We start from the raw sequence: 55425 nt of genomic DNA, 5'->3' as shown, positions 1-55425 counted from the left end.
CCCAGGAACGCCGCGACAGCCCTCCCCCACCCGAAGCACTCGGCACGCGCGCGTGCCGTCTCCCTCCGGGACCGCTCGGGACGGGCGAGGAGTGCCTGGACGGCGGTCGCGAACGCCTCGCCGCTGTCCGTCGCCACCGCGCCCGCACCGCCCACGATCTCCGGGAGCGCCGACGACGCGCTGGCCACCACCGGCGTCCCGCAGGCGAGCGCCTCAAGGGCCGCGAGCCCGAACGTCTCGCAGGGGCCCGGCGCGAGGCAGACGTCGGCCGTGGCCTGCAGCACCCCCAGGGCCGCGCGGTCCACGACGTGCACGAGGAACGTCACCGGCAACCGCCTCTCGCGCGCCCGCCGTTCGAGACGGGCACGCAGCGGCCCGTCCCCCGCCAACGCGAGAACCGCCGGCACGCCCCGGCCACGGAGCGCCTCCAGGGCGTCAAGGGCCATGCCCGGCCGCTTCTCCACGGACAGCCGGGAGCAGAGCACCAGCAGCACCTCGTCCTCGCGCGCGTGGCGGGCACGCACGCGTGGATTCCGCAGTCCCGGATGGCTGCCCGCAAGGTCGACGCCGAGCGGCGCGCGGACGACGTTGCGCGCCCCGACGCGGACGAACTCGCGCTCGGCCTACTCCGTGGTGCACACGACCCGCGCATAGGCGTGCGCGGTCCGGGAGTTGAGGGCGTCGGCCGCACGCAGGACGGCCTGCTGGGGCATGCCCCAGGAGCTGAGGACGCCGTGTGCGGTCTCGTGGGAGACCATCACGGCCGGGATTCTGCGGTGCCGGGCCCACGCGCCGGTCCAGCGCAGTGTGGTGCGGTCGGAGACCTCGATGCGGTCCGGGGCGAGGCGTTCGAGGACCCGGGCCACCCTTCGGCGGTCCGTGAGGACGCGGTAGCCGCCGGTGCCGGGCAGCAGCGTGCCCGGCAGGGTCACGACGCGGCCCTGGTCGGTGTCGCGGACACCGGCCCGTGCGCCGGGCACGATCAGTACGGGCTCGTGTCCGGCCGCGCGGTAGCCGCGCCCCAACTCCCGCAGCGCGGTGCGCAGTCCGCCGGACGTGGGGGCGACGAAGTTCGCGAGCCGGACGATGCGCAGCGACTCGGCGGGACGCGCGCCACTCCGTGCCGCCGCCTCACGGTAGGCCGCTTCCCTGTACAGGGCCGCCCTCATGCCGCCACCGCCGTCCGCGCGGCGAGCACGTCGGCGTAGTGGTCGACGAGCTGCTCGCCGACCGCCCCCCAGGTCCGCCCCTCGACGGCGGCGCGCCCGGCCCTTCCGTACGCCGCCCGCAGCCCTGGATCGGCGGCCAGCGCCCAGACCGCGTCGCGCACCGCGAGGGCGTCCCGGGGTGGCACCAGGACTCCGGTACGGCCGGGGACGACGAGGTCGAGGGGTCCGCCCGCGGCGGGCGCGACCACCGGCACACCACTGGCCATGGCTTCCTGCACGGTCTGGCAGAACGTCTCATAGGGGCCGGTGTGCACGAAGAGGTCCAGCGAGGCGAAGATCCGGGCGAGTTCGCCGCCGGTGCGGCGCCCGAGCATGACCGCGCCCGGCAGCGCGGCCCGCACGGACCCCTCGCTGGGTCCGTCGCCGACGACGAGGCGTACGCCGTCGAGGGAGCACACCCCGGCCAGGAGTTCGACCTGCTTCTCGGGAGCCAGACGCCCTACGTAGCCGACGATCAGCTCACCGTTCGGAGCGAGTTCACGGCGTACGGCCTCGTCCCGGAGGGCGGGCCCGAACCGGGCGGTGTCCACGCCCCGTGGCCACAGCCGTACCCGTGGCACCTCGTGCGACACGAGGTCACGCAGGGCGGCGGACGACGGGGCGAGCGTGCGGTCGGCCGCAGCGTGGACGGCGCGGATGCGGCGCCATGCGGTGGCCTCGCCCATCCCCATGTACGTACGGGCGTAGCCGCCCAGGTCCGTCTGGTAGACGGCGACGGCGGGTATGCCCAGGCGCGCGGCGGCTGCCATGCCGCGCGCGCCGAGGACGAACGGGCTGGCCAGGTGGACGAGGTCGGCCCGGTGCGCGCTCAGCGCGGCCGACAGGCGCCGACTGGGGAGCGCCACCCTGACCTGCGGATAGCCGGGAAGGGGCAGCGAGGGGACACGGATGACGGGGCAGGGCGCACTGGCATCGGCTGCGGCGTCCGCCCCGGCCGCGGGAGCCGGGGCGATGACCAGGGGGTCGTGACCCCGGGCGGCGAGTTGCCGGGCGGTCTGGAGGGCGCAGTGCGCCACGCCGTTGACGTCGGGAGGGAAGGATTCGGTGACGATGACGACACGCATACCCGTGTTGTCGTCGCGCGGGGCGTGGTCACGTCAACGTGGATCTTTCCTGGCGAGGAACGTCCCATGAGCGTTCCCCTCCGCCCCCTCCGCACGCGCCCCTCCCCCGGGGCGCGACGGCTACACCTCGGCCGCGTCGGGGCCGATCCTGCTCCGTACCGCGGTCTGTACCTCGTCCTCCTCGGCGGGATCCGAGGCGAGCCTTCTGAGCTGGGTGACGACCCGGGCGTCGCCGGTCTCGGCGTGCCGTGCGGCGACCTCGCGGGTGGACTCCTCGCAGTCCCACAGGCATTCGACGGCGAATCCGGCGGCGAAGGAGGGGTCGGTGGCGGCGAGCGCGCGGGCGGCGCGGCCACGGAGGTGGGAGGAGGCGGTCTCGCGGTAGACGTGGCGAAGGACGGGGGCCGCGCAGGCGATGCCCAGGCGCCCGGCGCCGTCGACGAGTGTCCAGAGGGTCTGTGCGTCCGGGCCTTCGCCGCGGACGGCCTCCCGGAGCGCGGCGAGCACGAGCTTGCTGTCCTGGGCGCCTCCCCTGCAGGCGAGTACCCGTCCCGCGGCGGCACCGAGCTCGTCGGGGCGCTGGGCCCAGCGGCGGGCCCGCTGCACGGCGGCGACGCTGCGCATCCGTTCGAAGGCCTCGGCCGCGGCGTCCACGACCGCCCGTGAGGGACTCTCCACCGCGCACTCGATCAGGTCGAACACATCGGGATCATGGGCGTCCGCGAGGTAGCGCAGGGCCGTGCCGCGCGCCCCGTCGGAGCCGTTGCGGGCGGCCTCGAGGATCTCGGCACGGTCATCGGGCCCGGCGACCGCGCTCAGGCAGCGGGCGGCGGGCACGTGCAGGACGGCGCCGCGTTCGAGCCCTTCCTGGGCCCAGTCGAAGACGGCCTGGACGCTCCAGCCGGGGCGTGGCCCCGATGGCCGCATCTGTCGCTGCCAGCGGTCGAAGGAGCCCTGTTCCCGTGCGGCGCGCACACGGGCGCCGACGGCCTGCCTCGGGTCCTCCTCCCACAGCCGCCAGGGCCGGGGTTCGTAGGCGTCGCGCACGACGGCGGCCAGTTCGGCCTCGCCCTCCGCGTCCTCGGGGAATCTGGCGAGCACGGGCAGGGCGAGGGCGCGCAGGCCCGCGTCGTCGTCGCGCAGCGCCAGTTCGTCCAGGGCCCAGGCCCAGTTGGCGCCGAACGCCGCGTACCGTCGCAGCAGTTCGAGGGCGTCGTGCCTGCCGTACGAGGCGAGGTGCCCAAGCACCGCGAGCGCGAGGCCGGTGCGTGACTCGTCCGTGTTCAGGACGTCATCGGCGTCGAAGAGATGCCGCTCGATCTCCTCGATGCCGCCGCGGAGGTCGAGGTAGAGCCTGGCGTAGTAGAGGGAGCGGTTCTCCACCTGCCAGTCGTGGCGTGGGTCGTGGAGCACACAGGTGTCGAGGGCGGCGAGCGCCTCGGAGCGGGGGGCGGTGAGTGCGTGCAGAGTGCCGTCGCCGCGGCCCCTCTGCAGCAGGCCGAGCAGCGTACCGCTGGGCGCTATGACCGGATCGAACATGGGAAACAGCCTCACATCAAGCGTCGACGCAACCGGGAATCGTGAATTACCTGGCCGTGCGCCAACACGTCGGGCCGCCCGCCGTCTCTTGCTTGCTGTAAGCCATCTTCCTCTGCCTCTCGTCGGTGGCCCGAAGGGATCCCGGACGGGAGGTCCGGGGGCGGGCCGCTCACGGTCCGCGCGGTGCGGCAACTCCTGCCCCACCGTCGCGTCCGTGAACACGTCGTCATGATGACCCAGCGGTTCAGCCCGCCGCGACCACATTTCCAGCGCCCCCGTTGTTGCTGGTCAGGTACCCCGCTCAGGCCGCCCCGAACAGCTCGACCAGCTCCGTCTTCGCGAACATCCGGGCGGTGTCCACCGCCGACGGCGTACCCGCGGCCGGATCCGCCCCTCCGTCGAGGAGCGCCCGGATCACCGCGTCCTCGCCCTTGAAGACGGCACCGGCGAGCGGTGTCTGCCCCCGGTCGTTGGCACGGTTGGCGTCACCGCCCCGCTCCAGGAGGGCCCGGACCGCGTCCGCGTGGCCGTGGTAGGCGGCGAGCATCACGAGCGAGTCGCCGCTGTCGTTGGTGAGATTCGCCGGAACGCCTGCGTCCACGTACGCGACGAGGGCCGCGGTGTCGCCCTGGCGCGCCAGATCGAAGATCTTGGTCGCCAGCTCCACGACTTCCGGGTCGGGGGCTTCGCTCATGGACCAGACCGCCTTTCGACTGCGGGGTGACTCGGGAGGTCGTACGGCGTCCTGTGCGGCCGTACGAGTGAATCGACAGGGTACTGCCCGTGCGGGCACATGACGGGGCGCGCCCGCGGCAAAGCTCACCGACGGACCCGGACGCCCGCCGAACCCGCGCTCGTACGGCCCCGCAGAGCTCCGCCATTCGAGGGAATTTAAGAAAAATTCCCCCATTTGCACCTTTTATCGTATGGATACATGCTGTGAACCTGGAACAACTCATGGTGACTGTCCCCACCAACCAGGAGAACCGTCATGATCCTTTCCATCTCGGGCGTCGTGCTGCTCGGCATCATCGTCTTCCTGTTCTTCCGCAAGGACGGGCTCAAGGCGTCCCACGCCGTGGTCTGCGCGCTCTTCGGCTTCTTCATGGCGGGCACCGCCATCGCCCCGAGCATCAAGGCAGGCAGCGCGAGCCTGGCGAGCCTGCTCGGCGGGATCAAGTTCTGACGCCTCCTGCCCCCTGTAGTCGTTCGTTCGCACCATCTGGAGACTGACGTGGCCCGGCGCCCCCTCCCCCGCATCCTGAGCAACGGCACCGCCTCGATCGCCCGGAGCCGGGAGTTCGCACGGTCGGCCGCCGACAACGCCACCGACGTCCTCCACCCGCTGATCACGATCACTCGTGGACTGCGCCGGCTGGCGGGGGCCGGGCGGCGCAGGTGGGCCGACACCCCCAAGGACCGGCGCGGACCACTGATGTTCCTCGTGGCCTCCGTCGTCCTGGTCGTGGCCCTCATGCCGTACGGTCCGCTGCTCGCCGCCATCTGCCTGATGGCGGCCGCCGCGTGGACCGGCAGGGAACGCACGGAGCCCGCCCCCACGGGTCCCGACGAGGCGCAGACCCAGCGCCTGCAGTCCCTCTACGAAGCGCTCGTGCCGTACTTCTCCGTCCCCGAGGACCCGGCGCCGCTCTTCGCGCACGGCGGCGAGTGGGACAAGGCCCTCACGTCGTACGAGTTCGACGACGACGGACGTGTCTCGCATCTGGTGGTGCGCTACCCCGCGTACTTCACGGACGGCGAGGCCGACTCCCGCGCACGCATCGAACAGCTCCTGCACGCCAAGTCGGGCCGTGGCCGCGAGTACCACTTCGAGTGGGACGAGGAGGGCAACCAGCTCACGGTGAACGTGCTGCCCCCGCTGCCCACCGACATCGCCGCCCAGCGGTTCGTCACCGCCCCCGGCGAGACCGTCCTCGGCTTCACCGACCCCACCGGCGTCCAGCGCACCCTCCCCGTGGCGGACGGCGACGAACAGCGCGACGTGCCCCCCGTCGTCTGGCGCACGGGCCCCCGCTCCACCGAACCGCACCTCCTGGTCGTCGGCGAGCCCGGCAGCGGCACCACGACCCTGCTGCGCTCCGTCGCCCTGCAGGCCCTGCTGCACGGCGACGTCCTGATCGTCGAGGGCAGCGGCATCGGCGACTACGCCTGCCTGGCCGGACGTGACGGCGTCCTGGCCATCGAGTGCGGGCTCGCCGGAGCCCTGGCGAGCCTGGAGTGGGCGGCGCACGAGACGGAGCGGCGCCTCATCTCCGCCAACCGCGCCCGGCAGGCGGGCCACCCCGCCCCGGAGGACACCAAGCGCCCGCTGTGGATCCTCATGGACCGCCCCAGCGTGCTCGGTCACCTCGCGGCGGCCGACGGACGCAAGGACCCCCAGGCGCTGCTCCAGGTGCCGCTGCGGCACGGCAGGGCGGCCAACGTCACGGTCGTCGTGGCCGACCAGTTCGACAGCCTGGACGCCCTGAGCGACCCCGTACGCCAGCACACACGCGCGCGCGTGGTGCTCGGCCCCACGACGATCGACCAGGTCGAGGACATCCTCGGGGTCCCGCCCCGCACGACGCCCACGGCCAACGTCCCGCCCGGCCGCGGCTACGCCCGGCTCGGCACGGGTCAGGTGCACCGGCTCCAGGTGCCCGCGACGCCCGATCCGTACGACGACGCGACGAGCGAGGCGCACCGGCAGGCCGTGACGGATCTGCTGCCGGCACGGAGCACCCCCGCGGATGCCGGGGCCGGTACCAGTACCGGCACAGAGGCCGGCACGGAGGCCGGCACGGAGGCTGAGGCAGACGCGGACACCGTCGTGACGAAACCCGACGCGACGCCGGAGCCCGTGCCCGCCGAGAGCTGACGCCCAGGACGCTCGCGACGCCGAGGGCCACAGAGCGGGACTAGGGCCCTTCTGACGGATCGCCGTGGGAGAGGGAGCGGCGTTCGGTGCGTGCCCTGGGGGGTCCCCCGGCCGGAGGCTGGGGGAGTGCGGTGTGAAGGGTCATGTGGCGGAGCCACCTGTCCCTTTGCGCCGTGCGGCGAGGGTGCGTGCCGGGCGTCGCGACGCCGCGGAGATCCGTCAGAAGGGCCCTAGGCCACGAACGCCCGCGACGCCTCCACGCCCGCGCCCGCCCCCGTCTCCACCAGACGCGCGGCCGCTGCCAGGCGCACCGCGGCCTCCTCGGCCACCGCGCCCCCCACGGTGAAGGGCAGCCGCACATACCCCTCGAAGGCTCCGTCCACGCCGAAGCGCGGCCCTGACGGGACCCTGACCCCCACCCGTTCGCCCACCTCGGCGAGCCGGGACCCGGAGAGGCCGCCCGCTCGGGCCCACAGGGTGAGGCCGCCCGCCGGTACCGCGAACTCCCAGTGGGGCAGCTCACGGCGGACCGCGGTGACCAGCGCGTCGCGGTTCTCGCGGGCCTGGTCCCTGCGCACCTCGACGGCGGACTCCCAGCCGCCGGTGCTCAGGAGCCAGTTCACGGCCAGCTGTTCCAGGACCGGGGTGCCCATGTCGGCGTACGCACGCGCCGAGACCAGGCTGCGGATCACGTCGGGCGCGGCCCGCACCCAGCCGATGCGCATGCCCGCCCAGAAGGCCTTGCTCGCCGAGCCGACGGTGATGACGGTCGAACCCGCCGGGTCGAAGCCGCAGACGGGGCGCGGCATCGTCAGGTCGTCGTCGAGCTGAAGTTCGATCATGGTCTCGTCGACCACGAGGACCGTCCCCGCGGAGCGGGCGGCATCGACGAGCTTGCGCCGCTGGTCCTCGTCCGCGAGCGCGCCCGTGGGGTTGTGGAAGTCCGCGACCACGTAGGCAAGGCGGGGCGCGGCGTCGCGCAGCACCTGGCGCCAGCGGTCCATGTCCCAGCCCTCGAGCCCGTCGGACATGGCGACGGGGACCAGACGGGCGCCGGTCTCGCGCATCAGCTGGAGGATGTTGGCGTACGACGGGGACTCGACGGCGATGCGTTCGCCGCGCGGTGCGAACAGATGGCAGATGGCGTCGATGGCACCCATCGCGCCGGTCGTGACCATGATCTGTTCGGGCATCGTCGGGATGCCGCGCGCGGTGTAGCGCTCGGCGAGCATCTGGCGCAGCGCGGGCAGCCCGGCCGGGAAGTCGCCGTGCGTGTGCGCGTACGGCGGAAGTTCCTCCAGGGCGCCCTGTACGGCGCGGGTGAGCCAGGGCTCCGGCGCGGGCAGGGCCGCGCAGCCCAGGTCGATCATGGAGCCGAGCGCCTCGGGCGGAAGGGGTTCGAGCCCGCGCGCGGGGAGGGGGTTGCCTGCCGGGACAGCGGTCCAACTGCCCGCTCCCCTGCGGGATTCCAGGAAGCCCTCGGTGCGCAGCGCCTCGTACGCGGCGGCGACCGTGGTCCGGCTGACGGCGAGGGAGACGGCGAGCTCGCGCTCGGCGGGCAGCCGCGCGGCGACCGGGACGCGGCCTTCGAGGACGAGCATGCGGATGCCGTCGGCGAGGGCGCGATAGGCGGGCGGACGGCGCGTGCCGGGGCCCGCGGGGCGCGTCTGCTGAGAAGTGAGCAGCCGGGCGAGCTGCGTGGAGCCCACCGCCGAAGTCCACTGAGCCATGATTCCCAGTCCACCTTCCTGGAATTGGCCATGGTTGGTATCCCTTTACGAGCCACAGAGTGTCATGCGTCAGGCCACTACCACCAGCAGGGGGGCATCTCTTGTCCACGCCCAAGCCACCGACACCGACCCCGACGTCTCCCCACACACCTCCCCGGGCGTCACAGCCGCGACCGGTGAAGCCGCACCTCGCACTCCGGCTCACCCAGCTGTACGTCGGTCTGGCGCTCTACGGAGCGAGCTCCGGGCTCCTGGTGGTGGCCGGGCTCGGCCTCGAACCGTGGAACGTGCTGCATCAGGGCCTCGCCGAGCTGACCGGGATGTCCATCGGCGTCGTCTCGATCGTCATCGGCGCCGCGGTGCTGCTCCTGTGGATCCCGCTGCGGCAGCGCCCCGGCCTCGGCACGGTCTCCAACGTCTTCATCGTCGGCCTGGCGATGGACGGCACCCTCGCGCTGATGCCGGACACGCACTCGCTGGCCGCCCGTATCCCGCTCCTCGTGGCGGGGATCGTCCTGAACGGTGCCGCGACGGGGCTCTACATCGCGGCGAAGTTCGGACCCGGGCCCCGGGACGGGCTGATGACGGGCCTGCATCAGCGCACGGGACGCTCGATCCGGCTGATGCGGACCCTGGTCGAGGTGGCCGTGGTCGCCACCGGCTTCGCGTTCGGCGGCACGGTGGGCATCGGCACGGTCCTGTACGCGCTGGCGATCGGCCCGCTGGCCCAGTTCTTCCTGCGCCTCTTCGCCGCGCCCGCTCCATCCGAAGGAGACACCGTGGCCGCCGGCGGTCAACCGGAGCAGGCGATACTGCAGCGGTGACCACGCGCGGACGCCACCCCTACCTCGACCACTCCGGCCCGCTCGCCTTCGCCCATCGCGGCGGGGCGGCGGATGGCCTGGAGAACACCGCCGCGGCTTTCCGGCGCGCGGTGGAGCTGGGGTACCGCTACATCGAGACGGATGTGCACGCCACGGCGGACGGCCGTCTGGTGGCCTTCCACGACGCGACGCTGGACCGCGTGACGGACACGGCCGGGCAGATCGCCGACCTGCCGTGGAGCGACGTGCGCCACGCGCGCGTGGCGGGCAGCGAGCCGGTGCCCCTCTTCGAGGACCTCCTGGAGTCGTTCCCCGACGTCCGCTGGAACGTGGACGTCAAGGCCGAGCCCGCCCTGCTGCCCCTCCTCGAACTGCTGCGCCGCACCGGCGCCTGGGACCGCGTGTGCGTCGGCTCGTTCTCCGAATCCCGCGTGGCCCGCGCCCAGCGCCTTGCGGGCCCCCGCCTCGCCACGTCGTTCGGCACCCGGGGCGTGGCCGCCCTGCGGCTGGGTTCGTACGGCGTCCCCGCCCCCGTCCGCCGCTCCGCGGTGTGCGCCCAGGTGCCCGAGTCGCACGCCGGGATCCGCGTGGTGGACCGCCGCTTCGTCCGCGCGGCCCACGCGCGTGGACTGCAGGTGCACGTCTGGACGGTCAACGACGCCGGACGCATGGCCGCGCTTCTCGACCTCGGTGTAGATGGCATCATCTCTGATCACATCGAGACGCTGCGCGAAGTGCTGAAGGACCGGGGAGCCTGGGCCTGACCGCCTCCGGGGCGGCAGCGGACCACGGGGACCAGCGAGGGGGCACGGGTGGGCACCGACACCGTGCGGGCAACGCCACCGGCCGACGAGAGCGCCGCCGAACGACGGCGCGAGCAGCGCGGCTGGTACTTCTACGACTGGGCGTGCTCGGTCTACTCGACGAGCGTCCTGACGGTGTTCCTGGGCCCGTATCTGACGGAGATCGCCAAGTCCGCCGCGGACGCGGACGGATACGTCCATCCACTGGGCATACCGGTCAGTGCGGGGTCCTTCTTCGCGTACGCGGTGTCGGCCTCGGTGATCGTCTCCGTCTTCGTCATGCCACTGGCGGGCGCCGCCGCCGACCGGACGGGCCGCAAGAAGCCGCTCCTGGCGGCAGCCGCCTACCTGGGGGCCGCGGCCACGGCGGGCATGTTCTTCCTGGACGGCGACCGCTATCTCCTCGGCGGCCTCCTGCTGATCGTCGCCAACACCTCGCTCGCCGTCTCGATGGTGCTCTACAACTCCTACCTGCCGCAGATCGCCCCTCCGGAGGAGCGTGACGCGGTCTCCTCGCGCGGCTGGGCGTTCGGCTACGCGTCGGGTGCACTCGTCCTCGTGGCGAACCTGGTCCTGTTCCTGGCCCACGACACCTTCGGCGTCTCGGAGTCGACGGCCGTACGCATCTGCCTGGCGTCGGCGGGCGTGTGGTGGGGCGCCTTCACGCTCGTACCGCTGCGGCGGCTGCGCGACCGCAAGGCGCCGCCGTCGGAGGCCTCGGCACGCGGCTGGCGGCAGCTCGCGTCGACCGTGCGCGACATGCGCCGCCATCCGCACACCCTGTCCTTCCTGCTCGCCTATCTCGTCTACAACGACGGCGTACAGACGGTGATCTCCCAGGCATCCGTGTACGGCTCCGAAGAGCTCGGTCTCGGCCAGTCCACACTGATCGTCGCGGTCCTCCTCGTACAGGTGCTCGCCGTGGTGGGGGCCCTTGCCATGGGACGCCTCGCACGGACGTACGGCGCCAAGCGCACCATCCTCGGTTCGCTCGTCGCCTGGACGGTGACGATCGGCGCCGGGTTCTTCCTGCCCGCCGGCGCCCCGGTGTGGTTCTTCGTGCTCGCGGCGGGCATCGGCCTGGTGCTCGGGGGTTCGCAGGCGCTCTCGCGGTCCCTGTTCTCGCATCTGGTGCCCGCGGGCAAAGAAGCCGAGTACTTCTCCGCGTACGAGATCAGTGATCGCGGCATGGCCTGGCTCGGGCCGCTGATCTTCGGCCTGACGTACCAGCTCACGGGGAGCTACCGGGACGCGATCGTCTCTCTGGTGGCCTTCTTCGTGATCGGTTTCGTGCTGCTCGCGCGGGTACCCGTACGGCGTGCGATCCGCGACGCGGGAAATCCCGTACCCGACAGGATTTAGCAACTGAAGCCAAAGGGCGGTAGTGTACGCGTTTGGCCTACCAGGCGGACCGTTACTGCGCGCTGGAGATTCAGAAACGCTGGGTGACATCTGCTACTAGATGTGACAAACCGGGCGCTGGTGGGTACAACAAGGGGCGGCATACGACGGCGACGCATGACCCTGAACGGGAATCTTTACCGCCGACCGGACGTTGACCGGATGACGACGACAGCGACACCTGTCCTGTGGGCGACAAGCCCGGGAGGCACGATTCATGAGTGAGCGAGCTCTTCGCGGCACGCGCCTCGTGGTGACCAGCTACGAGACCGACCGCGGCATCGACTTGGCTCCGCGCCAGGCCGTGGAGTACGCATGCCAGAACGGACATCGTTTTGAGATGCCCTTCTCGGTAGAGGCGGAAATCCCGCCGGAGTGGGAGTGCAAGGTCTGCGGGGTCCAGGCACTCCTCGTAGACGGCGACGGACCTGAAGAGAAGAAGGGGAAGCCTGCGCGTACGCACTGGGACATGCTCATGGAGCGCCGTACTCGAGAAGAACTCGAGGAGGTCCTGGAGGAGCGCCTTGCGGTTCTCCGCTCAGGAGCCATGAACATCGCGGTGCATCCGCGGGACAGCCGCAAGTCCGCCTGACGGCGAACTGAAGAACACCGCACACAAAGGCCGGGAGCACTGCTCAGCAGTGGTCCCGGCCTTTGCGCTGTCTTCTCTTCGTGCTGTTCTCTTCGCGCGGTGCTGCTCTCTCTCCCCCCCCGGACCTCAGCGGGGCGGCAGCTGCGGGTCGTCCGGGTGCGCGCCGCGGGCCGGCCGCTCGTCGTCCCTGATGACCTCGCCCTGGACGACCTTGCCGTCCGGGCGGTGCATGCGCGCCTGCTGGAAGGCGTCGCCGAGGCTGCCCTGCGAGGCCTCGCGGACCTTGCGCTCGAACGTCTTCTCCGCCGTACGACTGACGGCCTTCTGGATCGGCGGCACCAGCAGGAGCAGCCCCAGGGCGTCGGAGATCAGCCCCGGCAGGATGATCAGCAGGCCGCCCAGCATCGTCAGGGCGTTGCCGCCGCCGCGCTCGGAGGGATGCGGCGCCAGGCCGCTCTGCTGCTGTTGCACCGCCTCGCTCAGCTCGCGGAAGGCGCGGCGCCCGGCGTGCTTGATGACCATGCCGCCGAGCACGATGCCGGCCACGAGCAGCAGGAACACCGTGAGCCCGCCGGCGGCGCCCGCCACGACGGTGAGCAGCCAGATCTCCAGGACCAGCCACGCGGCGATGCCGAGCGGCAGGAACCTCAGGACGCGGGAGCGCCGGGGCCGGGCGGGTCGGGTGGGCGGTACGCCAGTCGTCATGGATCCAGTGTGCCTGGACCCGGCTCAGACCGGCATAAGGGGATGATCAACAACGGAGCCGTCGGAGCGACGCCCGGCGGCCCCCACGGCCCTTCTCAGAGCTTCTTGCGGTCCTTCGGGGACTCCTGCGCCCCTTCGGCGTCCTTGCGCCCCAGGGCGCGGCCCACGCGGCCCACCCGCTCGCCCACGCCCCACGCCGTGACCCGCCACAGCGCCTCGGCCACGATGTCCTGGCTCATCTTGCTGTCGCCGAGCTCCCGCTCGACGAAAGTGATCGGCACCTCGACGACGTGGTAGCCCGACTTGATCGCCCGGCGGGCCAGGTCGACCTGGAAGCAGTAGCCCTGCGAGGCGACCTCGCTGAGGCCGATGCCTTCGAGGGTCTCGCGGCGGAAGGCGCGGTAGCCGCCCGTGACGTCACGGATCGGCACGTCGAGCATCAGCCGGGAGTACGTACTGCCGCCGCGCGAGATCATCTCGCGGTACTTGGGCCAGTTGACGATGCGTCCGCCCGGGACCCAGCGCGAGCCGAGGACGAGGTCGGCGCCCTTGAGCGCGGTGAGCAGCCGGGGCAGCTCCTCGGGCTGGTGGGAACCGTCGGCGTCCATCTCGACGACCACTCCGTAGTCGTTGTCCAGGCCCCACTGGAAGCCCGCGAGATAGGCCGCGCCCAGGCCTTCCTTGCCCTTGCGGTGCAGTACGTGGACGTTCTCGTCGTCGATGGCGAGCTCGTCGGCGATCTTGCCGGTGCCGTCGGGGCTGTTGTCGTCGGCGATGAGGATGTGTGCCTCGGGCACGGCGACCCGGACCCGGCCGACGATGGACTGGATGTTCTCCGCCTCGTTGTAGGTCGGAATGATCACCAAGGCCAGGCCGAGCGGGCCGAACTGCCTCCCCTGGTCACCGGTTTCGGAGACCGCACCGCCGTCGTTCACTACTGCCCCTTCGTTCGTACGCAGAGGACCACCATAGTGGCCTCTTCCCGCACGGCCACGGCGGCACGGGCGGTTGAGGGGAGTACTGCGGATCGGGGCCCGGCACCCTTCGGGCCGACCTGGGGCCCGCTGGCTGCGGGTCGACCGAGAGCCGTTGTCTACTGAGTGTCCGGGCCCCACCCGGGTCACACCTGCCGGCCCGGTGGAACGTTCCCTCGCGTCCGCGACGCGGGCGCTGGACCTGGCTCCCAGTGGTGGTGCGCCGGTGCGGCACACCGCCCATGGCCCAGCGGCGTTCGACGGCTGCGTGGAGGTTCTCCGGTCGGACGTCCTTTGGTGGACCCGGCCGAACCTACCCGCCGACGGCCGCGTTCTGTCAATAGCCGTTTGACCTGGGCGGATTCCAAAGACAGCCAGGTCAGTGGCGAGGATACGCAGGTCGTGCGACGCGCCAACGGACCGCGATCGGCGGTACGCACCGCCGGGACATCACTCTTCCGGCCCTACGTACACCGTCTTTCCGAAGACCACCGTGCGCAGGCAGACGGGGAGTTCGGCGCCGGGGGTCATGTCGGGCAGGCCCGGCGTGCCGGAGCGCGGATCGGTCGACCAGCGGGCGACCCGGTCGTCCGGCGCCTGGACCACGAGATCCGCGGTCCGCCACACGGCGTAGTCGGCCGGCGCCCCCGGCACCAGAACGCCCGCGTCGTCCCGGCCGATGGCCCGCCAGCCGCCCCGGGTGTGGGCGGTGAACGCGGCGCGCACGGAGACGCGGTGCTCCAGGGTCTGGTGGAACGCGGCGGCCCGGACGGTGCCCCAGGGGTCGAGCGGGGTGACGGGGCTGTCGGAGCCGAAGGCGAGCGGGACGCCGGTGCGCAGGAGCGCCGCGTACGGGTTGAGGGTGCGGGCCCGTTCGGCGCCGAGGCGCTGGACGTACATGCCGTCGTCGCCGCCCCACAGGGCATCGAAGGCGGGCTGCACGGAGGCGGTGAGGCCGAGCTCCGCGAAGGCCGCGATCGTCTCCGGGGTGAGCATCTCGGCGTGCTCGACGCGGTGCCTCGCGGCGCGGACGCGGGCCAGGCCGACCTTCTCGGATGCGGCGCGGATGCCCTCGACGACGGCGGTCACCGCGGCGTCGCCGATGGCGTGGAAGCCCGCCTGGACCCCCGCCTCGGTGCAGGCGATGACGTGCGCGGCGACGGCGACGGCGTCCAGATGGGCGGTGCCGGTGTGGGCGGAGTCGGCGTACGGCTCGTGCAGGCAGGCGGTGTGCGAGCCGAGGGATCCGTCGACGAAGAGGTCGCCCGCGGCGCCGATGGCACCCAGTTCCTTTGCACGGGCGACGCCTTCCTCGCCCTGCTGTGCCCAGTAGCCGACGACACGAGGACCGGTCTCCTCGGCGGCGAGGCGCAGCAGCCCGGTGAAGTCGTCCTCGCTGGAGATCTCGGGTCCCGCGCACTCGTGCACGGAGCCGATGCCGAGGGACGCGGCACGGCTCAGGGCCGCGCGCTGGGCCTCGGTGCGCTGCTGCGGGGTGACCGCGTCGAGCGCGGCGGCGCGCACCCCGTGGTGGGCGTCGGCGGTCAGCGGTGCGTCCGGGTGGAAGCCGGTGCGCCCGGTGATGCCGGGGACGAGGTCGAGCAGCGCCGTGGTGACGACGGCCGAGTGGACGTCGATGCGGGAGAGATAGAGGGGACGGCCGCCGGCCGCCTCGTCGAGTTCCGCGCGCGTGGGCGGACGGCCGCCCGGCCAGCGGGCCGCGTCCCAGCCGTGGCCGAGGAGGACACGGTCGTGCGGCCGGGCCGCGGCGTGCGCGCGGACGAGAGCGAGCGCGTCGTCGAGGGTGCGGGCCCCCGACAGGTCGAGTCCCGTCAGGGCAAGACCGGTCGACGTGGTGTGCACATGCGCATCGGTGAACGCGGGGGTGACGAGCGCCCCTTCGAGGTCGACGACCTCGTCCACACCGTCGGCGAACGCGTCGGCGGCGCCCTCGGACCCCACCCAGGCGACGTGCCCCCGTTCGACGACCATGGCCGTGGCGAACGGATCGGCGGGGCTGTGGACGTCGCCGCCGCGCAGCAGCACGGTGCGGTGGCCCTGAGGGCCGTTCTGGGGGGTGGTGCTCTCGCTCATGGGACCAGTCTCGCCCCTCCCCGCGCGCGCTCGCGCACGGGGCTCCCGCGGGCGGCTCAGACCTGCGGGGGCCGGGCCTCGTACGGGGTGGAGAGGACGACCGTCGTGCGTGTGGAGACGCCGGCGAGTGCGCGCAGGCGGCTCAGCAGGTGTTCGAGCTCCAGGGGCGTAGCGACGCGCACCTTGAGGATGTAGTTCTCGTCGCCCGCCACGCTGTGGCACGCCTCGATCTCCGGGACGCCGGCGAGGCGTTCGGCGATGTCGTCCGGTGCGCTCGGGTCGAACGGCTTCACCGAGATGAACGCCGTGAGCGGAAGGCCGACGGCCTCCGCGTCCACGACCGCGGCGTATCCGCGGATGACGCCGCGCTGCTCCAGACGGCGCACACGCTGGTGCACGGCCGATGTGGACAGGCCCGTGGCCTTGCCCAGGTCGGTGTAGCTCATCCGCCCGTCCTTGACGAGCAGCTGCACGATCTGTCGGTCCAGCTCCTCCATGCGCCGAACCTACAGGGCTCTTGATCCCTCCGGATACCGGTAGGCGCGACGGCGGCAACTTCTCCGGGCATGTGACGAACGCCACATACCTGCGACCGTGTCCAAAGGGATGCCACGATTACCTCTACGACGGGACGGGAAGTGCTTGCTGTGGTCGAGGCCGCAGCGCCTTCTCGGCCCACCCAAGGGGGAGAATCCCATGCAGAACTTGAAGCGCCCCGGTCGCCCTGCCCGCAGCAAGCAGCAGCGCTCCGATGAATCCGTGTCCGCACCCGTGCCGGAGGGCGTCGAACCGGCCGACACCGAGTTCGACGAGTACGACACCTTCGAGATGTACCGGGTGACGTGCCCCGACTGCGCGCAGCCGATCGCGCTCCTGGCCGACGAGGACGTCCTGCCCGAGCACGCGCTGTGCGCCACGCGGTGGAACCCGTTCGGGCTCACGGTGTGCCCGGGCACGGGTCGCGCCGCGGCCGACGCGGAGCCCGCCGACGAGACGATGGAGGCTCAGGAGCAGGACACCGCCCTGCTCCTGACGCTCCCTCAGGGACTCGACTGGCGTACGCAGCCCTTCTCGCACGTCGGCGGCCAGGGCTCGCGCCCCCGCCGCGTGCCCGAGCAGGACCGGCGCTCAGCGGCCTGACGGCTACCAGTAGCTGCCCTGCACCATGGCCGCCAGGCTGGCGTGGTGCAGGATCAGCAGGTCCGGGTCCTCGGGCACCTCGGCCTCGCCGAAGTGCACCTGGCGGTAGGCGACGCGCAGCATGACGACGGCGTGCCGCAGGGCCGCGTACAGCGTGTGGAAGTCCATGGACCGCGGTGTGTGGCCGGTGAGTTGTGCGTAGCGCTCCTCGATGTGGTCGCGGCGCAGGAACTCGGGCAGGCCCTCCTGCCCGAAGCTGACCGTCAGGTCCTGGAAGAAGCGGTGCAGATAGACCATCCAGCCGAGGTCGACCTCGCGGGGTGCGAGCGCCGCCATCTCCCAGTCCAGTACGGCCGCGGGGTCGAAGCCGTCGTAGATGACGTTCCCGATGCGCGCGTCGCCCCAGTTGAGGACGGGCTCACCCTCGTCGTCGGGCCACCACTCGTCGAGGCGGTCGAAGGCGCTCTCGATGAGGGGCGAGCGGGGCAGGCCGTCGACCACCCATGCGTAGTAGGCGCGCTGGGCTGCCACATGGCGGCGCAGCGCGCTCCCTTCGCCGGGCAGGGCGAGGAACCCGGCCTCCTCGACCGGCACTTGGTCGTGCAGGTGCGCGATCAGACGGACGGATGCCTCCTCCAGGTGCGCGCGTTCGGCGTCGCTCGCCGCGTGGAGCCAATTCCCCTCGTACGTATAGGGCATGACGTCCGGCGGCACGCGCCCCTCGGCCCGTTCCATGACGAAGAAGGGCGCCCCGAGTGGCCCCGCGTCCTCCTCCAGCCACAGCACGCGCGGCACGGGCAGGTCGGTGCGTTCGGCGACGAGCCGCATCGTGCGGTGCTGGCGCGGCAGGTCGTAGACGGGGAAGATCGTGTACGCGGCCGGGTCCGCCGCCACGCGCAACGCGCAGGCCCGCAGCGGCGGTTCGGGGTGCTCGATGTCGAAGAGGAGGGTCTCGCTCGACATGCCGTTGGACTCGGGGACCCGTACGCCGGTGGCCTTGGCGCCGGGCAGCCGGGTGCCGAGCCAGGCCGTGAGCCTGCGGGCCAGCTCCTCCGGGTCGCGGGTGGTGGTGCGGGGCCGCGGTGCTGTCGCCATCGCGGAGCTCCTCTCGGCTGTGGATATCAGGGGGCCACGGAGTCGAAGCCGGTGAAGCCGCTCGGGTCGTGGCGGCCGAAGCTGCCGTGCTCGAAGATGCCGTATCCCGTAAGCCCGTTGAGGGTGAACCGGGCGGCGTGGTCGATGACTCCGTAGGCGGCCATCGGGTGCGCCGCCGGATCCGACAGGTCGTACACGCGGCGGTCGCTCCAGCCCCGCCCCTGCCAGGTGCCGTGCTGCCAGTCGTCCGCCGGCGGATAGCCGGCGCCCACGGCGAGCGGCAGCGAGGCAAGGACCTCCACGCCCAGCTCCAGCGGCTTGCGGCCCTCGGGGTCGGTGAGGTGGATGACGGCGCGCTCGGGGTGCCGGGTGCCGGAGCGGTAGGTGATGTCGGCCTGGGGCCAGCCGAGTTGGCGGTCGCGCACCCCGGGCCGCACGAGCGTGGCCTCGTTGAGGGTGCGGTATCCGTCCGCGTCCTCCTGAGCGATGACCATCAGGAAACGGTCCTCGAAGCGCACCGGGCTCCAGATCCAGTGGAAGCCCTCGGTGCCGAACTCCTCCTCCAGGCGCCCGCGTTCCTCGCCGGGTATGGGCCGCACCCCCCAGCTGCGGTCACGGGTCGCGGTCCACTCCCCCGCCGTCACGGGGATGTCCTCACCGCCGACGCGGATCACCCCGGCGCAGCCGCCCGCCTGGACGAAGCGGCGGCCTTCGAGGGAGAGACGGTCGCCGCGCCGCTGGATGTGGTGCGGCTCCCAGAGCGCGGGGAAGGAGGCGGTCCACGTGATGTCGTACGAGAGGGATTCCGGGTCGTCGGGATCGGCGGCGCACGTCAGGCGCAGCCGCTTCAGCGGTTCCTCGACGGTGATGGTCAAGGGGCCGACGGAGAGGTTCATCCGGTCGTCGCCGAGCGCGTCCGACGCGCGTACGGCATGGAGCGTATCCCCCCTGCGCAGGGTGGCGTACGCGTCGATCACACCGACATTCGGATAGACGCCGAGCCCGAGGATGAGAAGCGATCGCCCCTCGTGATCGAAGAGATGGAAGATGCAGCGGTCGTAGGCATTGCGGTCGCCCGTCGCGACCTGCTTCATGGACAGCGGCACTTGATGGATCGGGTACTCGTCGAGCGGAACGGGACGGTCGTCTGCCACGGCAAACCTCCCTGGGCACAAGGCAGTTGGCGGGCGCCGGGCGGAGAGCGGGCCACCGGCGCGAAGTTGACGGTACGTCAGACAATGCGACGGAGCCAGACACGTGTCAGCGCGCTTTCGGGGGCCGTGCGCCCGCCCGGATCGCCGCGCCGCGGGGCATCACGGGGTGCTCCCCCGGACTCCGCACGGCCTTGCCGCGAACTGACACTCGAATCCGACGGGCGGTGACTTGTCCCCCTCGGCGCGCGTTGGCCCCGTATGACCACCCCCACGCCGACGCCCATGGCGCACCCGCCGACCGGCCGCCGCAGGCGCACCCTCCTGACGGCTCCCCCGCCCGACGCAGAATCGGTTCCCCAGCGGCCTCAGTACCCCCAGCAGCCCCAGTACTCCCAGTACCCCCAGCAGCCGCAACACCAGCAACACCAGCACCAGCAGCCTCCGCAGCCCCAGCCGCCACACGTGCAGGACCCTCCCATCTACCGCGCGCTCATCCGGAACTGGGCCGAGCGGGGCAAGACCCTGCCGGGGCGGCACGACCCGGAGTGGGTGCGGCTCGCGGCGCCTCCGGTCAGGCTCGGGCAGTTCAGCGCGAGTCGGGACCCGCGAGGTGACGGGCGATGACCATCCGCTGGATCTGATTGGTCCCCTCGACGATCTGCAGCACCTTGGCCTCGCGCATGAAGCGCTCCACGGGGAAGTCCGCGGTGTAGCCATAGCCGCCGAGGACCTGCACGGCGTCCGTCGTCACCTTCATCGCGGCGTCCGTGCACAGCAGTTTGGCCATGGCCGCCTGCTTGGAGAACGGCCGGCCCGCGTCGCGCAGCCGCGCCGCGGAGAGATAGAGCGCCCGGCCCGCCTCGATCTGCGTCGCCATGTCCGCGAGCATGAAGCGAAGGCCCTGGAAGTCCGCGATCGGCCGCCCGAACTGCCGCCGTTCGGTGGCATACCGGAGCGCCTCGTCCAGCGCCGCCTGCGCCACGCCGATCGCACAGGCCGCGATGCCGAGCCGCCCCGAGTCGAGCGCGGAGAGCGCGATCGCGAAGCCCTGGCCCTCCTCGCCGATGCGGCGGGCGTCGGAGATCCGTACCCCGTCGAAGTTGATCTGAGCGGTCGGCGAGCCCTTCATGCCCATCTTCTTCTCGGGCGCCGCCGCGTTCAGGCCTGCGGCGTCGCCGGGCACCAGGAACGCCGAGATGCCGCGGGCGCCTTCGCCGCCGGTGCGGGCGAGCACGGTGTAGAAGTCGGCGACCCCGCCGTGCGTGATCCACGCCTTCGTGCCGGTGATCACCCAGTGGTCGCCGTCGCGGACCGCCTTCGTCCGCAGTGACGCGGCGTCGGAGCCGGACGCGGGCTCGGAGAGGCAGTACGCGCCGAGCAGCCCGCCGCCGAGCATCGCGGGGAGGTGCTCGCCCTGCTGCTCCTTGGTGCCGTAGTTCGCGAGCGCGTGGCAGGACAGCGAGTGGACGCTGACGCCGAGGCCGACGGTGAGCCGCGCCGCGGCGAGCTCTTCGAGGACCTGGAGATAGACCTCGTACGGCTGGTCGCCGCCGCCGAATTCGGAGGCGTACGGAAGCCCGAGCAGTCCGGACTCGGAGAGGAGGGCGAAGACCTCGCGCGGGAAGCGCCCGGCGTCCTCCTCCTCGGCCGCGCGGGGAGTGATCTCCCGCTGGACGACTTCACGGACGAGCGAGAACAGATCCCGCGCCTCGTCCGTGGGCAGCTGACGGTCCACCGACTGCTGCAAGGTTCGCTCAGGCATGGCGATCGCATCCTCCCTCTCGGCACTGCGGCGGACCCGCGGGGTAGTGCGGCGCCACCGTGTCTCACGGCCCGGCCGATGGCGCCCCTCCGGGTCGCGGAAGGTGCTGTGACCAGCGGCTGTGGCGCTTGAGTATGCCCGATCGGCGGCAGCCAGTCACTAGTTAACGACCGCTTACTCAAAAGATAACCGACGTCCGCAAGAGGGGCTCGGAATTGGTCCGAACCATTGACCCCACTGGTCTAGTCCTCCTAGAGTCCAGCCGAGCGCCTTTCCGCGTTCATGCCAATTCAATATTCACGGATGTCCCCATGGCATCCGCAGGTCAACAGCACCACGCCCCCCATGCGCCCTCTCCCCCCACGAGGAGAAACGATGCTCAGACCGCACCTCCCCCGCGCCTTCCGGGCGCTCATCGCCACCGCGTGTTGCGCCGTGCTCGGCGGGGGTCTGCTCGCCGGCGCGGGCACCGCCGCCGCGGGCCCCGACAACGGCTCTGGCAAGACCGCGAGCTCCGAGGCCGCGGCCGGTTCCAAGGTCGTCGGATACTTCACCGAGTGGGGTGTCTACGACCGGAACTACCACGTCAAGAACATCGAGACGTCCGGCTCGGCCGACAAGCTCACGCACATCAACTACGCCTTCGGCAACGTCCAGGGCGGCAAGTGCACGGCGGGCGACGCCTACGCGGCGACCGACAAGGCGTACACCGCCGACCAGTCCGTGGACGGCGTCGCCGACACCTGGGACCAGGACCTGCGCGGCAACTTCAACCAGCTGCGCAAGCTCAAGAAGCTCCACCCGGACCTGAAGGTCCTGTGGTCCTTCGGCGGCTGGACCTGGTCCGGCGGCTTCACCGAGGCCGCCAAGAACCCGGCCGCCTTCGCCCAGTCGTGCTACGACCTGGTCGAGAACTCCAAGTGGGCCGATGTCTTCGACGGCATCGACATCGACTGGGAGTACCCGGGCGCCTGCGGTCTGACCTGCGACACCAGCGGGCGCGCGGCCTACAAGGACCTGATGTCCGCGGTGCGCTCGAAGTTCGGCGCCGGCAACCTCGTCACCTCGGCCATCCCGGCCGACGCCGAGGAGGGCGGCAAGATCGACGCCGCCGACTACGCGGGCGCCGCCCAGTACGTCGACTGGTACAACCCGATGACGTACGACTACTTCGGCGCCTGGGACGCGAAGGGCCCGACCGCCCCGCACTCACCGCTGAAGGCGTACGAAGGCGCGCCCAAGGCGACCTGGAACACCGACTCCACGATCAAGAAGCTCCAGGGGCTCGGTGTCCCGTCCGAGAAGCTGCTCCTCGGCATCGGCTTCTACGGCCGCGGCTGGACGGGCGTCACGCAGAAGGACCCGGGCGGCACCGCCACCGGGCCCGCCGCGGGCAAGTACGAGGCGGGCATCGACGACTACAAGGAACTGAAGACCAAGTGCCCGGCCAACGGCACGGTCGGCGGAACCGCGTACGCGCACTGCGGGACCAACTGGTGGAGCTATGACACCCCGGCGACCATCGCGGGGAAGATGGACTACAAGAACAAGGCCGGTCTGGGCGGCACCTTCTTCTGGGAGCTCAGCGGTGACACGGCCGACGGCGAACTGATCAAGGCCATCAACTGATCACGTCCATCAACTGATCGACCGCACGCGGGTGTTGGGGCGGGTGCCGGACGGCTCCCGCCCCTCCCTCATGGCCGCGGCGGGGCAGGGAAGGCCGGTTCGAACTCCTCGATGACGCGCAGAGTGTCGCCCAGCGTCCGTACGAGCAGATCGCAGACGCTCTCGCGTGTCAGGCCTCGCCGGCCGATCCAGTCGAGCGTGACGCCCTCGACGCTGCACAGCCAGCCGAGCAGCGCCGTGCGCGCCAGCTCCGGGATGTCGCGGCGGCCGTACGCCCCGTCGGCGATCGTCCCGATCAAGGCCTCGCGCACGCCGTCGCGTATGGCGTGCACCTCGGCGTCGAAACCGACACCACCGCTGATGATGGTGCGGTACGCCGCCTGATGGTGCTCGGCGTAGCGCAGATAGCCGTCGATGGTGCCGTGCACACGCTCCGCGGGCGGCAGGTCGTCGTGGCGCCCGGCGCGAGCGACCAGTTCCGCGACCGAGTCCTCGATGATCGCGAGGTAGTAGCCGCGCTTGGACTTGAAGTAGTAGTAGATCAACCCCTTGGCGACGCTCGCCTGCTTGGCGATGTCATCCATCGACAGGGCGTCGTACGACGTGTCGGCGAACAACTTCCGCCCGATGGTGATGAGTTCGGCGCGGCGCGCCACGGATCGGTCGGTGCCGCGCGCTTGCGGACGCGTGTCCACCGGGCGGTCGGCGCCGCACTGTTGACTATTATTCAATTTCGGCCCTAGTCTCCAACTGCCTCGGGTATGCGCAGTATGGCAGAAGCACGCCACCTGCCGGTTCTGCGTCCGAAGGCGCTCTCTCACGCACTCCCCCTACGCACGTGGACGACGTACGGGAGGAAGACTCATGAGCGCAGCGCGTACCCCTTTGCGCGAGGGCAGAACCTCCTGGAAGAAGACGGCCGTCGTGGCCCTGCCGGCCGTCCTGGCCGTCGGCGCGATGGCCTCCGTGATGGCCGAGGGGGCGCTCGCCGCCTCCTTCGCCGTCTCGGGCACCAGCTTCCAGGTGTCATCGGGCAAGCTCACCAGCAAGGGCCTGTCCTCCTACGTACAGACCGACCGGGACATCGACGGCAAGGGGCACCCGGTGGCGCTCCTCGGGATCGGTGACGCGACCCTGTCCGACATCTGCCAGGCCGCCGAGGTCAAGACCCCGGTGGGCACCGTGGTGTTCAAGCTGACCGCGGGCGGCCCGGCGGGCGAGGTCACCGCGAGCAATCTCATCATCGACGGCGAGGACCTGAAGGGCGACGCCCGCTTCGGTACGGCCGAGATCGGCCGGGACGCGTCCAGCCTCGACGAGGTGTCCGGGATCCAGGGTGAGAAGGGGAAGTTCGGGCTGCAGGCCGGGGACATCACCGTCTCCGGGGTGAAGTCCCACGCCTGGTCGGCGACCGGCGGGAACTTCCGGCTCAAGGGCATGAAGCTCGACGTCAGCATCGGCGGCAAGAAGTGCTTCTGACCGGCGGCCGGAGGGCCGGTGTCAGAGCGTGGGGCAGAGACGGCGGCGGCTGGCTCGACGAACGTCTGCCGCTGCGGGAGCCTCGCCGGGTGCTGCGCGGATGGCGGCGCACCCGGCCCTTCTGGGGCGGCCTGCTGCTCGTCCTGGGCGGCGCCGAGCTGCTCCTCGTGCCGCTGTCGCCGCTGACCGTCCTGGTCAGCCTGGGGCTCGGCGGGCTCGCGGCGATCGGCATCGGGCTCGCCCTGATCGCCGCCGGGATCTTCCTGTGGCTGCTGCCGCACGCCCATCACTACGTGAGCGTCAACGCCCTGATCCTGTCCGTGCTTTCGTTCGCGGCCACGAATCTGGGCGGTTTCCTGGTGGGCATGGTGCTCGGCATCATCGGCAGCGCGATGGGCTTCGGCTGGACGCCGGTGCCGGAGGGCGCCGAAGAGGACGCCGAGCGGCCGAAGGTGCGGGACGGGCAGGGCACGCGGACGCTCGGCGTGCTGCTTCCGGTGGTCATCGTCGGGGCGACGCTGTGGGGCGGGGCTCCGGCGAGGGCCGCCCCCGCCGACGCGATCGTGGCGGCGCGGACTCCGCCGACGGTCACCACCACGCTCTTCTCGCCGCAGGGCTTCACCCTGGCCGGTGTGCGCGAGATCCCCACGGCCGACGGGCCGTTGAAGGTCATGGTGCTGCGGATGAAAGCGGCCTCGCTCACCGACTACCGGCTGAAGACGCGTGACGGCAGCAGGGAACTCGCCCTGGGCGCCGACACCTTGGACCTCAGCGGCTCCGTCACGCTCTATCTGACCAAGTTCAAGGGCTGCCTCGAGGGGCTGCTCTGCATCACCTTCACGCCTGACAAACTGCCGGTGCCACCCGTCGTGCCGCCGTTCGTCTTCATGACCGACGTACAGGCCGAACAGGCCCTGGTCACCTCGGACTTGATCGTCGCGGGCGGACTCACCCTGAAGGCGTCGGCATGATCCAGATCCAGGCGGGCCTCTTCTGGGCGTACGCGATCGGCGCGACGTTCGCGCTCTCCGCGGGGCGGCAGCTCCAGGTGTGGGAGCGGATCAACGCGGGCGAGGGGCCGCGGACGCGCAGCCGCGCCGCCAATCCGTATCTCGCGCTCACCGCGCTCTTCGCGGCGGTCCTGATGGTGCCGACGGGGCTTTTCCTGCTCTGGCAGAACCCCGCGTGGACGACGATGCACGTCGCGCACGGGCACGACGGCGTGTGGGCGGGGTTCGTGCTCTTCTACGCGGGCGGGATACCCGTCGCCGCGATCATCGGGTTCCTGGTGGCGCAGGGGTTCGTCCTGGTGGGGGCGGGCTACTGGGCGTATCTCCAGTGCGTGGGCGGGTACTTCCTGCTCTTCGGGACGCTGGTCCACGGCTGGGACGGCAGGGGGTACGAGCGGTTCTTCTCCGCCGAGGCACGGGACTTCGCGGGCTGGCGGCAGGACAGCGTGGTCAACCACGTACTGGACTTCCTGACCTCCGGGACGTTCCTCGCGCTGCTGATCTTCGGCGCGGCCGTGATCGGCACGATGCTCCTGACGGAGATCGGCTGGCTGATGGAGGGCTGGTCGCTGCCCGGTGCGGACGAGGACCGCAAAGTACACCGGTTCCTGGCGATCGCCATCGCGGCCGCCGGGGTCTACGGCCTGCCGTTCGCCGGCGCGCTCGTCGCGAGTGTCCTCGTCCGCCTGCTCGGCGGATGGATCGGCCTGCCGCTGTTCGCGGTGATCGCGGGGTTCACGCTGCTGTCGCGGCGCTCACCCGTGCGCTGGCTCTACGGCCTGGTGGGTGTTCCGCACCGGCACTGGCGGGCGGATCTCGATCCCGGTCCGGAGCGCACCGGTCACGAGACCGGGGTCACAGCAGACCGGTCTGCGTGACGAGCATCGCGAGGACGACGACGAGCGTCCAGCCGAGGACGTGCTCGAGCACCTTCGGGCCGTCTTCCTTGGGGCCGCCGGTGCGCGTGGTCGCCCGGGGCTGTGCGGTGGCAGTGGCTGTGGCAGCGGTCATGGCATCACTCGATACGTATGCGTCACGCCCTGGGGTGTGACGTCCGGCAGCGGACTCCCCCCACTGACTCATCCACCTTGCCATCGGATCCGGCCTTCTCGAGCGAGAGCTTGGTCACTCATGCGCTGCATCCCGTACAACTCGGGCCGCCGGATATGCGTCTCACTACGCGTGGTGGGGCACACCCCCAGGCGCATCCCCACCGCCTCGTCAGCGCAGCCTTCCGACCGAAAGGTTCTCGATGAGCACGTACCGGACGCCCCGCCGCAGAGCGCGGCTCGCCCTCGCGGCCGCCGTCACCGTGACGGCGGCCCTCACCGGCACGGTGTCGCAGGCCGCGCCGTCCGCGACCGGCACCCCCACGCCCGGCGCGCCCGGCCTGGGCGACCCGATGTTCCCGCTGGACGGCAACGGCGGCTACCGGGTCGACCGCTACACCCTGGACTTCGACTGGCAGGCCCCTAAGACGCCGTTCGAGGCGACGGCGACGATCAAGGCCACCGCCACCCAGTCGCTCTCCCGCTTCAACCTGGACTTCGGGGGCAACACCCTGCACGGGGTGAAGATCGACGGCTCGGCCGCGGGCACGTCCCGCGCCGGGGACGAGCTGACGGTCACGCCCAAATCCCCGATCACGAAGGGCCGTACGTTCACCGCCAAGGTCACGTACACCGCCGACCCGACGCAGACGCGGCACCGCGACGACGCCATCGAGGACTACGGCTGGATACCCACCGCCGACGGCACGGTGGTCTACCCCCAGCCGAACGGGGCCCGGCTGATCTTCCCGGCCAACGACCACCCCAGCCAGCGGGCGCCGATCACCTTCCGCATCACCACACCGAAGGACCTGACGGCGGTGGCGAACGGCAAGCTGGTCGACAAGGCCGAGCGTCCCGGTGACCGGGTGCGCTGGACGTACGACTCCGAACAGCCGCTGTCCACACAGCTGGTGCAGATGGCGATCGGCAAGTTCACGCTGGTCGACGGCGAGGGACCGGGCGGGCTCCCGCTGCGGGACGTGGTCCCGGACGCGCTCGTCGAACCGACGGCGGAGTACCGGAAGCTCACCCCGGACCACTTGGCCTGGCTCCAGGAGAAGCTCGGCCCCTACCCCTTCAACCGCTACGGCCTCCTGGTCGGCGACACGGATCTGGGCGTCGCCCTGGAGACCCAGACGCTCTCCCTCATCCCGAAGGCCGACCTCCTGGGCACGAAGGTCGACGCCGAGCGGAACATGGTGCACGAGCTGACCCACCAGTGGTTCGGCGACAGCGTGGCCCTGAAGAGCTGGTCCGACCTGTGGGTGAGCGAGGGGCACGCCCGCTTCTACGAGCGGATGTACTCCGAGGAGCACGGCGGCGACAGCTTCGAGGCCGCCATGAAGACGGCGTACGCGGCCCACGACCAGTGGCGCAAGGACTACGGCGCCCCCGCGGAGCCCACGGAGCCGAACCTCTTCAAGCGCATGCGGTACGACGGCTCGGCCCTCGTCCTGTACGCCCTGCGGGAGCAGGTCGGCAACGCCACGTTCGAGAAGATCGAGCGGGCGTGGGTGAGCGGCTTCCGCGGAAGGACCGCGAGCACCCAGCAGTACATCGACCTGGCGTCGAAGGTCGCCGGCCAGGACCTGGAGGGCTTCCTGCACCCGTGGCTGTACGGCTCGAAGACACCGCCCATGCCGGGGCACCCGGACTGGGTGGTGACTCCGCCCCAGGGCTGAGGCCGAGACCCCGTGACCGCCGGAGTCCGTCGTCTGGCGGCGGCGTTCGTGTGAAGAACGCAGTCGGGCGCTTGTGCGACGGGATCCACCGGTGATCCGGGGTTACGCTGGGCGCCCGTCGAGCTGGGAGGTCTCATGTCCGACCACGAGCAGGAGCACGAGCGGCAGCGAACCGAGTTGCTGGGCACGGAGATGCGCGAGGCGACACTGCCCGACGGCACGCGTGCAGTGATCGTCGTCAAGGCCGGCACACCCCAGGCCGAGGTCGACGAACAGGCGTCCAGAATGCGCCGAAGCGCACCCGAGGCGAAGTAGCCCGAGCCCGCTGACGGCCCCTCCCGCAGGCGCGGGAGGGGCCGTCATGGTGTTGTCAGCAGCCCCCAATAGGTCAGGCCCATAGCTCAGGCCCACATTCTCCTTGGCTAATGATCGGACCCGGCTCGTCGGTTACGATCCCCGGGAGCTTCGCTTGGATCGGGGCGGATTGTGTGGGTGATCCACCTCCGCTTCCGCGGCCACGGCGTGACTCGCGTATTGCCCGAAAGTGCCCTGGTCAGCACCGATCAGTGGAACCAGGTCATGAACTGAACATGCTCTGCGGCCTGCCGCGTACAGCAGTCAGGCCACGGGAGGGAGAGCCGTGTCCGGTAGCGACCTCACGGTCGACTACGAGTTCTTGAGTAGTTGCGAACGCCAACTCGGCAACCTGCACTTGACGTTCAAGAACATCGAGAACCGCCGTGACGACATGGAGAAGCACTGGGGCGCCGGGAACATCGCGGGCGCCATGGGTGATTTCGTCGACAATTGGGACGACTACCGCACCAGACTTGTCGAGGGTCTGGAATCGACCGGCAAGCTCGTCGCGGAGACGAAGAAGTCGTTCGAGGCCCTGGACGACGAACTCGCCAAGCAGAGCAAGGGCAAAGGCGAGGGGAAGGGCAAGTGACCACCGCGGCATCGAAGCGCCGCCCCGTCGACTGGGCCCCACTGTGCGCGACCGACCCCGTTCCCGGCGATCCGGAGGAGATCCGGGCAGAGGTCCGGCACATGGTCTCGGTCGCCGAGAAGCTGCGCACGCAGGCGAAGAACCTCAAGGCCATCTCGGACGAGGAGAGGCTCAAGGGAAAGTACGTCCAACGCCTGCGCGAGGACTCCGGCACGCTGGAGAAGCACATGCGGGAGGTGGCCTCCCGGTACGAGCGGGTCCACGGACACCTCACCAAGTGGGCGAACAAGCTGGAGGACCACCAGGACGACGCCGACCGGATTCTGCGCGAGGCCAAGGAGAAGCACGCGGAGGTCGAGCGGGAGAAGGCCAAGGACGCCGAGAAGACGGACGAGGACAAGAAGCCGAACCCGCCGGCGAGCGACGGGCCCTCTGACGACCCGCTGCAGACGTACAGGAGCCGGCTGGACGCCGTCACGGGGAACCGCGACACCGACGCCAGCACCTATGCGGGCAAGATCAACGATGAGATCGACGACGTCATCGAGGACTCGTGGTGGGACGACGTCAAGGGCTGGGCCCATGACTACGCGGACGAGATCAAGGCTTTCATCGATGTTCTTGGCTGGGTGGCGACGGCGGCAGGCTTCCTGGCCCTGCTCATCCCTGGCCTGAACCTGCTCATCCTGGGCATCGCGGCGCTCACGATCGCGCTCAGACTCCTCTTGGTGGCATCCGGCGACGCCACCTGGACGGATGTCATCTTCGATGTCGTGGGCGGACTGCTCGTCGTGGGTGGCCTCGGGGCCGCCGCGAAGCTCGCCAGCGGGGCCAAGGCCACCGTGGGGGCCGCTCAGGCGGCCCGGACCGCCGGCCTGAGCAGAGGGCTCAGCGGCGTCAAGGGCCTCATGGATGACATGGGCCGGATGATGACCAAACTGCCGGAAGGCCAGGGGCGGCAGGCCCTCGGTGGGGCCCGTAACGCCATGCGCAAGTCCATCTCCCAGAACGTCGGCCTGGTGGCCAAGGGGCCGCTGAGGGTCAGCCCGCTGTCGACGCTGGTGCACCTCGGCGACAAGGAGATGGCCGGCATGGCGAAGATGTTGCAGGCGAACAAGGCCACCTTCCCCGAAGCCGCGGGGGCCGCCGCGGACAAGGCCTACAAGTCCTACCAGGCGGGGCTCGGCATCGCCTGGACCGGCATGGGGATGGACGTCGCGGACAAGGCGTTGGGCAAAAGCGACCTGACAAGCTTGACCGAAGAGAAGTTCGGAAGCGGCGAGAAGCCGTACAACGCGGCGTACTCGGACTGGAAGGACAACACCCTGAAGCCCGCCCCCGACACCCACTGGTAGCGATACGGATTTCTGGAGCGACGTAACTCCCGACCCGTCCGCACCGCACCCCTGAGGAATGACCATGGACCTGTACTCGGCGCAACGCATTGCCGAGGCCGAAGCCGGCCGCACCGGTCTCGGCACCGGCCCCAACCGGCGGCTCCGGCTGACCCTGCTCATCGGAATGCCGCTGTTCCTGCCGGTGTTGGGGATCATGATCCTGGTGCCGAAGTCCCTGGCGAACGACGTCCTTTACGTCTATGAGGCCGGGATCGTCGGCTGTCTCCTTCACTACGTGTGGGTCTTCGCGAAGTTCCCCCGGTACGCGGGCCGTCCGCCCTACCTCACCCGGGATCTCGCCATGGGCGGCGGTTTCTTCCTGCCCTCGCTGTTCTTCGGTTTCTGGCCGGGCATGATCGCCGCCCCGGCCTGGGCGCTCTTCGTCGGCGCCGCCTTTGCCGTGGAAGGGATGCGGGAACGCCATGAGCAGCGCTGAGCACCGTCGGACCCCGACCGGCTTCAACCTGGTGCCGCCGCCCGGCTGGGACGCGATTCCGCTGGACACGGGCACCCAGGAAGCGATGGACCGCATCGTCCGCAAGGCGATCTCGCAGCTGCCCGTCGGCTTTCCCAAGGACGACATCCCAAAGGCCCGGCTGAAGCTGACCCAGGAGATGAAGAAGGTCGTCCGCCGGGCCGGCGCCAAGGGCGGGATGACTCTCTACCTCCCCACCGAACGCCTCCACGGCGTCGCGCTGCCCGTCTCGATCGTCGCCTCCGAACCGATCGAGATTCCGCGGGTCAGGCCCGAGAGCGGCCCGGAAGCGGTCCTGCTCGCGCTCGCCTCCGAGACTCCCGGAGCCGAGGTGCGGGAGCTCGACGAGACCGCGGCGCTGCGCTCGGAGCGCGAGGTCCCCGCCGATCCCGCGCAGGGCGTCGACGTCGCTCACCGCCAGGTCGAGTATTTCGTGCCGATCCCGGAGAGCACCCCCGACCAGTACCTCACCTTCTCGTTCAGCGCCCTGATCGCACCCGGCTCGGACCCCGCCTTCCACGACACCCTCGTGGAGCTGTTCGACGCCGTCATGAGCACCTTCCGCTGGAGCTATGCCTGAAGGCTCCCCTCTGCCGCGCCCCCGACGAAAGAGACCCCTCATGTCCGAAGGCACCCTGTGGAGCACCGACCTCGGCGCCCCGCTCCACATCGACACGGATGCCAACCCAGGCCTCTGGGGCTATCTGCACCTACAGATCGACAAGAAGACCTTCAAGGAATGGCTCAACCTGCACTTGACCGGCCTGGCAGCCGTCCACAACATCGAACTCACCCGCAAACTCCGCAGATTCCACAAGGACTTCTACGAGCAGACGCTGACGACGCTCCGGGACAAGCTCAAGGCCGACGAGGCGTTCATCTACCACCCCGTTCCGCTGACCAGCATGCCGCTGGTGGTGCACGCCACCCGCATCCACTGCGAGGCCCCCGACGCGGCCTCCTGTGAGGGGCTCACCGCGCCCACCGTGCCGCACCCGGACATCCCCGAGTGGCAGCAACGAACCGGCAGCGTTGCCATCGCCTCCCCGTACCTGGGCGACGACGGGGTCCGTGTCACCCGTTCCTACCCCGCGGACAGCACCATCATGATGACCTCGGTGACCTACCACTGGCACACCCCGCCCGGCCTCCCCGACGTCTGCCTCCGCGGGCACCACGACGATCCGGAAGTGATCGCCGCGGCCCTGGAGCCCCTGGACGACTTCGCGCGGACGCTGCGGCTCCCTGGGACGGCTCGATAGCGGCTCGATGGCCGGGCTGCGCAGAGGCCCCCTCCCCACGCGTGGAGAGGGGGTCTTCGTGCGTGCTGCCTCAGTGGATCCCCACGCCCGCCAGCGCCGCCCTCTGCTTCGCGGAGAGCTTTGCCGGGAAGTACAGGTAGCAGACGCCTCCCGTGCCGGAGACGACCTTGCCCGTGGAGTTGTAGCGCTTCGTGCGGAGCCAGATGTTCTCCCACTCGCGCCGCTTGTAGACCCGGCGCACCGCCTCATTGGTCGGTGATGCCGGGTCGTTGGCGATCACGTCGCCCGTCGACGTGAAGCCGATCACCGTCATCAGGTGGCCCGCCGTGCCGTAACCGGCGCCCGTCAGCTCCTCCTTGAGGAACGACTGGGACGTTATGGCCGGGATGCCCGCGGCGATCAGCGACTCCAGCTCGGTGAGCGAGGCGAGACGGGTGACGACGCCCTGCATGTCCTTGTACGTCGACGCGTAGGCCGCGTTGAAGGGCCAGTTGCCGCAGCCCGCGTACTGGTAGTCGAAGGTGTACCGGGCCGCGTGGCACACCTGCGGGTCGGCGTAGGACGGGTCGACCCAGGCGAGGTCGGCCTCGGTCGGCCCGCGGCCCCAGAACTCGATGATCATCTGCGAGGAGGTGGGGCTGCACCAGGCCTCGCCGCCGTTGTCGTACTCCGGGTACTGACCCGCGTGGATCTCCTGCGAGTAGCGCGGGACCTTCAGTTCCTTGGTGAGGCCCGGCTTGGACGCGGGGACGGTGAAGCGGTCGGGCACGGCGGACGCCATCGCGCCGAGCCGCCACACCGTGGGGGTCTCGGTGGCGCCCGGCTTGCGGTACAGGGTCAGACGCAGCTTGTACGAGGTGAGGCGCAGGCCCGTCGTCGTGTCGTCGATGGAGAAGGTGTCCGTCCAGATGCTCGACTTTCCGTCGCTCTGGTCGTCGAGCGACGTACGGCGGATGTCCTTCTCCTTGTCGTCGCCCGAGGTCCAGCGGCCGAGGACGTACCAAGGAGTCTTCTTCTTGTCCGAATACGTGCCCTGGAGCTCGACCTGGAGCCACGTGCCGGTGGGCGTACGGGCGTTCCAGGAGGCGACGACCTCCGTCGCGGGGACGTCCGGACGGTGCACGGGCGAGGTCCACCGGGCGTACTCCCAGGTGGCGGTCTTGCCGGTGTGCGGATCGGCGTAATCGATGCGGCCTGCGGCCTCGGCGATCTGCACGCCGGGACGGGTTCCGGACACGGCGCGGGTGCCGTCGGCGGTGCCGGCGCTCCAGTCCGCGTGCGAGGTCCAGAAGCGGTTGCTCACCGGTCGCTTCGCGCGCGGAGCGGCGCCGGGGCCGCCCGATGCGAGCGCCGGGCCCGCGGTGGCGGCAAGCGCCGCCACGGCCGCGGCGGCGGTGAGGACGGTTCTGCGGGACATGTCATCAGCTCGGTCCATGGCGGGACCCCCAGTCGACGTGGGTTCCGGAGGGTTCCGGAAGGGGCAGGTCAGGTGCAGGGCGGTAGGCCAACTATGGCCGCTCCACGCCGATTTCTGCCAGCGCTTCGACCACCACCGTGTCCGCCAATATTGGCCTCGACCACTGGCGTGAGCTGCGACGGCGCGCGGAGCGGGGGATTCCGCACCCGTACGCTTGAGGCGATGACCGCACACGCCACTCCCCTGTCCCGCGTCGCGGCGGAGCTGTTGCGCCTGCCGCCCTCCTGCGGCCCCGTCCGCCTCGTGGCGGTCGACGGGCACGCGGGCTCCGGCAAGTCGACCTTCGCCGACCGCCTCGCCGACGCCCTGGGCGGTGCGCCCGTCCTGCGCCTCGACGACATCGCGAGCCACGACGCGCTGTTCGACTGGACGGAGCGGCTGCGGCGGCAGGTCATCGTGCCGCTCTCACGGGGCGAGAGCGCGCACTACGAGACGTACGACTGGCATGCGCGCCGTTTCGGCCCCCGGAGCCGCACCCTGCCGCCCGCGCCCGTGGTCCTCGTCGAGGGGGTCGGCGCGGGTCGCCGCGCGCTGCGCCCGTTCCTGGCGCGGCTGCTGTGGATGGAGCTGCCCCAGGGCGATTCATGGGCCAGGGGGCGCCACCGGGACGGAGCGGTCCAGAGCGACTTCTGGGACGGCTGGGAACCGGCGGAGCGCCGGCACTTCACGGAAGACCCTTCGCGCCCCTTTGCCCAGTCTTTGGTGCGACAGTGGCGCGAGGGTTATGAGGTACTGCGGGGGCCCAATGCGACGGCTGCGCAGAGCCAAACCGTCACTCAGGGTGATGGACCGTCGGCGGTCCGCTGAACCTCGCAAAGAGCGCTCCCAGAAGTTCGCGCCAGTTTTCATGAGTGCCTCAACTCGGCTTGACCGAGGGCCCTTACAGGACTTACGTTCTGAATGTGCGGCCTTTCGAGACCGCCCGCAGACGCGAAGCCCCCGGTTGTTCCCCCGTGATCGGGGGCTTCGTTCTGCCCCCCGACCTCGCATTTCGGACGCTGCGAGCCGTCCTTCACTCACCCTGGGTGACGATGCCGTCCCCTTCACCTGCCCGATCCGGCACTGCGGCACCCTACGGCCGAGTGCTCCCCCGCAGGTACGATGCCTTTCGGTGCGACTTACGGACGGCTGCTCGGCGCACCGTTTCAACGTCCGTCCGCAGCACGGCGGTTCAGCGAAGTTGCCGACGGGCACCGGTCCGGCGGTACACAAACGGGGGCACGGTTTGTGGGGGACGTGATGGACTTCGACGCGGTGGGCTCACCCGCCCCGGCCGACCTCGCCTGGCTGAGGGGCGTCGACGCCTACACGATGGGCGCCTATCCGCAGGCGGAGGAGGAATTCCGGGCCGCGGTCCGGATGGATCCGGGGATGGCCGACGGCTGGCTCGGACTGCACGCGCTGCGCATCGACACGACGACGGCGCTCCTGCGGATGTTCCAGCACCGGGACAGGTTCGGGGAACAGCGCACCCGGCACGGGCGCACGCTCAATTCCTGGTACTGGCTCGGCTGGTGGGTGCAGCCGGTCCTGGAGAGCACGCGCGACCTGCTGCTCGCGCACGCCTCGCACTGGCTCGACGGCCGTCATGTCCCGGAGCTCGACCGGGCGTTGGCGGGGCTGCCGCCGGTCGACGCGGATCCGCAGGTGCGCTTCCTGCACGCCTGCCGGTCCTATCTGGTCAAGGACTGGGAACAGCTGGTCCGGCACACGGACTCACTGATCGACGACGCGATGCTGGGCATCGAGGCCGGTCTCTTCGGAGGCATGGCCCGCGTACGCCTGGAGATGTACGGCCAGGCCGAGCCGCTCCTGTCCTCCGCACTGATGCGGTGCCGCAGCGAGCAGCCGCAGCGCAAGGAGCTGCGCTACTGGCTGGCCCGCGCGCACGAGGGCACGGGCCGCTCGGCGGCGGCCCTGCCGCTCTACCGTGCGGTGCACCGGGTGGACCCCTCCTTCATGGACACCTCCGCGCGGCTCGCGGCGATCTCCGAGGGCGACGGGTACGACGAGGTCACCGACCTGGCGGCGATCGCCCTGACCGGCTTCGGGCAGGACGCGATGGACGGGCCCGACGGGATCGATCCGCTCTTCGGTACGGAGGGCCGCGACCTGAAGGTCACCGAGCCGGAGCTGCCGTCCACCGGCGGCCCCGCCGAGACCGACTCGGTGCGCGAGAAGGCCGTGATCCCCATCCAGCCGGGACTGCCGCAGTTGCCGCCGGGACCGACCGACCCCGCCCTCCTGGAGGCCGCGCTCGCCGAACTGGAGGGGATGGTCGGCCTCGAACCGGTCAAACGGCAGGTCAAGGCCCTCTCGGCGCAGCTGAACATGGCGCGCCTGCGTGCCGCGCAGGGGCTCCCCGTACAGCCGCCGAAACGACACTTCGTTTTCTCCGGCCCCTCTGGCACCGGCAAGACCACCGTGGCCCGCATCCTGGGGCGCGCGTTCTACGCGCTCGGCCTGCTCGGCGGCGACCACCTGGTGGAGGCGCAGCGCGCCGACCTGGTCGGCGAGTACCTGGGCCAGACCGCCGTGAAGGCCAACGAACTGATCGACTCGGCGATCGGCGGCGTCCTCTTCGTGGACGAGGCGTACTCCCTGTCCAACACGGGGTACGGCAAGGGCGACGCGTACGGCGACGAGGCCCTCCAGGTCCTGCTCAAGCGCGCCGAGGACAACCGCGACCACCTGGTCGTGATCCTCGCGGGCTACCCCGAGGGCATGGACCGTCTTCTCGCCGCCAACCCCGGCCTGTCGTCCCGCTTCACGACCCGCGTGGACTTCCCCTCGTACCGCCCCCTGGAGCTCACCTCCATCGGCGAGGTGCTCGCCGCCGACAACGGCGACGTGTGGGACGAGGAGGCGCTCGACGAGCTGCGCTCCATCAGCGGGCACGTCGTCGACCAGTCCTGGATCGACGAGCTGGGCAACGGCCGCTTCCTGCGCACCCTCTACGAGAAGAGCTGCGCCTACCGTGACCTGCGGCTCTCCGGCTATCCCGGCCAGCCGAACCGCGACGACCTGTCGACCCTGCGGCTGCCGGACCTGATGCAGGCGTACGGAGAGGTGCTCTCGGGGCGGGGGCCGCAGAACCCGCCGGGCATCTGACACCCGGGTCCCGCTGCCCTCGCCCCGCCGGGTCAGACCAGGGCGCCGTCCTTCGCCGCCCGGGCCGTCTCCTGGGGCTTGCGGGGCACGGCGACCCGGTGGGCGGGGTCACGGACCTCGCCGACCAGGAGTTCCAGTACGTCCTCCAGGGCGACCAGGCCGAGCACCTTGCCCGAGGCGTCCGCGACCTGCGCCAGGTGCGTCGCGGCCCGGCGCATCACCGTCAGGGCGTCGTCCAGGGGGAGTTCGGCGCGCAGCGTCGTCATCGGGCGCCAGACCTGCTGCGGCACCGCGCGGTCCGTCCCCGCTCCCTCGGTGAGGTCGAGTACGTCCTTCACGTGGAGATAGCCCATGAAGGCACCGTTCTCCGCGCAGACCGGGAAGCGGGAGTAGCCGGTGCGCCCGGTGAGCTCGATGACCTGGGCCGGGGTGACCCCGGCGCCCACGGTCACCAGGGAGGCCCGGTCGAGCAGGACGTCCGTCACCGGGCGCGAGCCCAGCTCCAGGGCGTCCTCCAGGCGCTCCTGCTCCTCGGGGTCGAGCAGTCCCGCCTGGCCCGAGTCGCCGACGAGCCGGTTGAGCTGCTCGCTGGTGAAGACCGCCTCGACCTCGTCCTTGGGCTCGACCCCGAAGAGCTTCAGGACGAGCCGCGCGCACGCCCCGAGCGCCACCGTGACCGGACGGCAGAGGCGGGCGAAGGCGACGAGGCCGGGGCTGAACCAGAGCGCGGTCTTCTCGGGTGCGGCCATCGCCAGGTTCTTCGGGACCATCTCGCCGACGACGAGATGGAGGAAGACGACCACGGCGAGCGCGATGGCGTATCCGAGCGGGTGGATCGCCCCCTCGGGGATGTGCGCCGCCTCGAAGACGGGCTCCAGGAGGTGCGCGACGGTGGGCTCGGCGACCGCGCCGAGCGTCAACGAGCACATGGTGATGCCGAATTGGGCGGCCGCCATCATCTGCGGCAGATGTTCGAGGCCGTAGAGGACCTGGCGGGCCCGCTTGCCGTCCAGCGGCTCGATCTGGCTGCGGCGCACGGAGACGAGCGCGAACTCGGCCCCCACGAAGAAGCCGTTGGCGAGGACGAGGAGAAGGGCGAACAGGAGTTGGAGCATGCTCATCGGGCGGCCTCCGCCACGGTCATGGTCGCTGTGGCTTCAGGGCCCTCTGTGGCTGCTGTGTGCTCTGGGGCCCGTACGAGGCGTACGCGCTCGGCGCGGTAGTGGTCCACCTGGCGCACCGCGAGCCGCCAGCCCGGGAGCTCGGCACGGTCGCCCGGGGCGGGGATGCGGCCGAGGAGGTCGGCGACGAGCCCGGCCACGGTCTCGTACGGCCCCTCGGGGACGTCGAGTCCTATGCGCTGGAGCGTGTCGACGCGGCAGCTGCCGTCGGCGTCCCAGGCGGGGCGGCCGTCCTCGGCCGGTGCCACGGCGATCTCGGGCAGGTCGAGCAAATCGTGCTCGTCCCTGACCTCGCCGACGAGCTCCTCGACGATGTCCTCCAAGGTGACCACGCCGGCCGTGCCGCCGTACTCGTCGACGACGACGGCTATCGGCTGCTGGCTGCGCAGTTGCTCAAGGAGCTGCTGCACGGGCAGCGTCTCCGGGACCAGGAGCGGCGCCTGCGCGATCCGGCTCACGGGTGCCCTCAGGCGCTCGTGGGCCGGGACCGCGAGGGCGTCCTTGAGGTGCACCATGCCGACGATCTCGTCGATGCGCTCGCGGTACACGGGGAAGCGCGAGAGCCCGGTGGCGCGGGTCAGGTTGACCACGTCCTCGGCGGTGGCCGACGTCTGCAGCGCGCTGACCTTCACGCGCGGGGTCATGACGTGCTGCGCGGTCAGCTCACCGAGGGACAGCGTGCGGACGAACAGATCCGCCGTGTCCTGTTCGAGGGTGCCGGCCTGTGCCGAGTGCCGGGCGAGGGAGACCAGTTCACCGGGGGTGCGGGCCGAGGCCAGCTCGTCGGCGGGCTCGACGCCGAGCAGCCGTACGAACCGGTTGGCGGTGGTGTTCAGAAGGGAGATCACGGGCCTGAAGAGGCGCGAGAAGACGTGCTGGGGGCCCGCGACGAACCGCGCGACCTGGAGCGGCTTGGACACCGCCCAGTTCTTCGGGACCAGCTCGCCGATCACCATCTGCACGGCGGACGCCAGGAGCATGCCGACGACCACGGAGACGCCCGGTACGGCGCCTTCCGGGAGGCCGGTCGCCGTGAAGGGGCCCGCGAGCAGATGCGCGAGGGCCGGTTCGGCGAGCATGCCGACGACGAGCGAGGTGATGGTGATGCCGAGCTGGGTGCCGGAGAGCTGGAAGGACAGCTCCTTGAGGGCGTCGACGACCGTACCGGCCCGTCGGTCGCCTTCGGCGGCGGCCTTCTCGGCGTCCGGGCGCTCCACGGTGACGAGCCCGAACTCGGCGGCCACGAAGAAGCCGTTGGCCAGGATCAGCAGGAATGCCGCCCCGAGAAGCAGCAGGGAAGTCGTCATGCCGCCGCCTCCCCGGAGTGTCCGGTCCCGGTATGTCGGGAGGGGGCGGCGCATGTACTACAGGACGAACCGTCCATCGCCGGAGGGAGTCACTCCTCGGATAGCAGGAGCCCCTGTGGACCGGGCGGGCCCGTCAGGGGCGGGGCGGCACACCATGCGTGCCCCGCCACCAGATTAATCAAGACCCAGCCCGAAGCGTCAGTCCTGCGGGGTGTGGGCGTCGGCGAGGGCACGCAGCGCGCGGGCGTCGCTGATGGCCCGCTGCTTGGCGATGCCCGGCTGGATGCCCATGGCGGGGAGGCTGGTGCCGTCACTGAGGTTGAGGAACACCCACGGGTCGCCGGGGCGCAGGTTGACCTGGACGATCTCGGCCCAGGCCAGGTGCCTGCTGGTGGCGATGTTGACGACGGTCACGCCGGACTCGTCGGCGACGACCTTGGGCCTGCTCAGGAGCATCAGCACACCGAAGAGCAGCGCGCCGGTGACGATGAAGCTGATCCGCTCCCCCGGGCTGAGGGCCGGGATGAGCAGGGAGATCACCGTGAGGACCACGAAGATCGCGGCACCCGCGGAGAGCAGGACGACCCGGGTCCGGCTCGGCCGGAAGGTGACGGGCAGGGCGGGAAGCTCGGACATGAGGCGGGATCTCCTGCCGGATCAGAGGCGGCAGGCGTGGATGGCCGTGGTCAGGATGGCCCGCGCCCCGATGGCGTACAGGTCGTCCATGATCCGCTGCGCTTCCTTGGCCGGGACCATGGAGCGGACGGCGACCCAGCCCTCGTTGTGCAGGGGCGAGATCGTCGGCGATTCGAGGCCCGGGGTGAGGGCGACGGCCTGCTCCAGGTGCTCGGCCCGGCAGTCGTAGTCCATCATCACGTACGCGCGGGCGACCAGGACGCCCTGCAGGCGGCGCAGGAACTGCTGCACCTTCGGGTCGTCGCTCTCGGCGCCGGTGCGCCGGATGACGACCGCCTCGGACTTCATGATCGGCTCGCCGAACACTTCGAGGCCCGCGTTGCGCAGCGAGGTGCCGGTCTCCACGACGTCCGCGATGACCTGGGCGACGCCCAGCTCGATGGCGGTCTCGACGGCGCCGTCCAGGTGGACGACGGAGGCGTCGATGCCGCTGTCCGCGAGGTGCTTGGCGACGATGCCCTCGTACGAGGTCGCGACGGTCTTGCCCGCGAGGTCCGCGATGGTGTTCGCCGTGCCCGGCTTCGCGGCGAAACGGAAGGTGGAGCGTGCGAAGCCGAGCGGCAGGATCGTCTCGGCGTTCGCGCCGGAGTCGATCAGGAGGTCCTGGCCGGTGATGCCGATGTCGAGCTTGCCGGCCGAGACATAGATCGCGATGTCCTTGGGCCGGAGGTAGAAGAACTCGACCTCGTTGTCCGGGTCCACCAGGACGAGTTCCTTGGACTCCTTGCGCTGCTGGTATCCGGCCTCATGGAGCATCGCCGACGCAGGTCCGGACAGTGAACCCTTGTTGGGGACGGCGATGCGCAGCATGAGGACGGATTCCTTTGCGTTGAAGGGAGTTGGGGACTGCGGGGTGTACGGCTCAGAGGTGGGCGTACACGTCGTCGAGGGAGATGCCGCGGGCGACCATCATCACCTGCACGTGGTAGAGGAGCTGCGAGATCTCCTCGGCCGCGGCTTCCTTGCCCTCGTGCTCGGCGGCCATCCAGACTTCGGCGGCCTCCTCGACGACCTTCTTGCCGATGGCATGGACGCCCTTGTCGACCAGCTCGGCGGTGCGCGACGTGGCGGGGTCGCCGTTGGCGGCCTTGTGCTGGAGCTCGGTGAAGAGCTCCTCGAAAGTCTTCTTGGACATGATGTCGCTTACTTTACGCGGCTCCTCGGCCCCGTTCACCGCCAGGGTTCGGAGATCGTACGCAGCGTGGTCGCGGTGGCCACGGCCGCGGTGACCGCTTCGTGCCCCTTGTCCTCGCGGGAGCCCTCGATGCCCGCCCTCTCCAGGGCCTGCTCCTCGGTGTCGCAGGTGAGGACGCCGAAGCCGATGGGCACGCCGGTGTCCACCGTGACCTGGGTCAGGCCCTGGGTGACGCCCTGGCACACGTACTCGAAGTGCGGGGTTCCGCCGCGGATGACGACGCCGAGCGCCACGATCGCGTCGTAGCCACGGCCCGCGAGGACCTTGGCGACGACCGGCAGCTCGAAGCTGCCGGGTACGCGCAGGACGGTCGGCTCGTCGATGCCGAGCTCGTGCAGGGCGCGCAGCGCGCCGTCGACGAGGCCGTCCATGACCTTCTCGTGCCACTGGGCGGCGATCACCGCGACCCGCAGGTCTCCGCAGTTCTTCACGCTCAGTTCGGGTGCACCCTTGCCGCTCACGCGCTTCTCCTGGTTCTCGTATGCCGTACTTCTCGTATGCCGGTACTTACTGATTGCCGCAGGCGGACACCTCGGGAGCGGTGTCCAGCCACGGCAGGTCGTGCCCCATCCGGTCCCGCTTGGTGCGCAGGTACCGGAGGTTGTGCTCGCCCGCCTTGACCGCCATGGGCTCGCGTCCGGTGACCTTCAGGCCGTGCCGGATCACCGCGTCGGTCTTGTCGGGGTTGTTCGTCATCAGGCGCACGCTGCGGACGCCGAGGTCGTCCAGGATCCGCGCGCCCGCGCCGTAGTCCCGGGCGTCGGCGGGCAGGCCGAGTTCCAGGTTGGCGTCCAGGGTGTCGCTGCCGCGCTCCTGGAGCTCGTAGGCGCGCAGCTTGGAGAGCAGGCCGATGCCGCGCCCCTCGTGGCCGCGGAGGTAGACGACGATGCCGCGTCCCTCGTCCGTGATGCGCCGCATGGACGCCTCGAGCTGAGGACCGCAGTCGCAGCGCAGGGAGTGGAAGACGTCGCCGGTCAGGCACTCGGAGTGGAGGCGTACGAGGACGTCGTCGCCCTCGCCGATCTCGCCGTGGACGAGGGCGACGTGCTCGACGCCGTCGACGGTGGAGCGGTAGCCGTACGCCGTGAAGTCGCCGAAGGCGGTGGGCAGGCGGACCTCGGCCTCGCGGCGGACGGTGGGCTCGGCGCTGCTGCGGTAGGCGATCAGGTCCTCGATGGAGATGATCGTCAGGCCGTGCTTGCGGGCGAACGGGATCAGTTCCGGCAGGCGCAGCATCGTGCCGTCCTCGCCGGCGATCTCGACGATCGCGCCGGCCGGGCGCAGGCCCGCGAGGCGGGCCAGGTCGACCGCAGCCTCGGTGTGGCCGTTGCGGACCAGGACGCCGCCGGACTTGGCACGCAGCGGGAAGATGTGGCCGGGGCGCACGAAATCGGTCGGCTCGTACGTGCCCGACGCGAGCATCTGGAGCGTGGTGGCGCGGTCGGCGGCGGAGATGCCGGTGGTGACGCCGTGCGCACCGCTCGCGTCGACGGAGACGGTGAAGGCCGTCCGCATCGACTCGGTGTTGTGCTCGACCATCTGCGGGAGCTGGAGGCGGTCCAGCTCGTCGCCCTCCATGGGCGCGCAGATCAGGCCGCGGCACTCGCTCATCATGAAGGCGATGATCTCGGGCGTCGCCTTCTCGGCCGCGATGACGAGGTCGCCCTCGTTCTCGCGGTCCTCGTCGTCGACGACCACGACGGGCCGCCCGGCGGCGATGTCGCGGATGGCCGCCTCTACGGGGTCGAGGGCCAGGTCCGAGGCGTCTTCCTCATGACCCGTGCTGTACCAAACAGGTGCCGCGGTCATGCCGGGGCTCCTTCCGTGACGGGCTGCGAGGACTTCGAGGACACAGTGCGCGACCGCAGCCACCAGTCGCGCATGCCCCACAGGACGAGGGCGAGATAGATGACATACACAAGACCGGAGAAGGCGAGGCCGCTGCTGAACGCGAGCGGTACGCCGACCACGTCGACCAGGAGCCAGGCGAACCAGAACTCGACCAGGCCGCGTGCCTGGGCGACCATCGCGGCGAGCGTGCCGACGAAGATGTAGGCGTCGGGCCAGGGGTTCCAGGACAGGTCGGGGACGGCGGCGAACAGGGCGCCGACCGCGAGGGTGCCGACGGCCGTGCCGCCGAGCAGCACCCCGCGCTCCTTCCAGGTGGCGAACCGGACGGCGATGGAGCCGTCCTGCGCCTGCTGCTTGCCGTTCGTCCACAGCCGCCAGCCCCAGAGGGCTACGCCGATGACGAGCAGCTGCTTGCCGACGCCGCCGGAGAGGTGCGCGGACGCGTAGGCGCCGACGAGGATGACGCCGGAGAGGAACTGGGCGGGCCAGGTCCATATGGAGCGCCGCCAGCCGAGGGCGAGGGCGATCAGGCCGACGGTGTTGCCCACCATGTCGGACCAGATCACGTGCTGCCCGAAGGCCGTGAAGGCTTCGGAGTTGAGCCAGTTCACTTCGTGGCCTCCTGAGCGGGAGCGGCGGCGGATGCGGGGAGGGCGCGGTCGCCGAGCATGCGCTCGACGTACTTCGCGATGACGTCCACCTCGAGGTTGACCGGGTCGCCGGGCTGCTTGATGCCGAGCGTGGTCAGGGCGAGGGTGGTGGGGATGAGGCTGATGGTGAAGTAGTCGGGCCCGGCGTCGACCACCGTGAGGCTGACGCCATCGACGGTGATGGAGCCCTTCTCCACGACGTAGCGGGAGAGGTCCGCGGGGAGCGAGATCTTGACGATCTCCCAGTTCTCGGAGGGCTTGCGGTCCACGATTTCACCCGTGCCGTCCACGTGCCCCTGCACGATGTGGCCACCGAGGCGGTCGCCCACGGCGGTGGGCCGCTCCAGGTTGACCCGCGAGCCCGGGGCGAGCGCGCCCAGGCTGGAGCGGTTCAGGGTCTCGGCCATCACGTCGGCGGTGAACTCGGCGCCCTCGTGCTCCACGACCGTCAGACAGACACCGTTGACCGCGATGGAGTCGCCGTGCTTCGCGCCGTCGGTGACGACGGGGCCACGGACGCGGAAGCGCGATGCGTCGTCCAGGTTCTCGACGGCGGTGATCTCGCCCAGCTCTTCGACGATTCCGGTGAACACTTCAGTGCTCCTTCGCTACGAGGGTCGCGGTGACGCGCAGATCGGGGCCGATGCGGACGGTCTCGCTCACGTCGAGCCGCAACGCTTCGGTGATGGTCGTGATTCCGCCGCCGATGAGGGCGGCGGGGCCCGCGCCGAGCAGGACGGGGGCGAGATAGGCGACGACGCGGTCCACGGCGCCCGCGGCGACGAAGGCTCCGGCGAGCGTCGGTCCGCCTTCGAGGAGGACGGAACGCACCCCGCGCGTGTGCAGCTCGGCGAGGAGGGCCGCGATGTCGAGGCCGCCGTCCGCGCGCGGCAGGCGCACCGTCTCGGCCTCGCTTTCCGCGGTCACGTTCTCGGCGACGGCGACGAGCGTGGGCGCCGCGTCGTCCAGGACGCGGGCGCCGGGCGTCACGGCGGTGCCGTTCGTGTCGACGACGACGCGCAGCGGCTGGACGGCGCCTTCGACGCCCCGCACGGCGAGGTGGGGGTCGTCGGCGCGCTGGGTGCCGGACCCGACGATCACCGCGTCGCACTCGGCGCGCAGCCGGTGGACGTCGGCGCGGGCGTCGGCGGAGGTGATCCAGCGGCTGGTTCCGTCGGCGGCCGCGATGCGGCCGTCGAGCGTGGCTGCGTACTTCCAGGTGACGTGCGGGCGGCCGAGGCGTACGGAGGTCAGCCAGGCGGCGTTGCCCGCCGCGGCCTCCTCTTCCAGAAGGCCCGCCTGTACGTCGACTCCGGCGGTACGCAGTCGCTGCGCGCCCCCGGTCGCGGCGGGGTTCGGGTCGCCGACCGCGTAGACGACGCGGGCGATGCCGGCGTCGATGAGCGCCTGGGCGCAGGGGCCGGTGCGTCCGGTGTGGTTGCAGGGTTCCAGGGTGACCAGGGCGGTGGCGCCGCGGGCCTGTTCGCCGGCCGCGCGCAGGGCGTGGACCTCGGCGTGCGGGCCGCCCGCCCGCTGGTGGTAGCCCTCGCCGACGGTCTCTCCGGAGGCGTTGACGATCACGCATCCGACGACCGGGTTGGGGCTGGTGGAGCCGAGTCCGCGGGCGGCGAGCGTGATGGCGCGGCGCATGGCGGCGCGCTCGTGTTCGTGCGCTGCTGCTGCGGATGCGGTGGCCACCGGGTCCTCCTGCCTCATGGGGCACGGACTCCGGGGCCTGTCGATGACGACAGAACGTACGGACTGCGACACAGGGAGCGTCGCCTGAAACGAGACCTCTCCCCGGGAAACCCGAAAAGACGGGTATCCCAAAAACAAGCCACTCGGCGACGAACACGAATGCCCGCCCGCCGCGCACTGCCTCCCATCCGGACTTTCACCGTCGGTCCAGGAATTTCACCTGGTCAACCGGCCGCTGGAGGCGGCCGGGTCGCGGACTATAACCGCCGGTTCGGAATTACACCGACCCCGGAGTGCGCTGCTTTTGGTACGTGGCCAGTGTGCCACGCCTGATCGAGGCCCATACGGGCGAGCCCCTGTGGCCTGGGTCACAGCGGTCCGTGACGGGGCTCTGACCGGCGGTGACGAGGCCGCCATGGCTTCCGACCGGCCGCCGGGGCTCAGCGCGGGGCGCCGGCCCGTCCACCGGCACCGGCACCGGCCTGGTGCCGCGGGCCGAACAGCTCGTCCTGTGCCGCGTCCCTGGCGGCGAGCAGCGCGCCCCGCAGCACGGCCGAGCCGCCGAGCGCGCTCGCGCGCACCTCCGTGCGCAGCGGTGACATCGCCGCGAGGCGTTCCTCGACGCGGGCGGCCAGCGCGGCGCCGCCCGCGCGGCCCACTTCGCCGCCGAGGACGACGCAGCCCGGGTCGAGGATCGCGGCCACGGCGGCGGCCCCCACGGCGACCCGGTCGGCGACGGCGTCCAGGAAACCGGAGTGCTCGGACTCGACGGCATGGCGCACCAGATCCGCGGCCTCGACCCCCGTCACCAGGCCGTACTCGGCGCCGAGTTGACGGAGCGCGGCGGCGCAGGCCAGCGAGTGGAACCCGCCCTCGCAGCCGGTGGCGGACGGCAGCACATGCGTCCCCGGCACCGGCAGGAAGCCGATCTCCCCGGTGCCGCCGGACGCCCCGCGGCGCAGGGTTCCGTCGAGCATGACGGCGGCACCGACGCCTTCGCCGAGCCAGAGGAGGACGAAGGTGTCGCGGTCGTGGGCGGCGCCGTCACGCTGTTCGGCACGGGCGGCGAGGTTGGTCTCGTTCTCCACGAGGACGCGGGCCGGGAGCCGTTCCTGGAGGGCTCCCGCGAGCCGGCGGTGCCAGGCGGGCAGCGAGGTGGTGTCGCGCAGTTCGCCGGTGGCGGGGTCGATGAGGCCGGGGGCGCCGATGGCGATGGTGTGCAGCCGCTGGACGCCGCCGTCCCGTGCGGTGCGCTCGACGAGGGTGACGGCGCGCTCGACGGCGGGTCCGGTGCCGGTGTCGCCGCCGATGGGCGCGGAGGCCTCGGCGAGCACCGCGCCGAGCAGATCGGTGACGACCACGGAGAGGCCGTCGGTGCGTACGTCGAGGGCGGCGAGGTGCGCCCGGTCGGCGACGATCCCGTACAGCCGGGCATTGGGTCCCCGGCGCTGGGCACCCGCCTCCCCCACGACGGCGATCAGGCCGGAGCCCTGGAGGCGCTCGACGAGGTCGGCGACCGAGGGCCGGGACAGGCCGGTCAGCTGCTTCAACTGGTTGGCCGTCAGCGGCCCTTCGCGCTGCAGGAGCCCCAGGGCGAGCCGGTCGTTGATGGCCCGGGCGGTGCTCGGTGATGCGGGCATGCCGGGGATCCTTCCATAAAGGCGCTATTTATCAGGCAGGGTTCCTGATAGTTTACGTCGCCGTACCGGGGAGACGCCTGGGGAGGGACGGGGAATCGATGAGTGAAGTGGTCCACGACGTACGGCAGTTGAAGCGGGCGCGGTACGCCGTGGCCGCCGTCTTCTGTGTGCACGGCGCCGTCACCGGGTCCTTCGCGACCCGCGTGCCCTGGATCCAGGAGCACACCGGGCTCAGCGCCGGGCTCCTGGGCCTCGCCCTCGCCTTCCCCGCGATCGGCGCCTCCGTGGCGATGCCGCTCGCGGGCTGGGTCAGCCACCGCTTCGGCGCCCGTACGGCGCTGCGCGGGCTGCTCGCCCTGTGGACGATGGCCCTGATCCTCCCCTCGCTCGCGCCGAACCTGCTCACGCTCTGCCTCGCCCTGTTCGTGTACGGCGCGACGGCGGGCATGTCGGACGTGGCGATGAACGCCCTGGGCGTCGAGGTCGAGACCCGCATGAAGAAGTCGATCATGTCGGGCCTGCACGGCATGTGGAGCGTCGGCGCCCTGATCGGCTCGGCGGCCGGCACGGTCGCCGCCCACCTGGGTGCGGACGCCCGGCTGCACCACGCGCTCGCCGCCGTGGCCCTCACCGCGATCGGCCTCGTCGCCTGTCAGGGCGTGCTCGATCTGCAGGCGGAGCCCGAGGACGAGGCACCGCCGCGCTTCTCGCTGCCGCCCAAGTCGGCGCTCCTGATCGGCGCGGTCGGCTTCTGCGCGGTCTTCGCGGAGGGCGCGAGCCTGGACTGGTCGGCGGTCTATCTGCGGGACGTCCTGGACACATCGGCCGGTGCCGCCGCCGCGTCCACCACCGGCTTCACGCTCACCATGGCGATCGCCCGGCTCGCGGGCGACGCGGTGGTGGACCGCTTCGGGGCGGTGCGCACGGTGCGGGTGGGCGGCGTGGTCGCGGCGCTCGGCGGTCTCCTCGTGGTGGTGGCGCCGCATCCGGCGGTCGCCATGAGCGGGTTCGCGCTGCTCGGGCTTGGCATCGCGGTCGTGGTACCGCTGGCGTTCGCCGCGGCCGGACGCAGCGGGCCCAATCCGAGTCAGGCCATCGCGGGCGTCGCCACCATCACGTACACCTCGGGCCTGATCGCCCCCTCGGCGATCGGCACGCTGGCCGACGCGACGAGCCTGGTGGTCTCCTTCGGCCTGGTGACGGTGCTCGCCTGCGGGCTCGCGGTGTTCGCGGGGGTGCTGCGCACGGGCGGCCGCGAGGCCACCCCGGTCAGTCCCGCGGATGCGGCGGCGCCCGGCCCGCGGCCCTGAGCCCCGCCGCGACATCCGCCCCAGCGGGTAGCCCTCCTTACGCCGCACTAACATTGCGCTGATCTTCCAGGTCATTCTCACGGGGTCATCCCCACAGGTCGGGCGCACAGAAGGCGGAACAGAACCATGGATCTCGGCGTGCGCTGGAGACTGCACGGCGACGGGCGCACCCCCGCGCCGGGAGCCGTCGTCCGTCCCGACGAGCGGCTCTCCTGGCCGCGGACCCTCGGGCTCGGCGCCCAGCACGTGGTCGCCATGTTCGGCGCCTCGTTCGTGGCGCCCGTCCTGATGGGCCTCGACCCGAACCTCGCGATCATGATGTCCGGCGTCGCGACGGTCATCTTCCTGCTCGCCACGCGCGGCCGGGTGCCCAGCTACCTGGGCTGCTCGCTGTCCTTCGTGGGCGTGGCCGCCGTCATCCGCGCGCAGGGCGGCTCGTCCGCCACCGTGACGGGCGCGGTCTTCGTGGTCGGCGCGGCGCTGTTCCTGGTGGGTCTCGCCGTCCAGAAGTTCGGGGCGCGGATCATCCACGCCGCGATGCCGCCGATCGTCACCGGCGCCGTCGTCATGCTGATCGGCTTCAATCTGGCGCCGGTCACCGCGTCCACGTACTGGCCGCAGGACCAGTGGACGGCGCTCCTGGTGATGCTGTTCACCGGTTTGGCCGTGGTGTGCCTGCGCGGATTCTTCTCGCGCGTGGCGATCTTCCTCGGGCTGATCTTCGGGTACGCCCTGTCCTGGGCCCTCGACCTGATCTTCGGCAAGATCCACTCGGCGGACGGTTCGGGCAAGGTCGTCGACCACTGGCGGCTCGACCTCTCCGCCGTCGGCAACGCCGACTGGATCGGCCTGCCGTCCTTCCACGCGCCGAGCTTCGAGTGGTCGGCGATCCTCGTCGCGCTGCCCGTCGTCATCGCGCTGGTCGCCGAGAACGCCGGGCACGTCAAGGCCGTCGGTGAGATGACCGGCGACAACCTGGACGGCAAGCTCGGCACGGCGATCTCCGCCGACGGCGCCGCGTCCATGCTCTCCACCGCGGTGGGCGGCCCGCCCAACACGACGTACTCCGAGAACATCGGCGTGATGGCCGCGACCCGTGTCTACTCCACGGCCGCGTACTGGGCCGCCGCGGGCTTCGCCCTGCTCTTCGGGCTCTGCCCCAAGTTCGGCGCGGTCGTGGCGGCCATCCCCGGCGGCGTCCTGGGCGGCATCACCGTCATCCTCTACGGCATGATCGGCCTGCTCGGCGCCCAGATCTGGATCAACGCCGGGGTGGACCTGCGCAATCCACTGAACCTCGTCCCGGCCGCCGCGGGCATCATCATCGGCGTCGGCGGCGTCTCCCTGAAGATCTCCGACAACTTCGAGCTGAGCGGCATCGCGCTCGGCACGATCGTCGTGATCACCGGCTATCACGTGCTGCGCGCCTTCGCCCCGCCGCACCTCAAGTCGCAGGAGCCGCTGCTCGATTCGGGCACGTCCACATACGACGAGGCCGAGGACGGCGAGAGCGCCGACGGCGCTCAGCCGCGCGCCACGTCGTAGGCATGGCACACACGGTCGCCGTTCCCTCGTTCTGGGGACGCGACCGGTGCGGTGGCACGCGGACAAGCCCCTGACTGGGACCCTGCCACCATGGCGCAGCTGGAGCGGTTCGCGGAGTTCACAGGCTCGGCTCACGGGATTGACGACGTGGTGTCGCGGATGCGCGCGCTGGGCGCCGGTTTCCCCTCGGGGGACGGGGTCGGGGTCTTCAACCGGGTCTATCTCTCCGTCACCGAAGAGGTCGCCCGGCACCTCGACGGCGGCCGTTTCCCTGACACCGGAGCCGCTCTCACGCTGGACGTCCTGTTCGCCGAGCGCTATCTGACGGCGGTCGAAGCGGTGGCCGCCGACCGCAGGCCGCCCGCCTGCTGGCGGCCGCTGTTCCAGCTCCGGCGCCATCCCGGTGTACGCCCCCTGCAGTTCGCACTCGCGGGCATCAACGCGCACATCGGGCACGATCTTCCGCTGGCCGTCATGGACGCCTGTCGTGCGCTCGGCTGCGAACCGGCCGACCTGGAGGACGAGTTCGACCGCGTGGGCGACATCCTCGTCTCGCTGGAGGAGAGCATCCGCGAACAGCTGATGCCGGGGCCCGACCTCTTCCAGATCGCCGACCCGCTCACCCACCTGCTGGGCTCCTGGAGCCTGGAGCGGGCCAGGGACAGCGCCTGGGCGACAGCCCTGACGATGCGGGCGCTGGACGGACTGCCCGCCGTGGCCGAGGAGTTCCGGGAGCGCCTGGACGGAGCGGTCGGCCTGGTGGGGCGGATGCTGCTCACGCCCCTGGCGGACTGATCCGGCCGCTCCCCCGCTCGCACCGGGTAACTCCCCGCCGATCGCTGTACGTTGAAGGCAGTGACCCCGGATGCGAAGGAGCACCAGCATGGCCACACGACTCGGGCTCAGCCTCCCGCAGGGCCGGCAGTACAGCATCGGACGTGACGTCCCGGCCGTCGCCCGCGCGGCGGAGGGCATCGGTTACGAGAGCCTGTGGGTCTACGAACGCATCCTGTTCCCCGAGCCCGCGACCCAGGGTCTGTACGGCATCGAGGGCCTGCCCTGGCCCGACTCGTACCGCTCGGTCGCCGACCCGCTGGTCACGCTGACCCTGGCCGCGGCCGTCACCGAGCGGGCCCGCCTGGGTACCAGCGTCCTGGTCGCCCCGCTGCACGTGCCGTTCCAGCTGGCGCGCTCGCTGGCCACCCTTGACGCGGCGAGCGGCGGCCGGGTCGTCGCGGGTCTCGGCACGGGCTGGTCCCACGACGAGTACGCGGCAGCGGCGGTGGCGCCCTTCGAGAAGCGCGGCAAGGTCCTGGACGAGCTGATCGACGTCTGCCACGCGGTGTGGGGCCCGGACCCGGTGGCGTACGAAGGGGAGCTGACCACGATCGCTCCCTCGGTGGTCGGCCCCAAGCCCGCGCGCCCCGTCCCGATCCTGCTGCCCGCCAACAGCCCGCGCGCCCTGCGCAGGCTCGTCGACCGCGCCGACGGCTGGATGCCGGTGGGCACGGGCGCCGGAAAGCTGGCGGAACAGGCCCAGGCCCTGAAGCAACTGGCCGCCGAGCGGGGCCGCACGGAACCGGTCCAGAGCGTCATGCGGGCGAACGCGCGGTACACGGCGAAGGCGTACGAGGGCGAGAAGCGCGCCCCCTTCCAGGGCAGCGTCGCGCAGATCGTCGAGGACCTGGAGGCACACGCGTCGACGGGAGCCGTGGAGGAGATCCTCATCGAACTCCAGGGCAGCACACGGGACGCCGAAGAGCTGAAGGACCTGGCAGCGGAGGTGTACGAGGCGGCGAGGGCGGCCGGGGTGTAAAGAGCCCAAAGGGGCGCGGGGAACTGCGCGACCGGCCACAACCGGTCAGCGGACTCCCACGCGCCCCAGGTGAGACGGCGCTCCTGATCAGTCCTCCGGCAGTTCCACCGGGGCGATCTCGTCGTACACATCGCCCGGCCCGGGGTTGGTCGCATCGGTCGCACCACCGAAGTGGTGCATGACGCCCCACACCGCGTTCAGCGCGGTCTGGACCGCGCCCTCGGCCCATCCCGCCGTCCAGGAGATGTCGTCACCGGCGAGGAAGATACCCCGCTTGTCCTCGGGCAACGTCTCCTGCATGAAGTGCGTGAACAGGCGCCGCTGGTAGCGGTAGTGGCCCGGCAGGTTCGCCTTGAAGGCGCCCATGAAGTAGGGCTCGTTCTCCCACGACACGGTCACCGGGTTACCGATGATGTGCTTGCGGATGTCGACCTTGGGATAGATCTCGCCGAGCGACTTGAGCATGACCTCCATGCGCTCGTTCGCCGACAGCGGCAGCCACTTCAGGCTGTCGTCGCACCAGGTGTAGGAGAGGCAGATGACGGCGGGCTTGTCCGGACCGTCGTCGAGCAGGTAGGTCCCGCGCGTCATGCGGTCGGTGAGCGTCATCGACATGACGTCACGCCCGGTCGGGTTCCCCTTGTCGTCGACGGCCTTGTCCAGCCAGAACGGCCTGTCGACCGGCACGAACAGCTTGGAGGACTCCATGTAGTGGGTCCGCTCCATCGCCGTCCAGTGGTCGATGGGGAAGAGCGTGTCGTCACAGGCGATCTTGGAGAGCAGCAGCCAGGACTGGGCGGTGAAGATCGCCGCCTGGTACGTGCGGATGTCGCCCGAGGAGTCGGTGACGGTGACGCGGTTGCCCGCGGTGCGGTCCAGACGGGTCACGGCGGGCTTGGGCAGACCGCCCTCGTGCAGCGAGCTCAGGGACGTGCCGGGCGCCCAGTGCACGATCTTCTGCGGCTCGCGGTCCCACAGGCGCAGGGGAAGCTGCTGGCTGCCGCCGACGATGCCGCGGTGGTGGTCGTCGGCCTCGGTGTAGACGACGCGCAGGATCTCCAGGATGGAGTTCGGGAAGTCGGTGTCCCAGCCGCCTGTGCCGAAGCCGACCTGGCCGAAGATCTCGCGGTGCCGGAAGGACTTGAAGGCCTCGGACTCGCAGAGGAAGCCGTAGAAGGTCTGGTTGTCGAGCTTCTCGACGAGCTTGGACCAGATCTCGCGGATCTTCGGTACGTCGCGCTCGCGCAGGGCGCGGTTCATGTCGGAGAAGTCGGCGCCCTCCTCCAGGCAGGAGTTCCAGGCGTTCATCACGTCGCGGTAGACCTGCGGCAGGTCGTCGACGGACGTCGCGTAGTGGGACTCGCCCTTGAGGTCGACGACCGTCGAGGGGGTCGACTCCGCGAGGGGGTTGGGGAACGCCTGGGTCTTGAGGCCCACCAGGTCGATGTAGTGCTGGAGCGCCGTCGAGGACGGCGGGAAGCGCATCGCGCCCATCTCCGCGGTCAGCGAGGGGTCGCAGCCGTCGAAGCCGACGGTGCGCAGCCGGCCGCCGATCTGGTCGGCCTCGTAGACGACGGGCTTGAGGCCCATCTTCATCAGCTCGTACGCCGCGATGATGCCGGACAGGCCGCCGCCGATGACCGCGACCTCCGTGCCGTGCTCGGTCGCGGGTATCTGGCCGAGGCCCGCCGGGTGGGCGAGGAAATCGTCGTACGCGTACGGGAAGTCCGGACCGAACATGGTGATCGGCGGCTGCGCGTCGGTGTGCTGGACGGCGGTGGGCACCGTGGACGTCATGGGGTACGGACTCCTTGCGGGAACGGCAGGACAGAAGAAGAGGGGAGCTCGGGGGCGTCAGACCAGGGACGCGTACAGACCCGGGCGGCGATCGCGGAGGTAGGGGTTGGCCTCGCGCGACGCGGCGAGGAAGACGGGGTCGGCGTCGGCGAACACGAGCTGCTCCTCGCGTCCCGCCCGGACGCGTGCCACCCCGTCGGGACCGGCCAGCGTGGAGAGCCCGACGAACTCGAACTCCCCTTCCTTGCCGACCCGGTTGACGTAGGCGACGTACATCTGGTTCTCGAAGGCCCGCACCGGTACGACCGACTCGGCGACGAACTGGAAGGGGTGCATCTGGGCCGTGGGCACGAGCAGCAGATCGGTGCCCGCGAGGGCGTGCGCGCGGACGTTCTCCGGGAACTCCACGTCGTAGCAGATCATCAGGCCGATCCGCAGACCGCCCAGCTCCGCCTGTACGACGGTCTGCTCACCGGGGGTGAAGGAGTCGCGCTCGAAGCAGCCGAAGAGGTGGGTCTTGCGGTAGTTCGCCAGGCGCTCGCCGTCGGGGCCGATCAGCTGGACGGAGTTGAAGACCCGCTCCCCGTCCCGCTCCGGGTAGCCGTAGGCGATCGCGACGCCGTGGCGTACGGCGGTCTCGGCGAGCGCGGTGGCCGACGCCCCGTCGGCGGTCTCGGCGAGGCGCGCGACGTCGTCGCCGATCGCGTACCCGGTGAGGTACAGCTCGGGCGCCACGAGAAGACCGGCTCCCGCCGCGGCGGCACGGCCCGCGGCGTCGTCGAGCGCCTTGAGGTTCTCGGCGACGGAGCCGAGCTGCCCGGAACTCTGGAGCAGGGCGGTGCGCAGCGCAGGCATGGCGGATCCTCGGGGCGTACGAAGGGGCAGGTGGGGTCCGTTAGACCGTACGGTCGGCGGCCCTGCCCGGACAAGGCGCGAGCGTTGCGGGCAGATGCGTGATCCGTTGCGCGTACGGGGCCTCCGGCGGCGATTCGTTGCGCGGCGGCATGGGACCGGAGCCGTAGCGCTGTCCACCGCCGGGCGCAGGGCGCGCGGGGGTGATCCCCGCCGCACGGCGGAGGCGGAATGCCGACCCTGGCCGGACGTGCCGGGACCCCCTGCCGCGAGACCGTGATCTCGCCCGGAAGGACCGGGTGAACGGCACTTCGGACGGAGGCTCCCTGTGAGCCGCAACGCACTCAGCCGGATCACCGACAGCCGCCTGACCAGCACCCGCAGCCGCGCGATCGCCCTCGGCACCGCCCTGCTGATCTGCGCCGGAGCCGCGGGGGCGGCCGTGGCGTCGGACGACGGCGGGACACCACACAGGGCCGCCTCGCAGGCCTCGCAGACCTCGCAGGCCTCGCAGACCCACGCCCGGGAGGCCGCGGCCCTCACCGGCACCGCGAAGCTCTACCGCAAGACCACGGAGGACGTGACGTTCACCTTCGACGCCCATCTGGCCAAGCGCCACACCATGCGCCCGGACAAGGCGACCGGCACCTTCCGCTTCGTCCACCTGGACAAGCCGGGCGGCAAGGGCGGCTGGGCGAAGGGCCGCATCGACTGCCTGATGACGGGCGGCAAGGTCGCCACGGCCACCGGCATCATCACCGCGTCGAACCTCAAGGGCATCAAGGGCGGCCGCGTCGGCTTCTCGGTCCACGACCAGGGCGGGCACGACCGCGTGGGCTACAGCTGGGCCGCGGTGGGCGGCCCCGACGGGACCAAGAAGCTGCCCAAGTGCACGAGCTCGGCCCCCTTCGAGAAGGTCAGGAAGGGCACCGGCGACTTCGACGTCAAGCCCTGGCACCTCACGTACCCGACCAACTGATCACGCAGGGTCCCGCCCGTACGGGGGTCGGGCGGGCCCGGCGTCTCCGCCCCACGAACCACCCGTCTCCGCCCCACGAACCACCCGTCCCCCACCGCGCGGCGGAGGGGGTCCGCCCCCTCACGCACGATGCACCGTGCCCCGGCCCACGGGAGTGTGGATCACGCCCGGAGGGACCGGGCGGACCACAGCCAGACGGGGGCTTCCCATGCACCGCCGTTCCACCTTCATCCGAGTCGTCGCCGTGGGCGCCGCGTTCCTCGCGCTCGCCGGAGTCGCGGGCTCCGCGACCGCGACCGCGTCGGGGGGGGGGGGGGGCCCCCCCCCCGCCGCCCCCCCCCCCCCCGCCCCCCACCCCCGCCCCCGCCCCCCCCCCGCCGGGCCGCCCGCACCACCCCCCC

At 71.1% G+C, this 55425-nt stretch carries 52 protein-coding genes, 1 pseudogene and 1 riboswitch (1 of these 54 only partly in view); of the genes and pseudogenes, 25 read left to right on the top strand and 28 right to left on the bottom strand.

Annotated features, from left to right (window positions below):
* The 4 genes and pseudogenes from AB0E78_RS39800 to AB0E78_RS39785 all read right to left on the bottom strand — a co-directional run.
* Positions 1 to 1169: pseudogene (locus tag AB0E78_RS39800) on the bottom strand (glycosyltransferase) (it extends 88 nt beyond the left edge of the window).
* A complete protein-coding gene (locus AB0E78_RS39795) occupies positions 1166 to 2293 on the bottom strand; it encodes a glycosyltransferase family 1 protein (protein WP_361843956.1) in 1128 nt (375 codons plus the stop codon). The pseudogene AB0E78_RS39800 and the gene AB0E78_RS39795 overlap by 4 nt, the downstream one beginning before the upstream one ends.
* Before the next feature lie 120 nt (positions 2294 to 2413).
* The gene (locus tag AB0E78_RS39790) at positions 2414 to 3832 is read right to left on the bottom strand and encodes a HEAT repeat domain-containing protein (protein WP_361843952.1); all 1419 of its coding nucleotides are present in this window, start codon (positions 3830 to 3832) and stop codon (positions 2414 to 2416) included.
* A gap of 301 nt (positions 3833 to 4133) precedes the next feature.
* On the bottom strand, positions 4134 to 4526 hold the full coding sequence (locus AB0E78_RS39785) for an ankyrin repeat domain-containing protein (protein WP_361843950.1): 393 nt from the start codon (positions 4524 to 4526) through the stop codon (positions 4134 to 4136).
* A 297-nt stretch (positions 4527 to 4823) separates the two neighbouring features.
* Here AB0E78_RS39785 and AB0E78_RS39780 point away from each other — a divergent pair, with 297 nt between their 5' ends.
* Both AB0E78_RS39780 and AB0E78_RS39775 read left to right on the top strand, forming a co-directional pair.
* A complete protein-coding gene (locus tag AB0E78_RS39780) occupies positions 4824 to 5018 on the top strand; it encodes a hypothetical protein (RefSeq protein ID WP_160503705.1) in 195 nt (64 codons plus the stop codon).
* A 48-nt stretch (positions 5019 to 5066) separates the two neighbouring features.
* Positions 5067 to 6710, top strand: coding sequence for a hypothetical protein (locus tag AB0E78_RS39775; protein ID WP_361843947.1), 1644 nt, complete (start codon positions 5067 to 5069; stop codon positions 6708 to 6710).
* A 230-nt stretch (positions 6711 to 6940) separates the two neighbouring features.
* Here AB0E78_RS39775 and AB0E78_RS39770 read toward each other — a convergent pair whose 3' ends face one another.
* On the bottom strand, positions 6941 to 8440 hold the full coding sequence (locus tag AB0E78_RS39770) for a PLP-dependent aminotransferase family protein (protein ID WP_361843944.1): 1500 nt from the start codon (positions 8438 to 8440) through the stop codon (positions 6941 to 6943).
* Between the two features lie 176 nt (positions 8441 to 8616).
* Between AB0E78_RS39770 and AB0E78_RS39765 the strand changes: the two genes are divergently transcribed.
* The 4 genes from AB0E78_RS39765 to AB0E78_RS39750 all read left to right on the top strand — a co-directional run bounded on the left by AB0E78_RS39765 (position 8617) and on the right by AB0E78_RS39750 (position 12060).
* Entirely contained in the window at positions 8617 to 9264 is a 648-nt protein-coding gene (locus AB0E78_RS39765; protein WP_361843941.1) for a hypothetical protein, read from the top strand.
* Positions 9261 to 10028, top strand: a complete 768-nt coding sequence (locus AB0E78_RS39760; protein WP_361843938.1) for a glycerophosphodiester phosphodiesterase — start codon at positions 9261 to 9263, stop codon at positions 10026 to 10028. The genes AB0E78_RS39765 and AB0E78_RS39760 overlap by 4 nt, the downstream gene beginning before the upstream one ends.
* Before the next feature lie 48 nt (positions 10029 to 10076).
* A complete protein-coding gene (locus AB0E78_RS39755; RefSeq protein ID WP_361843936.1) occupies positions 10077 to 11429 on the top strand; it encodes an MFS transporter in 1353 nt (450 codons plus the stop codon).
* Positions 11430 to 11685: 256 nt separating this feature from the next.
* Positions 11686 to 12060 carry an RNA polymerase-binding protein RbpA gene (locus AB0E78_RS39750; protein WP_249591189.1) on the top strand — a complete coding sequence of 125 codons (375 nt, stop codon included), beginning with the start codon at positions 11686 to 11688 and terminating at the stop codon, positions 12058 to 12060.
* A 126-nt stretch (positions 12061 to 12186) separates the two neighbouring features.
* Here the strand turns inward: AB0E78_RS39750 and fxsA are convergent, their stop codons facing one another.
* From fxsA to AB0E78_RS39730, 4 genes are all read right to left on the bottom strand, one after another.
* Entirely contained in the window at positions 12187 to 12765 is a 579-nt protein-coding gene (fxsA, locus tag AB0E78_RS39745) for an FxsA family membrane protein (RefSeq protein ID WP_361843932.1), read from the bottom strand.
* A gap of 95 nt (positions 12766 to 12860) precedes the next feature.
* Positions 12861 to 13700 carry a polyprenol monophosphomannose synthase gene (locus AB0E78_RS39740; RefSeq protein WP_361843929.1) on the bottom strand — a complete coding sequence of 280 codons (840 nt, stop codon included), beginning with the start codon at positions 13698 to 13700 and terminating at the stop codon, positions 12861 to 12863.
* Positions 13701 to 14189: 489 nt separating this feature from the next.
* A complete protein-coding gene (locus AB0E78_RS39735; RefSeq protein ID WP_361843926.1) occupies positions 14190 to 15833 on the bottom strand; it encodes an amidohydrolase in 1644 nt (547 codons plus the stop codon).
* 56 nt (positions 15834 to 15889) lie between these two features.
* Complete coding sequence (locus AB0E78_RS39730) at positions 15890 to 16330, bottom strand: Lrp/AsnC family transcriptional regulator (protein ID WP_160503714.1); 441 nt, start codon at positions 16328 to 16330, stop codon at positions 15890 to 15892.
* 199 nt (positions 16331 to 16529) lie between these two features.
* Between AB0E78_RS39730 and AB0E78_RS39725 the strand changes: the two genes are divergently transcribed.
* Positions 16530 to 16973, top strand: coding sequence for a hypothetical protein (locus AB0E78_RS39725; RefSeq protein ID WP_361843923.1), 444 nt, complete (start codon positions 16530 to 16532; stop codon positions 16971 to 16973).
* Positions 16974 to 16976: 3 nt separating this feature from the next.
* Here the strand turns inward: AB0E78_RS39725 and AB0E78_RS39720 are convergent, their stop codons facing one another.
* From AB0E78_RS39720 to AB0E78_RS39710, 3 genes are all read right to left on the bottom strand, one after another.
* Complete coding sequence (locus tag AB0E78_RS39720) at positions 16977 to 18068, bottom strand: phosphotransferase family protein (protein WP_361843920.1); 1092 nt, start codon at positions 18066 to 18068, stop codon at positions 16977 to 16979.
* A 26-nt stretch (positions 18069 to 18094) separates the two neighbouring features.
* On the bottom strand, positions 18095 to 19222 hold the full coding sequence (locus tag AB0E78_RS39715; protein WP_361843917.1) for a hypothetical protein: 1128 nt from the start codon (positions 19220 to 19222) through the stop codon (positions 18095 to 18097).
* Positions 19223 to 19808: 586 nt separating this feature from the next.
* Positions 19809 to 20984, bottom strand: a complete 1176-nt coding sequence (locus AB0E78_RS39710) for an acyl-CoA dehydrogenase family protein (RefSeq protein ID WP_361843914.1) — start codon at positions 20982 to 20984, stop codon at positions 19809 to 19811.
* 375 nt (positions 20985 to 21359) lie between these two features.
* Here AB0E78_RS39710 and AB0E78_RS39705 point away from each other — a divergent pair, with 375 nt between their 5' ends.
* Positions 21360 to 22613: a glycoside hydrolase family 18 protein gene (locus AB0E78_RS39705; RefSeq protein ID WP_361843911.1), complete on the top strand. Its 1254-nt coding sequence runs from the start codon at positions 21360 to 21362 to the stop codon at positions 22611 to 22613.
* Between the two features lie 68 nt (positions 22614 to 22681).
* On the opposite strand, the gene AB0E78_RS39700 is transcribed toward AB0E78_RS39705, so the two are convergent.
* Entirely contained in the window at positions 22682 to 23269 is a 588-nt protein-coding gene (locus AB0E78_RS39700; RefSeq protein WP_361843908.1) for a TetR/AcrR family transcriptional regulator, read from the bottom strand.
* 208 nt (positions 23270 to 23477) lie between these two features.
* Between AB0E78_RS39700 and AB0E78_RS39695 the strand changes: the two genes are divergently transcribed.
* From AB0E78_RS39695 to AB0E78_RS39685, 3 genes are all read left to right on the top strand, one after another.
* Positions 23478 to 24092 (top strand): DUF6230 family protein, encoded by a 615-nt coding sequence (locus AB0E78_RS39695; RefSeq protein ID WP_361843905.1) that lies wholly within the window; start codon positions 23478 to 23480, stop codon positions 24090 to 24092.
* A 65-nt stretch (positions 24093 to 24157) separates the two neighbouring features.
* Positions 24158 to 25063 (top strand): DUF6114 domain-containing protein, encoded by a 906-nt coding sequence (locus AB0E78_RS39690; protein WP_361844049.1) that lies wholly within the window; start codon positions 24158 to 24160, stop codon positions 25061 to 25063.
* Positions 25060 to 25980 (top strand): hypothetical protein, encoded by a 921-nt coding sequence (locus AB0E78_RS39685; protein WP_361843902.1) that lies wholly within the window; start codon positions 25060 to 25062, stop codon positions 25978 to 25980. Before AB0E78_RS39690 ends, AB0E78_RS39685 begins: the two co-directional genes overlap by 4 nt.
* Here AB0E78_RS39685 and AB0E78_RS39680 read toward each other — a convergent pair.
* On the bottom strand, positions 25958 to 26113 hold the full coding sequence (locus tag AB0E78_RS39680) for an SCO1431 family membrane protein (RefSeq protein WP_361843898.1): 156 nt from the start codon (positions 26111 to 26113) through the stop codon (positions 25958 to 25960). The genes AB0E78_RS39685 and AB0E78_RS39680 overlap by 23 nt on opposite strands.
* A 241-nt stretch (positions 26114 to 26354) precedes the next feature.
* Here AB0E78_RS39680 and AB0E78_RS39675 point away from each other — a divergent pair, with 241 nt between their 5' ends.
* The 7 genes from AB0E78_RS39675 to AB0E78_RS39645 all read left to right on the top strand — a co-directional run bounded on the left by AB0E78_RS39675 (position 26355) and on the right by AB0E78_RS39645 (position 31919).
* The gene (locus tag AB0E78_RS39675) at positions 26355 to 27836 is read left to right on the top strand and encodes a M1 family metallopeptidase (protein WP_361843895.1); all 1482 of its coding nucleotides are present in this window, start codon (positions 26355 to 26357) and stop codon (positions 27834 to 27836) included.
* A gap of 135 nt (positions 27837 to 27971) precedes the next feature.
* A complete protein-coding gene (locus AB0E78_RS39670; RefSeq protein WP_361843892.1) occupies positions 27972 to 28151 on the top strand; it encodes a hypothetical protein in 180 nt (59 codons plus the stop codon).
* Between the two features lie 325 nt (positions 28152 to 28476).
* The gene (locus AB0E78_RS39665; RefSeq protein WP_361843889.1) at positions 28477 to 28785 is read left to right on the top strand and encodes a hypothetical protein; all 309 of its coding nucleotides are present in this window, start codon (positions 28477 to 28479) and stop codon (positions 28783 to 28785) included.
* Entirely contained in the window at positions 28782 to 30140 is a 1359-nt protein-coding gene (locus AB0E78_RS39660) for a hypothetical protein (RefSeq protein WP_361843886.1), read from the top strand. The genes AB0E78_RS39665 and AB0E78_RS39660 overlap by 4 nt, the downstream gene beginning before the upstream one ends.
* A gap of 64 nt (positions 30141 to 30204) precedes the next feature.
* Complete coding sequence (locus tag AB0E78_RS39655; protein WP_361843883.1) at positions 30205 to 30618, top strand: hypothetical protein; 414 nt, start codon at positions 30205 to 30207, stop codon at positions 30616 to 30618.
* Positions 30605 to 31237, top strand: coding sequence for a hypothetical protein (locus tag AB0E78_RS39650; protein WP_361843881.1), 633 nt, complete (start codon positions 30605 to 30607; stop codon positions 31235 to 31237). Before AB0E78_RS39655 ends, AB0E78_RS39650 begins: the two co-directional genes overlap by 14 nt.
* Before the next feature lie 40 nt (positions 31238 to 31277).
* A complete protein-coding gene (locus AB0E78_RS39645; protein WP_361843878.1) occupies positions 31278 to 31919 on the top strand; it encodes a hypothetical protein in 642 nt (213 codons plus the stop codon).
* Between the two features lie 70 nt (positions 31920 to 31989).
* Here AB0E78_RS39645 and AB0E78_RS39640 read toward each other — a convergent pair whose 3' ends face one another.
* Positions 31990 to 33354 carry a peptidase C39 family protein gene (locus AB0E78_RS39640; protein WP_361843875.1) on the bottom strand — a complete coding sequence of 455 codons (1365 nt, stop codon included), beginning with the start codon at positions 33352 to 33354 and terminating at the stop codon, positions 31990 to 31992.
* 204 nt (positions 33355 to 33558) lie between these two features.
* Between AB0E78_RS39640 and AB0E78_RS39635 the strand changes: the two genes are divergently transcribed.
* Both AB0E78_RS39635 and AB0E78_RS39630 read left to right on the top strand, forming a co-directional pair.
* A complete protein-coding gene (locus tag AB0E78_RS39635) occupies positions 33559 to 34203 on the top strand; it encodes a hypothetical protein (protein ID WP_361843872.1) in 645 nt (214 codons plus the stop codon).
* 432 nt (positions 34204 to 34635) lie between these two features.
* Positions 34636 to 36507: an AAA family ATPase gene (locus AB0E78_RS39630; RefSeq protein WP_361843869.1), complete on the top strand. Its 1872-nt coding sequence runs from the start codon at positions 34636 to 34638 to the stop codon at positions 36505 to 36507.
* Positions 36508 to 36539: 32 nt separating this feature from the next.
* On the opposite strand, the gene AB0E78_RS39625 is transcribed toward AB0E78_RS39630, so the two are convergent.
* The 11 genes from AB0E78_RS39625 to AB0E78_RS39575 all read right to left on the bottom strand — a co-directional run bounded on the left by AB0E78_RS39625 (position 36540) and on the right by AB0E78_RS39575 (position 46725).
* Positions 36540 to 37628, bottom strand: a complete 1089-nt coding sequence (locus tag AB0E78_RS39625) for a hemolysin family protein (RefSeq protein ID WP_361843866.1) — start codon at positions 37626 to 37628, stop codon at positions 36540 to 36542.
* Positions 37625 to 38995 (bottom strand): hemolysin family protein, encoded by a 1371-nt coding sequence (locus tag AB0E78_RS39620; RefSeq protein WP_361843864.1) that lies wholly within the window; start codon positions 38993 to 38995, stop codon positions 37625 to 37627. Before AB0E78_RS39620 ends, AB0E78_RS39625 begins: the two co-directional genes overlap by 4 nt.
* 198 nt (positions 38996 to 39193) lie before the next feature.
* Entirely contained in the window at positions 39194 to 39631 is a 438-nt protein-coding gene (locus AB0E78_RS39615; RefSeq protein ID WP_361843861.1) for a PH domain-containing protein, read from the bottom strand.
* Between the two features lie 21 nt (positions 39632 to 39652).
* Positions 39653 to 40501, bottom strand: a complete 849-nt coding sequence (hisG, locus tag AB0E78_RS39610) for an ATP phosphoribosyltransferase (protein WP_361843858.1) — start codon at positions 40499 to 40501, stop codon at positions 39653 to 39655.
* 52 nt (positions 40502 to 40553) lie between these two features.
* Positions 40554 to 40826 carry a phosphoribosyl-ATP diphosphatase gene (locus AB0E78_RS39605; protein ID WP_055564821.1) on the bottom strand — a complete coding sequence of 91 codons (273 nt, stop codon included), beginning with the start codon at positions 40824 to 40826 and terminating at the stop codon, positions 40554 to 40556.
* Positions 40827 to 40861: 35 nt separating this feature from the next.
* A complete protein-coding gene (gene ribH, locus AB0E78_RS39600) occupies positions 40862 to 41347 on the bottom strand; it encodes a 6,7-dimethyl-8-ribityllumazine synthase (RefSeq protein WP_361843855.1) in 486 nt (161 codons plus the stop codon).
* Positions 41348 to 41393: 46 nt separating this feature from the next.
* The gene (locus AB0E78_RS39595) at positions 41394 to 42695 is read right to left on the bottom strand and encodes a bifunctional 3,4-dihydroxy-2-butanone-4-phosphate synthase/GTP cyclohydrolase II (RefSeq protein WP_361843852.1); all 1302 of its coding nucleotides are present in this window, start codon (positions 42693 to 42695) and stop codon (positions 41394 to 41396) included.
* Complete coding sequence (locus AB0E78_RS39590; RefSeq protein WP_361844047.1) at positions 42692 to 43288, bottom strand: nicotinamide mononucleotide transporter family protein; 597 nt, start codon at positions 43286 to 43288, stop codon at positions 42692 to 42694. The genes AB0E78_RS39595 and AB0E78_RS39590 overlap by 4 nt, the downstream gene beginning before the upstream one ends.
* A 56-nt stretch (positions 43289 to 43344) precedes the next feature.
* Positions 43345 to 43980 carry a riboflavin synthase gene (locus tag AB0E78_RS39585; protein WP_361843849.1) on the bottom strand — a complete coding sequence of 212 codons (636 nt, stop codon included), beginning with the start codon at positions 43978 to 43980 and terminating at the stop codon, positions 43345 to 43347.
* Position 43981: 1 nt separating this feature from the next.
* The gene (ribD, locus tag AB0E78_RS39580; protein ID WP_361844044.1) at positions 43982 to 45037 is read right to left on the bottom strand and encodes a bifunctional diaminohydroxyphosphoribosylaminopyrimidine deaminase/5-amino-6-(5-phosphoribosylamino)uracil reductase RibD; all 1056 of its coding nucleotides are present in this window, start codon (positions 45035 to 45037) and stop codon (positions 43982 to 43984) included.
* A gap of 218 nt (positions 45038 to 45255) precedes the next feature.
* A riboswitch (FMN riboswitch) is annotated at positions 45256 to 45386 on the bottom strand.
* 139 nt (positions 45387 to 45525) lie between these two features.
* Positions 45526 to 46725 carry an ROK family transcriptional regulator gene (locus AB0E78_RS39575; RefSeq protein WP_361843847.1) on the bottom strand — a complete coding sequence of 400 codons (1200 nt, stop codon included), beginning with the start codon at positions 46723 to 46725 and terminating at the stop codon, positions 45526 to 45528.
* Between the two features lie 98 nt (positions 46726 to 46823).
* Between AB0E78_RS39575 and AB0E78_RS39570 the strand changes: the two genes are divergently transcribed.
* The 4 genes from AB0E78_RS39570 (at position 46824) to AB0E78_RS39555 (ending at position 51396) form a co-directional block, all read left to right on the top strand.
* Complete coding sequence (locus AB0E78_RS39570; RefSeq protein ID WP_361843844.1) at positions 46824 to 48035, top strand: MFS transporter; 1212 nt, start codon at positions 46824 to 46826, stop codon at positions 48033 to 48035.
* Between the two features lie 126 nt (positions 48036 to 48161).
* On the top strand, positions 48162 to 49580 hold the full coding sequence (locus AB0E78_RS39565) for a solute carrier family 23 protein (RefSeq protein ID WP_361843842.1): 1419 nt from the start codon (positions 48162 to 48164) through the stop codon (positions 49578 to 49580).
* Positions 49581 to 49670: 90 nt separating this feature from the next.
* A complete protein-coding gene (locus tag AB0E78_RS39560; protein ID WP_361843839.1) occupies positions 49671 to 50375 on the top strand; it encodes a DUF5995 family protein in 705 nt (234 codons plus the stop codon).
* An 88-nt stretch (positions 50376 to 50463) separates the two neighbouring features.
* A complete protein-coding gene (locus AB0E78_RS39555; RefSeq protein WP_361843836.1) occupies positions 50464 to 51396 on the top strand; it encodes an LLM class F420-dependent oxidoreductase in 933 nt (310 codons plus the stop codon).
* A gap of 87 nt (positions 51397 to 51483) precedes the next feature.
* Here the strand turns inward: AB0E78_RS39555 and AB0E78_RS39550 are convergent, their stop codons facing one another.
* Both AB0E78_RS39550 and AB0E78_RS39545 read right to left on the bottom strand, forming a co-directional pair.
* A complete protein-coding gene (locus tag AB0E78_RS39550) occupies positions 51484 to 53193 on the bottom strand; it encodes an NAD(P)/FAD-dependent oxidoreductase (RefSeq protein ID WP_361843834.1) in 1710 nt (569 codons plus the stop codon).
* Between the two features lie 57 nt (positions 53194 to 53250).
* Complete coding sequence (locus tag AB0E78_RS39545) at positions 53251 to 54039, bottom strand: carbon-nitrogen hydrolase family protein (protein WP_361844042.1); 789 nt, start codon at positions 54037 to 54039, stop codon at positions 53251 to 53253.
* A gap of 334 nt (positions 54040 to 54373) precedes the next feature.
* Here AB0E78_RS39545 and AB0E78_RS39540 point away from each other — a divergent pair, with 334 nt between their 5' ends.
* Positions 54374 to 55024, top strand: a complete 651-nt coding sequence (locus tag AB0E78_RS39540) for a Repetin (protein ID WP_361843832.1) — start codon at positions 54374 to 54376, stop codon at positions 55022 to 55024.
* The last annotated feature ends 401 nt before the right edge of the window (positions 55025 to 55425 follow it).

Origin of the sequence: Streptomyces sp. NPDC032198, from assembly GCF_040636975.1 — a bacterium.
Classification (GTDB): Bacteria; Actinomycetota; Actinomycetes; order Streptomycetales; family Streptomycetaceae; genus Streptomyces.
Note: the sequence above shows the minus strand (reverse complement) of the source record. Positions and strands in the feature narration are given on the sequence as shown.

Bases quoted from the DNA above. Each gene is read 5' to 3' on its own strand.
- AB0E78_RS39730 (WP_160503714.1), bottom strand. From the start codon at position 16,330: ATGGAGGAGCTGGACCGACAGATCGTGCAGCTGCTCGTCAAGGACGGG.
- AB0E78_RS39605 (WP_055564821.1), bottom strand. From the start codon at position 40,826: ATGTCCAAGAAGACTTTCGAGGAGCTCTTCACCGAGCTCCAGCACAAG.
- hisG (WP_361843858.1), bottom strand. From the start codon at position 40,501: ATGCTGCGCATCGCCGTCCCCAACAAGGGTTCACTGTCCGGACCTGCG.
- AB0E78_RS39680 (WP_361843898.1), bottom strand. From the start codon at position 26,113: ATGACCGCTGCCACAGCCACTGCCACCGCACAGCCCCGGGCGACCACG.
- AB0E78_RS39780 (WP_160503705.1), top strand. From the start codon at position 4,824: ATGATCCTTTCCATCTCGGGCGTCGTGCTGCTCGGCATCATCGTCTTC.
- AB0E78_RS39670 (WP_361843892.1), top strand. From the start codon at position 27,972: ATGTCCGACCACGAGCAGGAGCACGAGCGGCAGCGAACCGAGTTGCTG.
- AB0E78_RS39720 (WP_361843920.1), bottom strand. From the start codon at position 18,068: ATGGCGACAGCACCGCGGCCCCGCACCACCACCCGCGACCCGGAGGAG.
- AB0E78_RS39675 (WP_361843895.1), top strand. From the start codon at position 26,355: ATGAGCACGTACCGGACGCCCCGCCGCAGAGCGCGGCTCGCCCTCGCG.
- AB0E78_RS39550 (WP_361843834.1), bottom strand. From the start codon at position 53,193: ATGACGTCCACGGTGCCCACCGCCGTCCAGCACACCGACGCGCAGCCG.
- AB0E78_RS39565 (WP_361843842.1), top strand. From the start codon at position 48,162: ATGGATCTCGGCGTGCGCTGGAGACTGCACGGCGACGGGCGCACCCCC.
- AB0E78_RS39570 (WP_361843844.1), top strand. From the start codon at position 46,824: ATGAGTGAAGTGGTCCACGACGTACGGCAGTTGAAGCGGGCGCGGTAC.
- AB0E78_RS39590 (WP_361844047.1), bottom strand. From the start codon at position 43,288: ATGGTGGGCAACACCGTCGGCCTGATCGCCCTCGCCCTCGGCTGGCGG.
- AB0E78_RS39595 (WP_361843852.1), bottom strand. From the start codon at position 42,695: ATGACCGCGGCACCTGTTTGGTACAGCACGGGTCATGAGGAAGACGCC.
- AB0E78_RS39750 (WP_249591189.1), top strand. From the start codon at position 11,686: ATGAGTGAGCGAGCTCTTCGCGGCACGCGCCTCGTGGTGACCAGCTAC.
- AB0E78_RS39725 (WP_361843923.1), top strand. From the start codon at position 16,530: ATGCAGAACTTGAAGCGCCCCGGTCGCCCTGCCCGCAGCAAGCAGCAG.
- AB0E78_RS39685 (WP_361843902.1), top strand. From the start codon at position 25,060: ATGATCCAGATCCAGGCGGGCCTCTTCTGGGCGTACGCGATCGGCGCG.
- AB0E78_RS39630 (WP_361843869.1), top strand. From the start codon at position 34,636: ATGGACTTCGACGCGGTGGGCTCACCCGCCCCGGCCGACCTCGCCTGG.
- AB0E78_RS39640 (WP_361843875.1), bottom strand. From the start codon at position 33,354: ATGGACCGAGCTGATGACATGTCCCGCAGAACCGTCCTCACCGCCGCC.
- AB0E78_RS39795 (WP_361843956.1), bottom strand. From the start codon at position 2,293: ATGCGTGTCGTCATCGTCACCGAATCCTTCCCTCCCGACGTCAACGGC.
- AB0E78_RS39710 (WP_361843914.1), bottom strand. From the start codon at position 20,984: ATGCCTGAGCGAACCTTGCAGCAGTCGGTGGACCGTCAGCTGCCCACG.
- AB0E78_RS39655 (WP_361843883.1), top strand. From the start codon at position 30,205: ATGGACCTGTACTCGGCGCAACGCATTGCCGAGGCCGAAGCCGGCCGC.
- AB0E78_RS39555 (WP_361843836.1), top strand. From the start codon at position 50,464: ATGGCCACACGACTCGGGCTCAGCCTCCCGCAGGGCCGGCAGTACAGC.
- AB0E78_RS39560 (WP_361843839.1), top strand. From the start codon at position 49,671: ATGGCGCAGCTGGAGCGGTTCGCGGAGTTCACAGGCTCGGCTCACGGG.
- fxsA (WP_361843932.1), bottom strand. From the start codon at position 12,765: ATGACGACTGGCGTACCGCCCACCCGACCCGCCCGGCCCCGGCGCTCC.
- AB0E78_RS39735 (WP_361843926.1), bottom strand. From the start codon at position 15,833: ATGAGCGAGAGCACCACCCCCCAGAACGGCCCTCAGGGCCACCGCACC.
- AB0E78_RS39620 (WP_361843864.1), bottom strand. From the start codon at position 38,995: ATGACGACTTCCCTGCTGCTTCTCGGGGCGGCATTCCTGCTGATCCTG.
- AB0E78_RS39770 (WP_361843944.1), bottom strand. From the start codon at position 8,440: ATGGCTCAGTGGACTTCGGCGGTGGGCTCCACGCAGCTCGCCCGGCTG.
- AB0E78_RS39705 (WP_361843911.1), top strand. From the start codon at position 21,360: ATGCTCAGACCGCACCTCCCCCGCGCCTTCCGGGCGCTCATCGCCACC.
- AB0E78_RS39650 (WP_361843881.1), top strand. From the start codon at position 30,605: ATGAGCAGCGCTGAGCACCGTCGGACCCCGACCGGCTTCAACCTGGTG.
- ribD (WP_361844044.1), bottom strand. From the start codon at position 45,037: ATGCGCCGCGCCATCACGCTCGCCGCCCGCGGACTCGGCTCCACCAGC.
- AB0E78_RS39785 (WP_361843950.1), bottom strand. From the start codon at position 4,526: ATGAGCGAAGCCCCCGACCCGGAAGTCGTGGAGCTGGCGACCAAGATC.
- AB0E78_RS39645 (WP_361843878.1), top strand. From the start codon at position 31,278: ATGTCCGAAGGCACCCTGTGGAGCACCGACCTCGGCGCCCCGCTCCAC.
- AB0E78_RS39695 (WP_361843905.1), top strand. From the start codon at position 23,478: ATGAGCGCAGCGCGTACCCCTTTGCGCGAGGGCAGAACCTCCTGGAAG.
- AB0E78_RS39615 (WP_361843861.1), bottom strand. From the start codon at position 39,631: ATGTCCGAGCTTCCCGCCCTGCCCGTCACCTTCCGGCCGAGCCGGACC.
- AB0E78_RS39625 (WP_361843866.1), bottom strand. From the start codon at position 37,628: ATGAGCATGCTCCAACTCCTGTTCGCCCTTCTCCTCGTCCTCGCCAAC.
- AB0E78_RS39790 (WP_361843952.1), bottom strand. From the start codon at position 3,832: ATGTTCGATCCGGTCATAGCGCCCAGCGGTACGCTGCTCGGCCTGCTG.
- AB0E78_RS39575 (WP_361843847.1), bottom strand. From the start codon at position 46,725: ATGCCCGCATCACCGAGCACCGCCCGGGCCATCAACGACCGGCTCGCC.
- AB0E78_RS39635 (WP_361843872.1), top strand. From the start codon at position 33,559: ATGACCGCACACGCCACTCCCCTGTCCCGCGTCGCGGCGGAGCTGTTG.